Raw genomic sequence first — 55,646 nt, 5'->3', positions numbered from 1 at the left:
CTTCTCGCGCTTCCTCGAGAACGCTGGACTGTCGCCGCCATCCGCAGGTGGCGGGCTGGGGCTACGACGGTCGGAGAGCTTGCGTTCCAGTTCAGACCAGGGGATCGGTGGGTTGTTCCAGCCCATCAGCGTGTCCCTGCTCTAGTCATAGCTGCCCTAGTCATAGCGGGCCTCCGCCCACCAGCGGTGGTCGTCGAGGGCAAGCAGCCAGGCGTTTCCTTCGACGTCAACCACTTGAAAACGGTGCAGTGCAGTTGCCCGTGCCGGATCCCACCAGCGTTCGGTGATCGGCCATGGGCCTGCCCAGGCTTCGACCTGGCGATATTCGGCGGCTAGGCCGGTGGGAGAAAACCACTCCGGTTCACCGTTCAGTGCCCCGCGCTCATCGACGTCAACGTTCTCTCCGGCCGTGGTCACCACGCCGACAGGGCGCCTGGTCTGGAAGACGGTCGCGGGGGCAGTGCCGCGCAGGCTGCCTGGCCATGGTTGCGCCTGGGCGCGTTCCAGCGCCGCGCCATCGCCGTCGGGCGTGTCTCCCCACGGCACCAGAATCTGGCGGTCGGCCAGCAGTCGCCCGCCCCCGATGACCGCCGTCAGCACACCCTCGTGGCCGAGCATGCCCTGCACGCGCGTCAGCCCGTGATGGATGCGTTCGTCTGGCCCCTGGCCCCACAATCCCTGCTCGTGGTTGCTGGCGCCGTCGACGCGGTCTGGCGACAGGCGCACCATAACGATGCCGGAGCGGAGCCCGCTGTCAATCGCCTGCGAACCCTGAAGCTGCCAGCGCACCCGGTCGACCACATCACTGGCGCTGAACCAGCGCGGGTGCAGCCACCCACGCTCAGAGATCTCTCCCGATTCGGTCTTCACCTCGATGCGGAGCGCCGTGCACACCAGGTTGGCCGCGGTGAAGGCTGCGATGAATTCTTCAGCCGATGCGCGGATCGCGAACGTCACCTGGTCGGTACGATCGAGGGCCGGTTCGAACTCTGACACCGTGTCGAACAGCTTCGGTGGCACGCGTGCCACCACTGCCGCACGTTCGTATCCGCTCGCTTTCTCGTGGGCCTGCGCGCCTGCCCCGCCGAATCTACGTACGACGTCGAGAGCCGGCAACGCCGCGAAGCTCCCCAGTGTGTGCACGCCGAGCCGGTGCAACAGGGTGCCGAGCCGGTCGTCGACGAGAATGTCGATGGGCAGCGGGGCAAGGAATCCGGGGGTCTCGCCCAGGGGCACGATACGTACCGCGTCTCCTGGACTGCCGCTGGTGCTTCTGGCCACCTGTTCGGCGGCGAACGGCCCGTCGGCGATCCCGACACGTGCGTCAGGGATGCCGATCTCGGCGAGGCCAGTGAGCAAAGCGGATGCCGCCTGCTCCTCACTGCCGTAGTACCGTTCAGGCCCCCTGGCACGCACGGCCGAGGTTCCCGGTCGGATCAACTGGACGCCGGGAACCATCTCTTCGATGCGGATGATCACCGGTTCGAATGCGCGGCTGTCGTGCACCGGATTGTAGGGGAGCGCCAGCAGGTCTGTGCAGCGGTGTTGCGCCTCGCGAAGCTTCAAGCCCCGTTTCACGCCTTCACGTCTGGCCTCTGCAGAGCAGGCGAAAACCAGGCCCTTGTCGATGAGGGCGAGGGGAGCATCCGCTGGAATGTCTTCGCTTCGACGTGCGGCGCTGATGGGCCAGTCTGGGCACCACAGCACGATCGTGCGGGTGAGGGGTGTTGACATGGTTAGCCGACCAGCTCCCGCAGCGGGGGAAAGTGGTGTTGGGGGAACGGATGTTCGGGAACGACCGGCTGAAAACCGTCGGTGCCGTCTGGCAGCCACACCCTGGCATTTCGCCCCCTGGCCGCAAAAGACCGGCCAGACGAACTGATCGTGACCTCACGCCCGGTGAGCGACCCGTGCCCGCGGCCGAGCCCACTCCAGGTGCTGGTCTCAATGCGTAGTTCGGCCTCGCACTGCGGCCAGTCGCCGATCACGATGAGTGTGCAGCCGCGCTGGCGGAGACGTGCGCCAAGACGGGCCACATCGGTGTCGCTGGTGCGCAGCGGCGGACGCATGACCACCACGGCGAGCACGTCCACGAGAGCCGCTGTCACAGCCAGCCACTGGTCTCCGGGGGAGGGAACGAAGACGAGCCGTTCGAGGTCGATGCCGAAACGGCTGGCCGCTTCGGCTCCGAAATCAGGCATGCCGACCACGCCGCACCACGCGCCACTCTGCGAGGGGCCGGCCAGCATGGCCATGACCAGGGTGGTTGAGCCGTCGACCGAATATGCCGCTCCCTGCTTCAGGGCGCCACCGGGCAATACCTCAGCGAGCGCCGAGAGGGTCGGCAACGTTTTTGTCTCAAGTTTTGTTGCCTGCATGCTCGAAATTCGCTGCTGCAGTGCTTGGATCTGCTCCCGCGCCGAGGCGGGGGGAGGCGTAACCATAGCTGACAAGGACATACCTTCATGATCGAACAAGTGTTCTAATTAGTCAACCCGGGTGGCGTCGCCGCGGCGTGTCGTTTTCAGCGCATTCCACCCAGGCGGATGCCGCGCCGGAGACCTACACTGGCACCGTCACCCGACGCGGCCCAGGGGGTTCCGTCGGTTCGGTCGGCTCGGTCGGCTCTGTCGGCTCGGTCGATTCCCGTGGCCCTCGCGGCTCAGAACCCGGTTCATTCGTTCCGCTGGCGGCGCTTTCCCGCGCGAGGAACGTGCCGAGTTCACCGATCGTGCTCATCAGGGGAGCGGGGAAGACCACGATGGTGTTCTTGTCGACGCCGATCTCCACCAGGGACTGCAGATTGCGCAGCTGCAGGGCGATCGGGTGAGCCATCATGGTGTCAGAGGCCTCGCCCAGCGCGGCCGCCGCCAGTGATTCGCCCTCGGCGTTGATGATCTTGGCTCGCTTCTCCCGCTCGGCCTCTGCCTGCCTGGCCATCGCACGCTTCATCGATTCCGGCAGCAGGATGTCCTTGAGCTCAACGAGGGTCACTTCGACGCCCCAGTCGAGCGTCTGGCCGTCGAGAATCTCACGGATGTTCACATTGAGAATGTCGGTCTCAGCCAGCGTTTCGTCCAGGGAGTGCTGCCCGATGACTTTGCGCAGCGTCGTCTGGGCGATCTGGTCGATGGCCGCAGGCGCATTCTCGATGGCGACCACAGACTTGACCGGGTCAACCACTCGGTAATAGGCGACGGCAGACACTCCAACGCTGACGTTGTCGCGCGTGATGATGCCCTGCGACTGGATGGGCAGGGTCACGATCCGCAACGACACCCGATGCATCACGTCGACGAACGGGATGATGAATCGCAGCCCTGGCTTCCGGAGGCCGATCAACCGACCGAACCTGAATACGACGCCCTGTTCATATTGCTTCACGACCCTGATGGACGCGATAAGCAGGATGATTGCCACAACCAGGACGATCACCGAAACGACAATGAGAGTAGTCATGAGGTCCATCTCCACCGGCACGTATAGCTGATGTACCTCTTCAATTGTCTCTCCGAACGGGCGGTCAATCCAGCGGGGTATCTGCAGTGATTCTGCACGTCGTGCGACATGTGCGGCACGTCAAATGACGTTGAGTCGCCCTGCGCAGGTTTGTACTGTCTCAATAGCACAATCTTGTGCTAGCTTTGCAGCACAAACTCGCGGCTCTCGCGAGTGACCGTTCTGGGGGCCTAGATGAACTTTCTCTTTCTCTTCGTGCATACCGTTCAAGATCTGCTGCCGCTGGAGGTGGCTATCACCTTTGGCCTGATGTTGTTCGCGCTGTCGTGGATTCGTCCGCGGCGGATTGTTGCGCTGCCGCAGACCGGACGGCGCACGGCAACTCTCGTGTGGGCGGGAGTTGCGGGGCCTTTGTTCGTGGTTGTTGTCGCGACGTTGGTCAGCGCGATCGCCGTGTCGACGTATGACTCGTCCGGTTTTGATGGTTGGTGGCGTCGGCCGGCGCCGCTCTTCGCAGCGACCCTCGTGGTGTCTGCCGCGGCCGTGGCGCTTCGCCGGAGCCCACTTCCTGCGCCAGGTGAGCGGTCCATTGTTCCGCGCCGCCCATGGCATGCGTTTGCGTCTCGAACCATGCTTTGGATCTCCGGAATCACGGCCGCACTGCTCGCACTGACTGCAACGTGGCAGATCGCGATCGCGAGAACCGCGCCCGCAGACGGGCCATTCTTTGGGAACGTTCCCGACTACACCGACTTGCCGATCTACATAAGCTTCAACAGTGGGTACGGGTACCTGCCCGGCGCAGGATGGCCGAATCATCTCGCCACGCTCATTGCGCTCGCACTCGCCTGCGCCGTTTTTGTCGCCGTGCTGCGCACGGACGCCAACCGGCCTGTGTTCGCCCGATCGACGGCCTCAAGCGTGCGTTCGGAAAGAGAGCTGACCGCTCGGCTGTTCACGTTCATCCTGCTCGGTGGGCTCATCACCACGCTCGGAGCCGTGTGGATGCATACCGGCTCCTCCGGGCAAGCTCTAGTGGGGCTAGACGAGCAGTGGGTTTCCGATAATCAGTCGTACTCGCGCATTTTCGTGGCCGGTGGCTACGACGTGATTGCTCGACCCATGAACCTGCTGGGGTACGCTCTCCAAGCTGCCGGGGTCGCATTCTTGCTCCGAATTGCGGTCGACACAGCCCGTGCCGCATTCGCGGCACGTCGCTCGAGCTCCGCAGCACCCGAGCATGAAGCGTCTAAGGCTGGAGCACGTCGATGACCGGGACCACACCGAGTTCCGCGGACGAAATCGACGCACTATTCCGCGGGGCGATACGCTCGGGACAACTTGGAGATGGCGAACGTCTGCCCACGGTGCGACAAACCGCTCGAGATTTCAGCGTTGCACAAGCCACGGCAGCAAAGGCCTACAAATCTCTGGAACGCGACGGACTCATCGTCACCCGCACAGCTGCGGGCACCCGCGTTGCCCCCGGCGCATCCCGAGCGCCACAATCAGTCATCGAGAGCGCCCGCGCTCTCGCGGAAGCAGGTGAAGGCGCCCTCGTTTCACTCGAAGACACCATCGCCATCCTCCGCGCTGTCTGGCAAACAGAGGCGGCGCATCTGCCCGGCTAAGGATCGCTCGTCTTGCGAGGATCTCATCCCAGGCGTCGACGCGAGCGGTTTCACGCTAGTGGATCGCCCTTGGGGCGGGCCAGAGTTGCATTGGGCTATCCGCCACAGACGGCCTCGTCGTACGATCTCTTCATGTGCGGCAGATTTGCAATGGACAGTACGGTCAACGACTTGATCACCGAGTTCGTGGAAGCGACAGGTCGACCCCCTGAGCAATGGCAGCTCGACTGGAAGCCGTCGTACAACGTGCGCCCCACCGATCCCGTGCCCGTGTTGCTGGAGACGCTCGTCGACAAGAATGATCCCGATGGGCCGACAACGCGCCGCGCAGAGCTGGCCGAATGGTGGTTCGCACCGTCGTTCGCGAAGGAACTCAGGGGCCGCCATCCCACCTTCAACGCCCGCAGCGAGACGGTGACCACGCTGGCCTCGTTCAAGGGTGCCGTGCCCAGGCAACGCGCTGTGATTCCCGCCATTGGGTACTACGAGACCAAAACGGATGGCTCGAGCAAGGTCCCATACTTCATCCGACCAGAAGAAGGCCTGCTCTACTTCGCCGGCCTCTATTCGTGGTGGGTCGATCCGACGCTCGAGCGCAGCGATCCAGCGCGCTGGCATCTGACGACCACCATCTTGACGCGTCCGGCGGTTGGCCAGGTCGCGACGATCCACGACCGCACCCCTGTCACTCTTCCCGCCGAGATGCTCGACACCTGGATCGATCCCAAAATCACGGGAGACAAGCACCTCGTCGATGCAGCAGTGTCTGCGGCGACACCGGTCGCAGAGGGACTTGAGTTCCATCGGATCGCCTCTCCGATCAGGGGAGACTCGCCAGAGATGATCCAGCCGGTTTAAAGACGCACAGACTGCACCCGAGCATCCGCTCGTGTGCAGCCTGTGCGTTGTGCGATCTGGCTGCTGGTGATCTAGCTGCCGCTTGGCTTGCGGTTCTCGGCGCCGACCATCCAGGAGTACTGCTCCAGGCTCAGAAGGATGCCGTGCAGCAGGTCAGCACTGGCGGGATCTTCCTCGTCGACGTCGTCGTGAACGGCCCGAACGTTGTCCGTTGTGGCGTCGAGGAGTCCGACGACCAGGTCGACTGCGGCGGTAGTGCTCAGCTCACCGTACGGAAGTTTCGGCAGCTTCGTGGTCGCTGCCACGGTCTCTGCTCGGCCATCCGGGATGCTGTGGAGTGCGCGCATCCGCTCGGCGATCTCGTCGGAATGCTCGCGAGCTGCATCGATGATTTCGTCGAGTTGCAGGTGCAGATCGCGGAAGTTCTTACCGACGATGTTCCAGTGAACCTGTTTGCCCTGGACGTGCAATTCGATCAAATCGACCAGAACTGACTGCAGGTTGTTACTGAGCTTTTTTGAGGCTTTCATGTTTTCCCCTCGCGCATTTTCTGGGGCGTGGTGCGGCCTGAAAAGCGAGCCGAACGCCCCTCTAACTGGTGCCAAGACACTAGCATGTGGGCATGAATATGCCAGAATCAGCGTCGGCTGCGCACGATGCCGTGCCGGGCGGTGGCCGCTCTGAGACGGAAACTGAGCGGCTGGATCGCAACTGGAATTCGTTGCTCCAGGAACTGCGGGTGACGCAAACCGGTACGCAGATCCTGAGCGGATTCTTACTCACCGTGGCCTTCCAGGCTCGCTTCAGTGAGCTCGATCAGTACCAGGTGACGGTGTACCTGGTGCTGGTCAGCCTTGCTGCCCTGACGACAGCGATCGGGTTGGGGCCGGTGAGCCTGCATCGCGCCCTTTTCCGTCGGCACGCCATGGCGCAGGTCGTCCGGATCGCCAACACCCTGGTGCGGGCGACCCTCATCGGTGTTGCTCTCGTGTTGACCGGAACGGTTCTGCTCATCTTCGACGTGGTCGTCGGTCGCGAAGCCGGTTTCATCAGCGGCGGCGCCGTGCTGGTGTTCACTGTTCTGGTGTGGAACGTGGTTCCGCGTATGGTGCATCTCAATTCGAAGGACACGTAGCCGCCGCAGCCGCTGGTACGCGGATTAGGCTTAGAACAGCGGTGGCGCACACCGTTGATGCTTGGGTGCTTCACCTCAAGAAAAGGACTCCTTCATGCACGTCGTCATGTTCATAGTCGCATTCGCCATCATGCTGTTCGGCTTCTGGCTGTTCGGTGCCGCGTTCACCATCACTGAGTTCCAAGCCCCTGTCTTCTTCGGCGGAATCTTGTGTGTTGCGGTGGCGATCGCGATCCCCACGCAGATCATGCGCGATTAGCGAAGGTTTCTTCGGCTAGTCGATTCGGCCTCGCTCTACGAGGGCAGCCCCGCCAGCAGGTTGATGAGCGAGGCCAGAATGACCGAGCCGAACAGGTAAGACAGCAGCGAGTGCTTGAGTGCCGTGATCCGAATATCGTGCGTTTGAAGGCTGGTGTCTGAGACCTGGAAGGTCATGCCGAGGGTGAACGACAGGTAGGCGAAATCGCTGTACATGGGCGGGTCATCTTGATTGAAGTCGACACCGCCGTCGTCTCCGGAGTAGTAGAGCCGGGCATATCGCAGCGTGAACAGCGTGTGCACCAAGAACCAGGAGAGGGCGACGCTGGCGACCGCCAGCACGGCAGTCCACACCTGTTCCGTGTTCGACGCGTGGGTCTGCGTCGCGATGAGCAGCACGACGACGGCACCCAGGCTGGCGAGGCTGGACAACAGGACCAGGAAGTCAGTCGAGCGTCTGGTGGGGTCTTCGCGGGTCGAATGACGAGCTGTGGTCTCCGCATCCATGGGAATGATCAGCGTCCACACCAAGGCCAGGTACGAGATGCAGGAGCAGCCCCATCCAACGATGGGAGCCAACGCCCAATGCCCGCTCGCCCCCGTGATGAGCGCCGCAATGATGCCAATGACGAACATGATTGCGACCCGAAAAGCGGAGTGATGGCGCGGGGCGTTTGCATCAAAACTCTTCACACGGCGATCGTTGCACAGAAACGACCGGTATCTTGATGTACTGCATTTATTGATCACCTATGTCGAGAGATTTTGATGACAGACAGCCCGGCTGCGTCCACCCCGTACGAGATTCTGGGCGTGACGGCTTCCGTCAGCGACGATGAGCTGAAGCGCGCCTATCGGCGGCTGTTGCGGCAGACACATCCGGATGCCGGCGGCAGCGCGACAGAGTTCCACGCCGTGCAATTGGCATGGGAGCGAATCGGAACGCCAGCCCTGCGCGCCGCGTATGATCGCTCGCGATTCACTGGCGCGGAGCCCGTGTCGGAATCGACATTCTCGACTGGTAGAACAGGAACCCGCCGTGGACCGTCAGGGCCACGCGCCAGGATGCATGGGCACCCCGGCGGCTGGTCGCGGCAACGCTACCTTGAGCTGATGCGGGAGTGGTCAGGCAGGGGCAGGTCGCTCGACGACCCCTATGATCCCGAACTGATTCGGTCTGCACCCAGAGAGATTCGGCACCTGCTCGCTAAGGCAGGCGCTGAGGAAGCGACGGCGCAGCTGGTTTCGGGGCTCGGAATCGGGTATACCGCGTGGCATGACGTGGAGACCGGCGGTGGAACGGACAAACTTGACCACATCGTGCTTGGTCCTGCTGGGCTGTTCGGCATCATGTCGGAGGACTGGGGCTGCATGATCGAGGTGCGAAAGGGTGAACTCGTCGGGGATTTGCTCGCACCGGGGGAGGAACCCATCGACGCCCTCCAGGCGAGCGCCAGAAGCCTGACGAAGTCGCTGCGGGTGCGCTTCACCGCACTCGTCGTTGTCGTACCTGATGGCGCGATCTCCGAGCCGGCAGTTCTTCCGTCGAGAGGTCGACGTCCGAGTGTCGTCGTGCTCACACGATCGAGGCTGATCGGTCTTCTGCGCGATGGAATGCCCGGCTTGCAGCGTGGCAGTTTCGAGAAGGTCTTTGAGCTGCGTAGCCAATTGCAGAACGGTATCCGCTTCGTTGCTGACTAACGATCGCCGTGATTACGGATGCTCCGTTGTGCGTTCATCAAGCCAGTTGCCTTCATCAAACGGGTCGAACATAGAGTTCATGTAGTGTGAGAAATCCTCTTGTTTCTTTCGAACGTTTGATCTAGAATTGGGGCATGGATCCAGCGCTGGAACACCCCGAACGGCCGGTGAACACTCCCGCCACTTCACACTCCACGCGCTCGGTCTCCTCGCTTCCCGCGGTCTCCCTTCCTGCTGCCTCAGTTCCCAATGCCTCCACTTCCGCAGCTTCAGTTCCTACGACTTCGGCTCTCCCCACGTCTTCCTTTGCTGACCGCGCCCTGGCGACTGTCGTTCGGCTCGCTGCGGTGCGGCGCGGACCCGTGGATTTTAGTTGGTCCCATGCCGAGAAGCAGCTCTCGCGGTGGGTGTTCGAATGGGACGTGCAGCAAGCCGAGAAAGATGCCGCAGAGCAGGCCGCGGAAGATGCCGCGGAGCAAGCTACGGAAGTTGCCGCCACGCAAGCCGCAGAGCGGGCTGTTGAGGAGGCGGCCGCTGAGCAGATGGCCGCGACGCAGGTCCTGATCGGCGATGTCGGTGGCCCGGGAACAGAGTCCGCGCACGGCGCGATCAACCTCGCGCTCCGAAAAGCGGAGACCGCACAGTCCACGACCGCCCGGTCGATGGCCGTGGAGGTCGCAGCGGCGGCCGAGGTCATCCGCCTGGCCCGTAACAACCTCAGCATCTATTTGACGCCGGGCGGGATGAGTGAGCCCGACGCCCTGGACCTGGCCGAACGGACCGCAGCCACCGACCTGAGTTTGCGGTTGAATCGTTCGCCCGATCAGGTGCGGACCATGGCCCATGAAGGGCTGGTCCTCGCCGAGTCGCTGCCGCAACTCTGGGCACTGTTCCAGGCCGGTCACACCGGATACGCGCAGGCCCGCGCCGCCGTCAACCATCTCACCGGATTGGCCGACCCGGAGGTCATCGCCCACTACGACACCGAACTCTCTGCGAAGGCTACAGAGCTCACGCCGGAAGCTTTCCAACGCAAGGCTCGCACCCTGCAGCAACGACTACTCGCCGAACCCCCTGAACTCCGCCACGCCCGCGCGATGGCTGACCGCCGCGTCGTGATTGAACCGGCCAACGATGGCATGTGCACGGTGTTCGCGGTGATCAGTGCCGCGGACGGCATCCGGATCAACGCCCGACTCGATGCCACCGCCAAGCGGATCGCGAAGAAGGAAGCCAAAGAAGCCAGAGCCGCCGGCACCGGCCGGGACCGGTGCCGCACCCGCGCACAGATCCGCACCGACCTGTTCGCCGGGTGGCTCGCCGGGGATGGCACCCCGACTGCCGCGAAGGTGCGACCGCTGCTGTTCATCCCCGTGCATGGGCTCCTCGGCGGTACAAATCCCGCCAAGCAGGCCAGCAGCGCCAGGACCGGCGGGCACTCGGGTCGTGTGGGTCACGACGGACAACTCGACCACACCGGCGTCGCCGGCCATGACGGACACCTCGACCACGGCGATCACGGCGATCACGGCGATCACGACGAACAACTCGGTCACACCGATGCCGTCGATTCAGTGGCCCACGCTGGCCAGCCGGTCCCCTTCGATCAGCCCGCAGTTTTGCAGGGCTATGGACCCATCGATCCCGTCACCGCCGCGCAACTCTTCATCGACGCCCCGGCGTTCCGCCGGGTGGGCACCGACCCGTTCACCGGCGAGATCCTCTCCTTCGACCGCACCCGCTACCGGCCCACGAAAGCGCAACGCGAATGGTTGGCCGCGAAATACGGCACCTGCGCACGAACAGGCTGCAACCGGCTCGCCGTCACCGCAGACGTCGACCACCTCAAAGAATGGGTTCGAGACCACGGGCTCACCAACGAAGACAACCTGATCCCGCTGTGCCCACCCGATCACCGGTTGAAGACACTGACGAAGCTCCGGTACAAACGAGACCCAGACGGCAGCGTCACCGTGACCACACCCACCGGATACGTCGGGATCAACGCCCCACCCGATCCACTGCCCCGGCATCCGCTGCTCACGAATTCACTGGCACGTTCGCCACTACTCCGACAGCTACGGGAATCCCGCAGGCCACTGCCAGAGAACCCACCGTTCTGAGCAGAACAGATCTGAACCGATCTGAACAGAGCAGAGCAGAGCAGTGCGTTCGCCGAATGGCTTAGGCGCGAGCGATACCGAGCTTGTCGACCCAGTAGTCCAGGAACGTCGAACCGGCTTCGTCGTGAATCTCTTCACCGATCACAATGACCGGGTACGGCCGCTCAAGTACTCCATCGGAGGGACGCACATCGACGTGGGCCACGTCGTAGCCGGCAGCATGCAGGTGATCAGCCATGAGGTAGTCGCTGCGGGAATCGCCGACGGATCGCCACAGGGTGGGCAGTTCTCCCGAGCTGGCGAAGAAGGCCAACGCGCGTTCGGCGGCGTGATTCTTGTCGAGGTTCACGGACTCAATGTCGGTGGAGATGATGGTGGGGTCGATGCGGAATGGCACGTCTCCGGCGCTATTCGCCGATTCACGGTTTCCGAACCGCACTCCGACTCCGGACTCGACCAGGATGTCGTAAGCGGTCTCATTGAAGGACCGCTGGGCGGCCTGGAAGTCGGCGTTGCTCACATCCGTGCGCTGTTCGACGGACACCATGGCCAGCTTCGTCTCGTCGAAGAACATCGTGTCGCTGTAGTCAGAAGCGATGAGCTGTCTGAATCGCTCAACGAGGTCAGCAGGAAGTGCCACAGAGTCGTCAACAACGACATCGCCCATTCCGGTCGCGGTGATCGGGAACCAGACGGCGCCCTTCTCGCAGACCCCATACATGCGCATCTCAGCGGGCAGACCCTGCTTCACGAGCGGTCCGACCACCTGTTCGCGGATGAAATCGGCACTTCGCCCGGTGATGAACGCGATCGGCACATTGGCCGATGCCAGCGCAATCAGGTCAGTGATGATGCTGGGCGTGGAAATCGTACGGGTGACCGGGCTGGCGATGGGTCCGTCGACATCGAGCATGAGGCCGAGGGGCGATGCGTTTTCTGACATGGTTCATTGTTTCACGGGGCGGAATGCCGTTCTGAACAGACACAGCCAGCCAGCCGAAGCCCTGCTCGTGTACACAGAACGGCCGAGGCGAATCACTTCGCCCCGGCCGTCCGGTTTACTCGTTCGTGCTCGCTCTTAGCTCTAGCTCACAGGGGCGGCGGTGTGGGCCAGCGCCTGCGACTTGAGGTGCTCGAACTCCTGCTGTGAAATGGTGCCGGCATCGAGCAGCGATTTTGCCTTGGCAATTTCGTCAGCCGCGCTGTGCCCGGCCACGCTCTGGATGTACGTGGCAGTTTCCTTCTGCGCCTGCTGGGCGACCTGCGCCTGGCGCTCGGCCATTCCGCTGCCCCTGGCAATGAGGTACACCAGCACGGTGAGGAACGGCAGGAAGATCAGGAAGATGATCCAGAGGGCCTTCCCCCAGCCATTCAGTTTGCGATCACGGAAGAGATCACCGATCACCGCGAAGAGCGCAAAGAGATAGGCGATAAAGGCGAAACTCCAAAAGAACAGCCAGATGACGTTCCACACATTGCTCCAAAAATCCATGATTGCCTCCCCAGAACAGCGGCGAGGTGCCCCTGTGTGAATGAACTTAGTGGGGAGTGCCCCATCTCGGCTAGATCTGGCGTAATAGTGCGCCCACCGGGCAGAACGTTCCCTCGCCGAACGCGCGCAGCGGCGGTAGCGTGAAATCGATCGTTACCAGAGAGAAGGCGTGAGCTGGTGGATGCCGTGTCGTGGAAGCCGAAGCGGATGCCGAAGCGGATGCCGTGATGAGCCATCCGACCGCGCCTGCCGCGCCGAAACCGCGCTGGTTCCTCCCGACGCTCGTCGGATACCAGCGAGCGTGGCTCCCCGCCGACCTGATCGCTGGACTGTCTGCTGGCGCCGTGGTGGTGCCCCAGGCCATGGCATACGCCACCATCGCCGATCTCCCCGTGCAGATCGGTCTGTACACCTGCATCGTGCCGATGCTGATCTACGCGTTGCTCGGCGGCTCCCGTGCCATGAGCGTGTCGACGACATCCACCATTGCCACGCTGACGGCAGCAACTCTGGTGAGCTCAGGAGTGGCGGCGGGTTCTGATGACGCTGTCAGAGACCTCGTCACACTCACCCTGCTCGTGGGCGCGATACTGCTCCTTGCGCGGCTGCTTCGCATCGGGGCGCTCGTCGAGTACATCAGCAATTCAACGCTGATCGGCATCAAGGCCGCCGTCGGGATCACCGTCGCTGTCGGGCAGATCCCGCGCCTGCTTGGGGCGGATGTCACCTCATCAGGCCACGAGTTCATCCCATCGGTCATAGCCGCCGTCAAGGCGATCCCGCAGTTCAACCTGCCCACCGTGATCCTCTCGCTGTGCTCGATCGCAGTGCTGGTCGTCTGTGGGCGCTTCTTCCCGCGGATACCGGCATCTCTCCTCGTCGCTGTGGGCGGCATCCTGCTCACGTCATTCACCGACATCACGAAACTCGGCGTCACACTCATCTCCGCGGTGCCTGAAGGCTTCCCAGCGCCGACACTGCCGGCGTTCGAGAATGTGACGTCGCTGGTACCAGGCGCGTTTGGCATTGCAGTGCTCGCCTTCCTTGAGACTGCAGCCGTTGCACGGAGCGTCCGTGCAGCCGGCGAACCGCGTATTGACAACAACCGGGAGCTTTTCGCTACAGGCGCCGCGAGCTTCGTGGGTGCGATCTTCCACACCATGCCGGCGGCCGGCGGCTTCTCCCAAAGCGCGGTCACGCGCGCGGCCGGTGCCAAGTCACAGCTGGCCGCCATGGTGACCGCAGCCCTGGCGCTGATCGTCGCGCTGTTCCTCGGTCGCGTCATCAGTCAGTTGCCGGCGGCCACCCTCTCCTCGATGGTGCTGATCGCTGTGTTGTCATTGATCGACGTGCATGGCTTCGTGCGGCTGGCACGACTGAGCCCGGCCGAGTTCTCCGTCGCGGTCGTCACGACGGCGCTCGGCTTGACCGCCGGCCTCCTGCCGGCGCTTGCGGTGGGCGTTGTGCTCACACTCTTCATCGTGCTGTCTGAGCTCAACCGGCCACGCGTGAGCGTGTCGCAAACTGGTGACGGCTATATGGTCATCCGCCTGGAAGAACCGCTGTATACGGCAAACGTCGTCGGCACGATTCAAGTGATTGAAGCGGATGTCGCGTCGGCTGGGCGACCCAGGCTGGTCATCCTCGACACGACGGCGCTGGAGTTCATCTCGGTGACTGTGATCGACAACCTCGTGGAGCTCGATAACGAACTGGCTGGATTGGGGAGCACCCTGTACCTCGCTGCACTGCCAGATGAAGCGCATGCCCTCGTTCAGAAGACCGACTGGTTTGCGTCGCTGGAAGCGTCTGGCCGGGCCTTTTCGACAGTCGACGACGCCGTCGCAGCCGCAGCGAAACGCACAGACTGAACCAGACCGGATTTACCTCGACGCTTGACCGTTTATCGTTAATGACGATGATTACGCGACGAGAAGCAGCACTACGACTGGACATCCCACTTGAGATGGCCACTCGCCACGGGATTCCCACGCGTATGACACCTGAAGAGTTCACCGAATTTGAGCAGAACCCGCCGGCATGGCTGCTGCAGTCCAGGGCGAATCGCACCGGCAAAAAAGTGATCTGGGTGCATTTGACGTGCGACGTGTGCGGATTCACCGAGGCAACCAGGCCCAAGAAATGGTGGCCGGAATTCACCTACATCACGTGTGAGTACCATGACGCCGACGAACTCCCAGAGGCCGCAGAAGGAATGCGACGCTCAGAGGTCGACGGCATCGGCAGCAGGTTCATCGGTATCGTCGACGAACGGGTTTCCTAGCAAGGCTGAAGGCCCATGACAGTGATGTCATGGGCCTTCAGTGCACTGTCTCAACCAGTGCTCGTCCGAACCCTGAAGGTCCGGAAGTCTTCCACAATCATACCCGTCACCGTTCCAGTACGGGGTCACGGCAGATTCTCGGCAGCGGGAGGTGCGTGCGCTGGGCTCGAAGCGTAGTCTCAACACCAACACGTGAGATTCACGGAGCACCACGGGGGTGTGGCTGAGATGAACAATCGCAAGTGGACGCGCTGGCTTCCGGCGATGATCGTTCCTGTCATCGTTGTCGCAGGGGTGGCAATCGGCCAATCGCAGGCCAACGCAGCGGTCGACCTGCCGGACAAGAGCCCGGCAGAAGTCCTGGCGCTGGTCGCAGACAGCGATGTCACCGCGCTATCCGGAACCATGGAGCAAACGTCTGAGCTGGGGCTTCCTGAGCTCGACATGGGTGGATCGATGGGCGGCTCAGATGCCGAATCGCCCCTCAGCCTGCTCACGGGCTCGCACACCATCCGTGTGTATCTTGACGGTCCAACGAACGCCAGGCTGCAGGTTCTCGACCAACTGTCTGAGACCGATCTGGTCGTCAACGGAGACCAGGTCTGGCTCTACAGCTCAGAAGACAACACCGCGACCACCCTCACCGTGCCTGCAGACGCGAAGGAACAGGCAGCTGCCCCCGGTGCGACGATGACGCCAGCTGAACTTGCCCAGCGCCTGATCGATTCCATTGAGCCAAGCACACAGGTGACCGTCGGCACCGACGCTGTCGTTGCCGGGCGAGAGGCCTACGAACTGATCCTGACGCCTGAGACGCCCGAGACGCTGGTCGGATCGGCATCCATCTCCGTTGATGCTGAGACCGGCCTTCCCCTGGCAGTCAACATCGAGGCGCGAGCACAGGACGAGCCCGCGTTCCAGCTTGCTTTCACCGAGCTGTCCCTCGATACACCGGATGCCGCTCTCTTCGCCTTCACGCCACCCCCTGGCGCGACGGTAGAGAACCAGACACTGCCGAGCTGGACGGATGAGCAGGGGAAGCAGGGTGCCGATCACTCCGACGATGTCACCACGAGCGGTTCTGGCTGGGCGACTGTCATTGAACTTCCCGCTGCCACGGTACCTGCTGACATCACAAGTTCCCCCGTTTTCGCCCAGGCGACCACGCCAGTGAGCGGCGGACGGCTGATATCGACAGCGCTCGTGAATGTGTACGTCACCGATGACGGTCGTGTCTTCGCCGGCTCTGTTCCCTTCGAAACGCTGCAGGCCGCAGCCAACGCTTCGTGACGGGGCCTTCCCCTGCGCAAGACCGGGCATTTGATCCTGCACCGGGCCTGGCGATTGAGACGCGGGGACTCACCAAACGGTTTGGTCACCAGAGCGCCGTAGCCGACCTCGATCTGGCGGTGCCTCGAGGGTCGGTATTCGGTTTCCTCGGCCCCAACGGCTCTGGCAAGACCACGACCATCAGGATGCTGCTCGGGCTCGCGTCGGCAACGAGCGGCTCGATCAACGTCCTTGGTATGGCCATGCCGGCTGGCCTGCGTGACGTCTTGCCACGCGTGGGCGCGCTCGTTGAAGGGCCGGCCTTCTATCCGTTCCTGTCTGGTGCCGACAATCTGCGCCGGCTCGATACTGCAGACGGCCACGCACCCGGCAGCACCCGCAGTGCCAGGGTGCAACGGGCGCTGGATCGTGTGGGTCTGACCCACGCGTCGAACAAGAAGGTGCGTGCATATTCGCTGGGCATGAAACAACGCCTGGGTATCGCCAACGCCCTGTTGGTGCCCCGCGAACTGCTCGTACTCGACGAGCCCACAAACGGTCTCGATCCCCAGGGAACCAGGGAAGTACGGTCGCTGGTACGCATGCTCGCATCGGAGGGAACCACGGTCTTCCTCTCGAGCCATCTGCTCGCCGAAGTCGAACAAATCTGCACCCATGCCGCAGTCATGAGCGCCGGTCGGCTGGTGGCCCAGGGCACCCTGGACGACCTGCGTTCCGGTCGGGCCGAGGTGCGGGTACACACGCCAGATGCAGTGGCCGCGGGTCAGGTGCTCAGTGCGCTGGGTTTGGTGCCGGCCACCGTGCCTGCCGATGCGCCTGCCACTGTGCCTGCCGATGGGCCTGCCGATGGGCCTGGGGACGTCGTTGTTGTCGCCCCGCTGGGCGACTACCGTGGCGAACCAGAATCGATCGTCGCCGCGCTCGTCGCCGCCGGGGTTCGGGTGCGCGGTTTCGCCGTCGAAAGCAGCACCCTCGAAGACCGTTTCGTGGAATTGACGGGAGAGGGGTTCAATGTTGTCCAGTGACGCACCAGCTCGGTTGTCCAGTGACGCACCAGGTCGCACGCGGCCCTCATTCGGTTGGGCGCTGATGGGGTCTGAGCTGTCGGTGCTCTTTCGGCGCAGGCGCACGTGGGCCATGTTGCTTGCCCTGGCCGCGATCCCCGTCTTGATCGCGATCGCGGTGCGGGTGACGACCAGTGAACCTGAAGCCGGCCGGGGCCCGCCGTTCCTTGACCGCATCACGCAGAATGGCCTCTTTGTCGGCATCACCTCACTCGTGGTGTCTATTCCGTTGTTCCTTCCACTGACCATCGGAGTGGTGGCGGGGGACACCATCGCGGGAGAAGCCGGCCACGGCACGCTGCGGTACCTGTTGCTGGCACCGGCCGGGCGTGCGCGACTCCTGGTCATCAAGTACGCCGGAGCGGCCGTCTTCTGTGCGGCGGCTACGCTGACCGTCGTGGTCGCCGGTGCGGTCTCCGGCGCCATCCTGTTCCCCATCGGCCCTGTCACGCTGTTGTCTGGAGACACCATCAGCGTCGGCGAATCCGTGGTGCGGTCCTTGCTCCTGGCTGCATACGTCACCGTGTCACTGCTCGGGCTCGCGGCGATCGGCCTGTTCATCTCAACACTGACCGACGTCCCGGTCGGAGCCATGGCAGCCACCATCGTGCTCTCCGTTGTCTCCCAGGTGCTGGACGCGTTGCCTCAGCTGGACTGGCTGCATCCGTGGCTCTTCAGCCACTACTGGCTGGACTTTGCCGATCTCCTCAGGCAACCCATCGACTGGACATCGTTCGGCGACAACGCGCTACTCCAGGCCGGCTATGCCCTCGTCTTCGGTGCCATGGCCTTCGGCCGCTTCCTAACGAAGGACATACTCTCGTAGCGATCTCGCTGGTCGTTGAACAAGCGCCAACGAGCGTCTCGAGACCCGCTACGCCTGTCCCAGGAACCAGATCGCGGATTCGCGAAAAGGCCGCGACGTCGGCGCATTGAAGTGATTCCGCCCCGGAATCTCGAAGAAACTGCCATGCGGCGCGGCGGCGGCCAGAGCCCGCGACTCCTCGAGGACGCCATCCTCGCTTCCAGTGGCGAACAACAGTTGCTGTTCTGGCGCGTTCTCAGGACCGGGTTGAGGGCCACCCCGCAAGCCCTCGACCAGTGCGACCAGCGCGGTCAGGTCGTTGCCTGGCACGCTGCGGGCCATCGTGAGGTAGACGCCGGTGAGGCGATCGGTGACGTCGACGCCGCGCTCAATATGCTCCCGCGCGTCGTCGACCTGGAAGCGTTCAAGAGGATCGCCGTCAGGGATCCCGCCAAGCACTGCCCGGCGAATCCGCTCCGGAAAGTGGCCGGCAGCTTGCCATCCCACCCGCGCGCCCAACGAATATCCGACGTAGAGAACCTCGTCGAGCAGATAGGTGTCGAGCACCCGCAGCAGGTCGTCGGTCAAGGCATCCATCGAATAAGCAGCGGGGGAGTGCGGCTTGTCGCTGGCACCGTGCCCGCGCTGATCAATCGCAATGACGCGGTAACCGGCACGCGTCAGATCGCGCGTCCATCCGGTCATGTGCCAGTTCGCCAGTGCACTCGATGCGAACCCGTGCATCGCAAGCACGGTCGGGGCTGCCGGATCACCGAATTCATAGGTGGCCAGCTTCAGCCCGTCGGAGGAGTAGACGGAACGCGGAGTGGGAGTGGAGAGAGAGGACATCACTACTATTCGATCACGACCTGGCGAGTAGTGGCATCCTGCATCCGAATAGGTCTGCACATTCCGACTGCGCCACATCTCGGGTTTTCATACATGCTGAAATTGGAATCAATATTTTTTCCGCAGAAAAAACTTTCACGCGTTAACGAGAAAACCCCCGCACTGCCGAAGCAATGCGGGGGTTTTCTCTTGTGTCCGAAGGGGGACTTGAACCCCCACGCCCTTACGGGCACTAGCACCTCAAGCTAGCGCGTCTGCCAATTCCGCCACCCGGACCGGATGTTGTCTGCGTTGTTCTTTCCTGCTGACGAGGTAATAATCTAGCACGGTTTTTTGACATGGTTTTACACACGCAGCCGATCAACCATTTGACCGATAGCGTGAACACCATGGCACACACCGAAGATACGCCTCTTTACGGGGCTCAGCTGGATCTGACAGCCACGTTGGCGCGGGATTTAATTCGTTTTGACACCACCAATTACGGTGAGGGTAAATCCAACGGTGAAGCGGATGCCGCCGAGTATGTCGCCGAAAATCTTCGTGGGCTCGGATTGTCGCCACAGATCTTTGAAGCGGCGCCAGGCCGCACGAGCGTTGTCACCCGCGTCAAGGGGAAAGACAGCACCAAGGGTGCACTCGTCGTGCACGGCCACCTCGATGTTGTGCCGGCCGATCCAGAGAACTGGAGCGTCGATCCGTTCGGCGGCGTCATCAAAGACGGACTGCTGTGGGGACGCGGTGCCGTCGACATGAAAAACATGGATGCGATGATCCTCGCGTCCCTCCACGACATCATCGGTGCCGGTGATGCACCTGAGCGAGATCTCATCATTGGCTTCTTCGCCGACGAAGAGGCAGGGGGAGTGCTCGGCTCGCACTTCCTGGTAGACACCCAGCCCCAGCTCTTCGCGGGGGCAACCGACGCCATCAGTGAAGTCGGCGGATACTCGATCACTCTCGGCGGCACTCGTGCCTACCTGCTGCAAACGGGTGAGAAAGCTCTCATCTGGGTCAAGCTCGTCGCCAGGGGCGATGCAGCCCACGGCTCACGCCTGATCCACAACAACGCGATCACCAAGCTCGCTGAGGCCGTTGCGAAGGTCGGCAGGCGTGAATGGCCGATCAGGCTCACCAACACCACGAGCGCGCTGCTGGCCGAACTTGCCCGCATCCTCGACGTCGACCCTCAGCAGGTCGGCCCTGACGAACTGGCGCTGGCCACTGGGACGGCGTCCGGCTTCATCCAGGCCAGCCTCCGCACCACCACCAACCCGACGCTCCTGAGCGCCGGCTACAAGCACAACGTCATCCCAGACATGGCTGAGGCGCTCATCGACATCCGTTCGCTGCCCGGAGAAGAAGACGCCGTTCTCGCCGAACTCGCCGAGTTGGTCGGCCCCGACATCGAGATCGTGATCATGCACCGCGACATCGGGCTGGAGACCGACTTCTCCGGCGACCTCATCGACGCCGTCACCACAACCCTTGAGCGGCACGACCCCGGCGCACCCGTATTGCCGTACATGCTCTCCGGTGGCACAGACAACAAGGCGCTCAGCAAGCTGGGCATCAGAGGATACGGCTTCGCCCCGTTGAAACTCCCAGCAGATTTGAATTTCCCGGCGATGTTCCATGGCGTTGATGAGCGCGTACCGCTTGACGCATTAGTGTTTGGCAGACGGGTCCTGACCGACCTGTTGACCACTTACTGACCTGCAGTCCCAGACACAGCACCAACCAGCGGAGACAATCGCGTGGATTTTCTGAATGCCATCATCCTGGGCCTCGTCCAGGGCCTCACCGAGTTTCTTCCGGTGTCATCGAGCGCCCACATTCGCATCGTTGGGGAGTTCCTGGGCACCGGCGGCGACCCTGGGGCGCAGTTCACCGCGATCACCCAGATCGGTACAGAGCTCGCCGTCGTGCTCTACTTCTGGCACGACATCACCCGCATCATCGGGCACTGGTGCCGGTCGCTCGTCGGCAAGGTGCCCAGGGATGACCCTGATGCCCGCATGGGCTGGCTGATCATTCTCGGCTCGCTGCCCATCATCGTGCTCGGACTGCTGTTCCAGGACCAGATTGAGACCGTGCTCCGCTCGCTCTGGATCACCGCGACCATGCTGATCGTGTTCGGCATCCTGCTCGGTGTCGCTGATTACGTTGGCGCCAAGAAGCGTCGCCTGAAAGACCTCACTGTCGGCCATGGCATCATCTACGGCTTCGCGCAGGCCCTCGCACTCATCCCCGGCGTCTCCCGCTCAGGTGGAACCATCACCGCTGGACTGTTCATGGGCTACGAGCGCAAGGCTGCCGCGCGCTACGCGTTCCTGCTCGCCATTCCTGCCGTTCTGGGAAGCGGTTTCTACCAGGTCTACAAGTCCATCGCGAAGCCGTGCCTCGAAGGCGACCTCGGCTGCCTGCCAGAGGTGTTCGGCCCCGCAGAGACCTTGGTCGCCACAGTGGTGGCGTTCGTCGTCGGGCTCGTCGTCATCGCGTTCTTCATGAGCTACATCTCGAAGCGGAGTTTCCTGCCGTTCGTGGTCTACCGCATCGCGCTGGGCGTCGTGCTCTACATCCTGCTGGCGACAAACACCATCGCCGCATAGCTAGGCTGGATACATGCGCGCCTGGCACCGTCCCGAAATCCCTGCTCTTCCCGGCCATGCCGACGTACCCCGTCTGTATGACACTGCGACAGAACAGCTGGTAGAGGCCAGACCGACGGATGTCGCCAGGCTGTACGTCTGCGGAATCACGCCGTATGACGCGACCCACCTCGGACATGCCACGACCTACCTGGCCTATGACACGCTGCAGCGCATCTGGCTTGATGCCGGCTACAGCGTGCACTACGCCCAGAACGTCACCGACATCGACGACCCGCTGCTCGAACGAGCAGCGGCCACCGGCGTCGACTGGAAAGAGCTCGCACTCTCCCAGGTAGAGCTTTTCCGCGAGGATATGACGGCGCTCGGCATCATTCCGCCCGACGAGTATGTCGCCGTGACCGAGGTCATCGACGAGATAGCCGAGGCGGTCTGTCAGCTCAGCGACTCAGGCATCGCCTACCACGTCGACACTCCGGATGCCCTTGTTGACGCAGACGGCCAGCGCGGCCGCGACCTGTACTTCGACATTGCCGCTGCAGAGCGCACGGCCCCCTGGCGTCTCGGCGACGAGAGCAATCTCGACAGGCAGGGCATGCTCACGCTGTTCGCTGAGCGCGGGGGAGACCCTGACCGTGCGGGAAAGCGTGACCAGCTGGATCCGCTCCTCTGGCGCGCAGCGCGTGCAGGAGAGCCGTCCTGGCCATCGCGCATCGGCAATGGCCGGCCAGGCTGGCACATCGAATGCTCGGTCATCGCGCTCATGGAGCTCGGCACCGACTTCACCGTGCAGGGCGGCGGCTCAGACCTCATCTTCCCGCACCACGACATGAGTGCGGGTCACGCAGCTGCGCTGTCCGGGCATCCGCTCGCTGGCGTCTTCAGCCACACCGGCATGGTTGCATACCAGGGCGAGAAAATGAGCAAGTCACTGGGCAACCTCGTGCTGGTGTCCCGACTGCGCGCAGACGGGATCGATCCGCGTGCGATCCGGCTGGCGCTTCTGTCACAGCACTACCGATCCGATTGGGAATGGACTGGTGCACAACTCGATACCGCCGTACTGCGCCTCACGCGCTGGGGAGCCGCATTCGGCAGCGGAATCGCTCCGGGCAACTCCAGTACGGCTGCCCTCATCGAGGCCATACGCGCGGCGATCGCCACCGACCTCGATACGTCGCGTGCGCTAAGCATGATCGACGACGCAGTGTCGGCCGGTGTGGACGACCCAGCCACGCTGCGGGACGCCATCGACGCCCTGCTCGGTATCAAGCTCTAACGCGGCCCCTCGGGGCCAGGGCGGCCGTCTGCCCAGCCCTCACGGCCATCCCTGCCGTCATTGCGCTTTCGCAAATACTGTTCGAACTCCTGGGCGATGGCCTCGCCGCTGGCCTCTGGAGAGTCGACGGTGTCCCTGGCCTGCTCCAGCTGCGCGATGTAGGCGGCCATCTCGTCGTCCTCTGCGGCAAGCGCGTCGATCCCTGTCTCCCACTCGGCAGCCTCTGCAACGAGGTCTCCGCGCGGTATGACAACGTCGATGATTTCTTCGAGCTTGTCGATCAGGGCCAGCATCGCCTTGGGCGACGGCGCGTTGTGCACGTAGTGCGGAACGGATGCCCAAATTGCGAGTGTCGGAATGCCGACCTGCTCTGCAGAGTGGGCGAGCACGCTCAGGATTCCAACAGGGCCCTCGTAGTTGCTGCGCTCGATGCTGAGCTCGGCGCGCACCCGTGGGTTGTCGCTCGTGGCCATGACTGAAATCGGGCGGGTGTGCGGCACGTCAGCGAGCATCGCGCCCATGAAGACGATGCCGCTGATGTCGGCGGCAAGCGCTGCATCAAGTATCTCGGCGGCGAAGCTCTTCCAGCTGCGTGACGGCTCAGTGCCGATGAGCATGTAGATATTGCCTGCATTGGCGCCGCTGACGCGCAGCTGCGCATCTTCGGCAAGCGGTTCGCCGACGACATCGGGGAATTCCGGTCCGTACAACACGACATCCGGCCATTCCAGCTGTCGGCGACCATCTTCATCCGTTGAAATCGTCGGGCGGTTAAACTGGTAGTCGAAGTACATCTCAGGGTCGACGCTCGTGATCTCGGCGACAGCAAGCATGTCTTTCAGCGTGCGAACGGCCCCGGTCGCCGCCTCTCCGGCGTCGTTCCAGCCTTCGAACGCCACCACGAGTAGACGCCCACCCAGAAACCCATTGCCGTCAGTCACTACCTAGAACCTCGATCATTCCGGGCTGTCTGGTCGACATGCCCTCAGTCAAGGATAGGCGGTGCCCCTAGACTTGGACCCCGTGACTACCAGCCAAACCGAGATTCATCTGCCCGCTGCCGTTCTGTGGGACATGGACGGCACGTTGGTCGACACCGAACCGTACTGGATGCAGTCAGAAATCGAGCTCGTCGAATCATTCGGCGGCGTCTGGACCCACGACGATTGCATGAAGCTCGTCGGGAGCGGCCTGTGGGCCTCAGCGACAATCCTGCAGGATGCCGGCGTCGATATGGATGCTGACGCGATCGTCGATTGGTTGACCAACCGCGTGCAGGAGCAGCTCAGCGACACCGGTGTGCCCTGGCGCCCTGGCGCGCGCGAGTTGTTGGCAGAGGTGAAGAGCGCCGGCATCCCCATGGCCCTCGTCACGATGTCGATGCGGAGCATGGCAGAACAGGTGTCCGGCCTGATCGGTTTCCCGGCATTCGACGTCATCGTCGCCGGCGACATGGTCACCCACAGCAAACCGCACCCAGAGGCATACCTGGCCGCGGCTATCGCGCTCGGCGTCGACCCTGAACACTGCATCGCCATTGAGGATTCAGTGCCAGGCGTTGCTGCCGGCGTGGCCTCCGGTGCAATCGTGATCGGCGTTCCGCACCAGATTCCGTTGGCCGAGAGCGGCCTGTATACGCTCTGGGATACGCTCCACGGGCGCATGGTCGGCGACCTTGCCGCCCTCTACTCTGATCGACATGGCGCGCACGAGCGCGCCAATGCAGCCATCTCGCACCGAGTGCAGACAACCACCGAAAGCGCAACACAATGAGCGACAACCAGGTCATCCAAAACAGCGGTCCGTTTCGCGCGGGCGATCGGGTGCAGCTGACCGGCCCCAAGGGCAAGCTGAACACCATCACCCTCGAGCCGGGAAAGGGTTTCCACACCCACCGCGGCATCCTGGAGCACGATGAGATCATCGGGCGCCCCGATGGCTCCGTCGTCACCAACAATGTGGGCGTCGAGCACCTCGCGCTGCGCCCGCTCCTCAATGATTTCGTGATGTCGATGCCACGCGGCGCTGCCATCATCTATCCGAAGGATGCCGCCCAGATCCTGGCCCAGGCCGACATCTTCCCCGGCGCAACCGTCGTCGAGGCCGGCGTTGGCTCTGGCGCGCTGTCGCTGTGGCTGCTGCGGGCAATCGGGGCGGAAGGGCGCCTGGCGTCCTTCGAACGCCGCGAGGACTTCGCTGACGTGGCACGCGGCAACATCGCGACGTTCCTCGGGCACGACCCCGATAACTGGACCATCACCCTCGGCGACTTGGCCGACACCCTGCCGGACACCATGCCGGACGGCTCGGTTGACCGCGTCGTGCTCGACATGCTCGCCCCATGGGAATGCCTGGGCGTTGTCTCCGCAGCCCTGAAGCCAGGCGGAGTGCTGCTCTGCTACGTCGCCACGGTGACGCAGCTGTCGAGGGTCGCAGAGGCGATCAGGGGCTCAGGTCACTACACGAACCCGGATTCGAACGAGACCATGGTTCGTGGCTGGCACGTCGAAGGACTTGCTGTTCGCCCTGACCACCGCATGATCGGCCACACCGGTTTCCTCATCACGGCCCGCCGCCTGGCGCCGGACACCGTGCTGCCTGAGCTGAAGCGCCGTCCGTCAAAGACCGACTTTGACGACGCTGACTTCGAGGCCTGGACCCCCGGTGCACTGGGGGAGCGCGGCGTCAGCCCGAAGAGCCTCCGCAAGCGTGCCCGCGCCGCCGGCCAAAGCGCGGAGCTCTCCAAGGCGCGTGACCTTGACGGCAGTTAGGATGGGCTCCGGCCTGCCACACGCAAATCAGCCAGGCAAAACCCCTGTATCGAAACGAGGAATTGTGCGTAAACCATTCGCACTCATTGCAACCGCCGCACTGGCCATGGTTGCACTAACCGGCTGCTCGAACGCCAGCTCGGATTCTGCCGCTGACTGCACGTCGGTCGTCACGGACGGCGCCGCATCAGAGCTCGTGAGTGTCTCCGGCGAGTTCGGCGAAGCACCGACCGTCAACTTCCCCACGCCTCTGAAGACAGACACCACCGAGCGTGTCGAGGTCATCGAAGGCACAGGCCCCGGCCTGGTTGAAGGACAGAAGGTGGCCGTCGACCTGAGCGTCTACAACGGCACCACCGGCAAGCTCATCGAGCAGAGCTCGTACGACGGCTCATCGCGCGCAAACTTCGTGCTCAACGACCAGACAATCGCCGGCCTCACCGACGGACTCACCTGCGCGCAGGTCGGTTCGCGAATCGTCGTCGTTGTCTCACCTGAGGACGGCTTCGGGCCGCAGGGCGGCAATGAACAGCTGGGCGTCGCGGCAGACGACACCCTCGTCTTCGTCCTCGACGTCGTCGACGCCTCTCTGCCTCGCGCCAACGGCGCAGACCAGCAGGTCTCCTCAGATCTCCCGGCCGTCGTCCTCGATGAGAACGGCGTCCCAGGCATCACGATCCCCTCAGAGGCGCCGCCGACCACGCTTGAGGTCGGTGTCCTGAAGAAGGGCACGGGAGCAACGGTCAAGGAGGGTGACACCGTCACCGTCAACTACACCGGTGTGCTGTGGGACACCAAGAAGGTCTTCGATTCCAGCTGGGCAAGCGGCAGCCCCGTTTCGCTGCTGGTTGCTGACGGCACAACGACGAACGGTGGATTGATCCCCGGCTTCGCCCAGGCTCTCATCGGCCAGACCGTCGGCTCGCAGATCATCGCGGTCATCCCCCCAGACCAGGCATACGGCGACACTGTCTCCGGCAGTATCCCCGCCGGATCGACGCTGGTGTTCGTCGTGGACATCCTCGGCATCGGCTAACCAACGCATGTGAGGCAGAAGGACTTGGCTGGCGGTATCCGCTTGCCAAGTCCTTCTGCTTTCCCCCCTTAGAATCGCAGTGTGCCGACCACTCCTGAATCGCCCAGCCGTGTCACGGTTGAAGAACGCCTGTTCAGCCTCGTTCTTGCGTTGCTTGCGACGGAGGGCGGCTTGTCGAAGGCCGAGATTCTCTCGACGGTCCAGGGCTACCGCCAGCGCTACGTCGTCGGCGGCGACAATGCCAGCCTTGAGCGACAGTTCGAACGTGACAAAGACGACATCCGTGAACTGGGCATTCCGCTTGAGACCATTGAGCCGCTTGACGACCCTGGCAGCAATCACAACCTTCGTTACCTGATCCCGAAGAGCCTGTACGACCTTCCCACCGACCTGTCATTCTCCCCGGACGAGCTCATGCTGTTGAAGCTGGCCGCCACGGTGTGGCGCGAGGGATCCCTGTCGGCGGAGTCGCGCAGGGCACTGACCAAGCTCAATTCCCTCGGCATCGAATCGAGCGACCCGCTGCTCGGCTATGCACCGTACCTCCGTGCTCGGGAAACGTCGTTCGAGCCGCTCAGCAAGGCGATGGATCGCGGCCAGGTCGTCGCGTTCCCGTACCTCAAGCCAGGTGAGTCGGCTCCGCGCCGCCGTGTGGTTGCCCCGCATGCAGTCGTGCTTCACGAGGGGCGCTGGCACCTGTTCGCGACAGACCGGGACGTGAATGCCACCCGCACATTCCTGCTCTCGCGGATCGTTGGCCCCGTGACGGCCGTGCAGGGTGCGACCTTCCGCCCGGACGGTGAAGGCAAGGCCGCCCAGGCCCTCGCAGAGCTCGACGCGATCTGGAATCGCAACCTGGCCACGATCTCGGTCGAACCAGGAACGGATGCCGCAGTGCGGCTCAGCAAGCGGGACGCGGAGAACACACCAGCATCAGACGCTATCGTCCACCTGCACTACACAGACCTGAACATCCTGGCCGATGAACTCGCCGGCTACGGCCCGGAAGTCTTCGTGCATGGGCCTCCTGAGCTCCGGCAGGCTGTGTACGCGCGGCTTATCGGAGTGCGTGACGCCCACAGCGAAAGGAGTACCCGATGATCCGCAAGCAGCCGGCGCTCGGTGCGCCAGACAAGCTCACATTCCTGCTGTCGCTGGTTCCTTACCTCATGGACCACGACGAGATCACGGTCGCAGAGGTCGCTGCTCACTTCGGCATCAGCCCAGAGCGGGTGCGTGAAGCGGTCAACCTCATCGCGATGTCCGGCGTCCCCGGCGACACGCACCAGTACCTGCACGGAGATTTGTTCGACATCCAGTGGGATGAATTCGAGAACAACGACCGCATCATCCTCACCAATCTCGTGGCCATCGACGATTCGCCTCGATTCTCAGCGCGTGAGGCCGCTGCGCTCATCGCCGGGCTGCAGTATCTCTCCTCGCTGCCAGAGAACGCCGACCGCGACGCGATCGCGTCTCTGATGGCCAAACTCACCAGGGGAGCATCAGCAACGCCGAGCCAGCTTGCCGTTGCCCAGCCCGGCTCTGTCGATACGCTTGCCCTCATCCAGACCGCTGTGAAAGACAACCGCCAGCTCGAATTCGACTACCTCAATGCGCGGGGCGAACACGAACGGCGCCGGGTTGATCCGTTGCGCGTGCAATCGGTGGACAACGACTGGTACCTGCGCGGATGGTGCCACCTGCGCCAGGCCGTGCGCACGTTCCGACTTGACCGCATGAGCGAACCGCATGTCATCGACGAGGGCATCACGGAGCACGCCGGCGACGTCGACCTGCCCGATTCGCTGTTCGTGGGATCCTCAGACGACTTGACCGTTGACATCGAACTCCCCGCCTCCGCCGCAGCGCTCATCGCTGACTACGTGCCAGAGGGAGCGAAGGGAACGACAGACGGAGACCGGATGCGTGTCACCCTCCGTGTCGCCCACTATCACGGGCTCAAGCGACTGGTCACCGGCCTCGCGGGAGTGGTCACCGTCATCGAACCGGCTTCCGCACGTGCGATCGTCTCTGACTGGGCGGCCGCAGGCGCCGCTCGCTACGACGCGGCATCCGCTGAATCCACAGAGAAGGGGGTGTAGCCGATGCCGTGGTGGTCGTGGCTCCTGATTTGGGGCGCCCTCGGAATCGGGCTCGTCGGCATGCTCGTTTTCTTCGCGGTGACGCTCTTCCGCAAGCTCATGCGTGCCATGAACGCGCTCGGCACGCTGGGTGACCAGGTAGCTGCGCTCGACGCGACCGTCAGCGAACTCACACCGACCGCACCGCGTCCGGCCATCTTCGACGACAAGTATGAGTTGGCGTACGCAATCGAAGCCGACCGGTACGCCAGAACAGTGCGACGCCACCGTCGGCGGGATGCACTGGTGAACCGGGGTAAACTGTTGAAAACTGTTAGAGACAAAAGGATGGACCACAATGCTCGGTAACCTCACCGGATGGCACCTCCTGATCATCGTCTTTATCGTCTTGCTCCTCTTCGGTGCACCCAAGCTCCCCGGCTTGGCCCGCAGCCTTGGCCAGTCAATGAAGATCCTGAAGCACGAGATCAGGACCGACGACACCGCGAAGGTGGCTAACCCAGACGCTCCGAAGTCCGACACCACGGGTACGTCAGACACCACGGGTACGTCAGACACCACGGGTACGTCAGACCCGACGACTAAGTCGTAGCTCGCGTGGCAGTGCGCACCCCTCGGCGTACGAACAGCGAAGGGAAGATGCCCCTCGGGCAACATCTTCTTGAACTGCGGAAGCGTCTGTTCCTGGCCGCCGCAGGCATCGTCGTCGGCACAATCATTGGCTGGTTCCTTTCTGGTTTCGTTTGGGATGCGCTGCGTGAACCGATCTATGCCATCGCACATGCGCAAGATCGCAACGCCCAGATCAACTACCCGAACATCACGTCTGCCTTCGACCTGAAGCTGAAGATCTCGTTCTACGTTGGGATCATTGTGTCGAGCCCCATGTGGCTCTACCAGATCTTTGCTTTCCTGGTGCCTGGGCTCACCCGTAAGGAAAAGCAATACACCTTCGGCTTCTTCTTCTCCGCCGTGCCCCTGTTTCTCGCGGGTTGCGCCGCTGGGTGGTACGTGCTGCCACACATCGTGGAACTCATGACCGGCTTCGCCCCGCAACAGGATGCCGCTTTCATTGCCGCAACCGAGTACTTCGACTTCGTGCTGAAACTGGTCCTGGCCATCGGAATCGCGTTCGTGCTGCCGGTGTTCATCGTGCTGTTGAATTTCGCAGGCGTGATCAGCGCTGCGTCCGTCATCAAATCCTGGCGAATCGCCATCCTCGTGATCATTCTCTTCACGGCCATTGCCACCCCGTCAGCCGACGTTGTGTCGATGTTCGTACTGGCGATCCCCATGATCGCGCTGTACTTCATGGCCTGGGGCATCGCCTGGCTGCATGACCGCAGGGCAGCGAAGCGCAATCTCGCGTTCTCCGACGAGCTGGCGCTGTAGGCAGACAACATGACCGACACCGAATCCCTGTCTCCCGCCGAGCGGTACGCTGCTGCGCGCTCCCGCGCGACCTTCTCCCAGGTCGAGGCGTTCCGCGCCGGCCTGCGCTTCGATCTCGATCCCTTCCAGCGCGCTGCGTGCGAATCGCTTGAGCAGGACAACAGCGTGTTGGTCGCTGCGCCCACCGGGGCTGGCAAGACGATCGTTGCGGAGTTCGCCGTCTTCCTGGCCATGCGCCAGCGCTCAGCCAAGGTCTTCTACACCGCGCCCATGAAGGCGCTCAGCAATCAGAAGTACCAGGAGTTCGTTGCCGAGTACGGTGCAGAGAACGTCGGGCTGCTCACTGGGGACACGAATGTGAACTCCGGCGCCCGCATCGTGGTGATGACAACCGAAGTGCTGCGCAACATGCTGTACGCCGATTCCAGCCTGCTCACCAACCTCGCGTTCGTCATCATGGACGAAGTGCACTACCTCGCCGACCGCTTCAGGGGCGCTGTGTGGGAAGAAGTGATCATCCACCTGCCCCAAACCGTCAGGCTCGTCTCGCTCAGCGCAACAGTGTCGAACGCGGAAGAGTTTGGCGACTGGCTTCAGGTTGTACGCGGCGAAACCGACGTGATCGTCTCAGAGGAACGCCCCGTTCCCCTCGAGCAGCACGTCCTGGTCAAGAACAAGATGCTCGACCTGTTCGATTCGTCTGGCCTGGCAGCGACGCACCGCGTCAACCCAGAGTTGGTGCGCCTCGCCTCATCAGGAGGCCGCTCCATCGGCAGCAGGTCGACGGCCAGCCGACGCGGCAATGACCGCGGTAGCTACCACCAGCGCATGCAAGCGGATGCCGGCAAGATGCCGCGCGCAGAGATCGTCGAGCTGCTCGCCGGCAAGCATCTCCTGCCCGCGATCTTCTTCATCTTCAGCCGGGTGGGCTGTGACCAGGCCGTCAAACAGGTTCTCCGCGCCGGCGTCCGGTTGACGGATGCCGAAGAGCGGGAAGAGATCCGGCAGATCGTCGATGAGCGCTGCCGCACGCTGCTTGACGAAGATCTTGCGGTGCTTGGGTACTGGGAATGGCTCGACGGACTGGAGCGCGGCGTCGCCGCACACCACGCCGGCCTGCTTCCCGCCTTCAAAGAGGTCGTTGAGGAGCTCTTCCAGAAGAAGCTCGTCAAGGCCGTCTTTGCGACGGAGACCCTTGCGCTCGGTATCAACATGCCGGCCCGCACGGTAGTGCTGGAGAAGCTTGAGAAGTTCAACGGCGAAGCACGCGTTCCCATCACGCCGGGGGAGTACACCCAGATCACGGGCCGCGCCGGCCGCCGTGGCATCGACGTCGAGGGTCACTCCGTCATCCAGTGGCAGCAGGGTCTCGATCCCCAGGCCGTCGCATCTCTTGCCTCTCGTCGCACGTATCCGCTCAATTCCAGTTTCAAACCGACGTACAACATGGCCGTGAATCTCATCGACCAGTTCGGTCGAGCGCGCACCCGAGAGATCCTGGAGTCCTCGTTCGCCCAGTTCCAGGCCGACAGGGCCGTCGTTGACCTGGCCAGGAAAGTTCGTGCGCAACAGGAGTCCCTCGCCGGCTATGCCGCATCGATGACCTGTCATCTCGGCGATTTTGCCGAGTACTCCGCGATTCGCCGCGCGCTGACCGATCTGGAACGCGCGGGTAGCGCGGGGGACACCGGCTCCCGCGGACAGCGGGAGAAGCGCCAGCGCGAGCTGAACAGCCTCAGGAAGCGCATGCGCTCACACCCGTGCAACAGCTGCCCAGAGAAGGAGCAGCACGCGAGGTGGGCTGAGCGCTGGTGGAAGCTGAAGCGTCAGACGGATGCCCTGAACAGCCAGATCAATGCCCGCACCAACGCTGTGGCCCGCGTGTTCGACCGCGTCACCGACGTGCTGCTCGGTTTCGGCTACCTGGTACCGAATGAGCACGGCGCGCTCGAACTCAGTGAGAGCGGCCAGATTCTCCGCCGCATCTATGGTGAGCGCGACTTGCTCATCGCTGAGTCACTCCGCCGGGGCCTGTGGAACACCCTCGACGCGCCGAGCCTGGCTGCGATGGCCTGCGCCCTCGTCTTCGAACCACGCCGTGATGAAGGCATGATCGACGAACGATGGCTTCCGAAGGGCTCGTTCAGGCCGGCTCTCGACGCCACCCAGGATCTCTGGAGTCGACTCGACGACCTGGAGCGCGACAATAAACTGCCCGGCAGCAACCCGCTGTCCGTCGGACTGAGTCTGGCCATGTGGAAGTGGGCGAAGGGTGCATCGCTCGGCGATGTGCTCTACGAAGCTGACATGGCCGCTGGTGACTTCGTGCGCTGGACGAAGCAGACAATCGATCTGCTCGACCAGTTGTCCGTCGTCGCTGACGGGCAGGTGGCGCGCACGGCACGTTCCGCGATGGACGCCATCAGGCGTGGCATCGTGGCCTACAGTTCTGTCGCTTAGGCTATCGAGGTGAATCAACCAGACCGACGGCTGCTGAATATGCCGCTATGGGCATCCATTCTGTTGGCCGCGGGCGCCGGTGTCATCCTCGACGCCGGGTTCCCGGATCGTAACTGGTGGATTCTGGCACCGGTTGGCGTGTTCCTCATGCTGGTCGCCCTGCTGGGTAGAGGTGCGTGGACAGGGCTGCTGGTTGGTGCTGTCGCCGGCCTGTCATTCTGGCTCACCCACATCCACTGGATCACCCTCTATCTCGGCCCCGTGCCGTGGTTTGCGCTGGCCGGCCTCGAGAGCATCTTCTTCGCTGTCGGCATGAGCCTCATCGCCGTCGTGCTCAAGCACGGACCGCGTATCTGGCCCGCACCACTTGGCCGCATCGGGATGGTGCCGATCGTGGTGGCCGGCCTCTGGACCGCGCGCGAGGCAATCTCGGCCGTCTGGCCCTATGGCGGGTTTGCCTGGGGCAGAGTCGCCATCTCTCAGTCGGAGAGTCCCTTCAACTCGCTGGTGGCCTGGGTCGGTATGTCCGGCCTCAGCTTCGTGATGGTCTGGCTGTGTGCGTTGGTGCTCCAGCTCATCCGCTCAGGTGACGTCTCTGTGTCTGCACGCGCAGCGATCGCGATCGCATCCGTCGCCCTCCTGCTGGTCTTCCCTGCATGGCCGACGGTGCAGAGTGGCACGACCAGGCTTGCCGCCGTGCAGGGAGCATCAGACGCCGGGCTGTTTGCGAAGTACACGCCGGGGCAGATCCTGAACGACCACACCTCAGCGACGCTGCCCCTGGTGGGGGAAGACCTGGACTTCGTGGTGTGGCCGGAGAACGCGAGCGACATCGACCCGACCCGTTCGGCCACCGCTGCCCAGGTGCTCGACTATCTCAGCACCGAGCTCGACGTTCCCATCGTCGCCGGCACCATTACGCTGCGTGACGATGTCTACTACAACACGTCGCTGTTGTGGAAGGCGGGGGAGGGCGCGGTGAACTGGTACGACAAAGTGCATCCGGTTCCCTTCGCTGAGTACATGCCTGACCGCGCGTTCTGGCGCCCATTTGCGCCGGAGCTGATCGACCTGATCAGTCGCGACTACGGGATCGGCACGCGCAGCAACGTCTTTGACATCAACGGGATCCGGGCAGGGATCGCGATCTGCTTCGATATAGCGGATGACGAGCTGGTCCACTCCATGATCGACAACAAGGCCGAGATCATTCTCGCCCAGACCAACAATGCTGACTTCGGTCACACCGACGAGAGCGTGCAGCAACTGGCGATCGCCCGACTCCGTGCCATTGAAGCCGGACGTACAGTCGTGAATATCTCGACCGTGGGCTCCAGCGCCATCATCACGCCAGACGGATCGACACTCGACCAGCTGCCGACATGGGAAGCGGGGGCGATGGTTCAGACGGTGCCGCTCAGCCAGACCGTCACGCCGGCGATGTCGCTCGGTCGCGGCATCGAATGGCTGGTATCGGGAATCGGCATTGCCGGCTTCGCGCTGTGCGCATTCACCGCGCGTGCGGCGGGAACACAAAAGCGCCGAAACTCGTTCGGCGCTTAGGTGTGTGGGCAGCTGTGCTGCCAGAGAATCGGTCGGCTATGCGCCGATCTTCTGCTGTCCGCGGCGTTGGCGCAGGTACGTCAGTCGCTCTTCGAGAATCTCCTCGAGTTCGGCACGTGTGCGTCGCTCAAGCAGCATGTCCCAGTGGCTCCTGGCGATCTTCTCATCCGAGTGGTCGACAACCACCGGTACTGAGTCGACCAAGCGCGTCGCGACCTGGGAGCAGTACTTGCACTCCCACTCGTCGGGCGGCTCAGCTTCTGCAGAAAACACCATCACGGTGTCGCGACCGCACGTCGCACACTTATAGGTGTAGCTGGCTCGAGGCGAGAAGGTGACGCCCTCTTCACTCTGCAGGCTTTGTGCGCCCAATCTCATTCCACGCAAACTGCGATCTGCCATCGTGTGGTCTCCTCTCGATGCACTCCCAGTTCTAAACCATCAAGCTGGGCGTTATCTTTCCGTTATACGGATTCTCGGAGACTACTCTCAGACTCGGTCGGCGATCAGGGCAACCGCGAGGTCAGTTCTGTCAGTCACGAGGCCGTCGACGCCCATGTCCAGGAGCCTATTCATGTGGCGGGGATCGTTGATCGTCCACACGTGAACCTCGACGCCTGCGGCGTGCATCGCCGCGATCACTCGTGGGGTGACGAGTCGCACGCCCTTGGCGCGCTCAGGGATTTGCACGGCACGCAGGCCACGCAGTGCATGCCGGGTGGCCAGTGGCCACCCGAGCTTCGCGGAGAGCACAGCGCGGATGACACCGCTGCTGGATGCCGATGAGGCCACTCCTGGCAGGAGTTGCGCTGTGCGACGACGACGGTTCTCAGAAAAGGATGTCACGAGTACCCGGTTGGTGGCCCGCTGGCGCAGGATCGCCGCTGCGGTCGGACCGACAGCGTCATCTGATTTCACGTCGATGTTGAGTCGGGCGTTCGGGAAGGCTTCAAGCAGTTCGTCGAGCGAGATAAAACTCTGTCCCTGGCCGAGGTCGATACGCCGGAGCTCAGCAATCGTAAGCTGGCCAACCTGGATGTCTCGGCCGGCGACGCGAGAGAGATCTGCATCATGGCTGATGACTGCGACCCCATCGAGCGTCGCGTGGACATCGGTCTCGAGGTGCGTCGCTCCGGCATTCAGCGCTTTGAGAAAAGCGAGAAGGGTGTTCTCAGGGGCGTCAACGGCAAAGCCCCTGTGCGCGAATACGCGAGGTCGTGAGCCGACAAGGAAATCATGTCGCTGGCGTGATGCCATGGGGAACGGCTTTCTGAAAACGGGAAATGCGGTCATTGTCACGCGGTGGACTAAGCCTCTGGCGTGCCTGGCGTGCCTGGCGTGCTTGGGTTACCACTCTGTCCGAATGCACGGCCGATGCCCTTCAGCGCCTCCGTGAGTTCACTCGGTACGATCCACAGTTTATTCGCTGTTCCCTCTGCGAGCTTCGGCAGCGTCTGCAGGTACTGATAGGCGAGCAGCTTCGGATCGGCATCGCCGTCGTGAATAGCCCTGAACACCGTTTTGATTGCCTCGGCTTCACCCTGGGCTCGGAGCACGGCAGCTTTCGCGTCGCCCTCTGCCGACAGGATCGCTGCCTGCCGCGCACCTTCGGCGGTCAGGATGGCTGACTGCTTCGTACCTTCTGCGGTCAGGATGAGGGCACGGCGATCACGCTCGGCGCGCATCTGCTTTTCCATCGAGTCCTGGATGGAGAGGGGCGGGTCGATGGCCTTGAGCTCGACTCGCCCGACACGGATGCCCCACTTCCCCGTCGCCTCGTCCAGCACAACGCGCAATTGCCCATTGATGTTGTCGCGACTGGTGAGCGCCTCCTCCAGGTTCAGCCCACCGACGACGTTACGCAGGGTTGTGGTTGTGAGCTGTTCGACAGCGCCGAGATAGTTGGCGATCTCGTAGGTTGCGGCCCTGGCATCCGTCACCTGGAAATAGACGACGGTGTCAATTGACACCACGAGGTTGTCCTCAGTGATGACCGGCTGGGGAGGGAACGACACGACCTGCTCACGCATGTCGATCAGGGGACGCATCCGGTCGATGAACGGAACCAGGATGTTCAGGCCAGGCATCAAGGTCTTGTGGTAGCGGCCCAGACGTTCCACCACACCGGCGGAGGCCTGTGGCACGATTCTGATCGCCTTGAACAGCGTGACGATCACAAAGACCACGACGATCAGAATGATGACCGTCACGACTATGAAGGTCACAATTTGTGCTGCATCCATCAGTTTTCCCTCTCAGCGGGAAGCACGACAGCCGTCGCCCCGTCAATTGCGGTCACCAAAACGCGCTCGCCTGGCCCAATCACCCTCGCTGGTGCGCCGGGGGAGAGCCGCGCCGTCCAGATCTCGCCGTTGGCAAGGCGAACCTGTCCGCCACTGGAGCCGATCGACGAGACGACCCGGCCGTCAATGCCGAGAAGAGCGTCAATGTTGGTCGCACTGGGATCGCCTCCGCGCTTCAGAGCGCGCAATAACGGGGGCTTGATGCCGAAGAGCAAGACGACGGCGAGGATGGCGGCCAGAATGAGCTGCAGCCACCACGGTGCGCCGAGAAGGCCGGCCACCAGGCCGCCCAGGCTGCCGATGGCAATCATGAGGAACGTCAGTTCAAGCGTCACCATTTCGACGGTCATGAAGATCAGGATGAGCACCAGCCAGACAATCCAGCCGTAGTCTGCTACGAAAGCGTCCATGCCCTTTTCCCCTCGCTCATCTGCACTTCGACGCTAGCAGGTGCGCGCCGCCTTCCGTCGTTGCTTGTTGGTAATGTCGAGGTGCACAGATTGACGCATTACTAGAGGAGCACGCGTGACGAACCCACTTGCCGCAGGATCACTCGACGGACGACGAGCACTCGTCACTGGATCCTCGCGAGGTATCGGCGCCGACACCGTCGGCTATCTCGCCGAGGCGGGCGCCCAGGTAGTCATCAACTACCGCAACAAGGCTGCGCGGGCGCAGAAGCTGGCGGATGCCATCACAGCGGCCGGCGGAACGGCGATCACCGTTGGCGCTGACCTCACCGATCCGGAATCGCTCACCACACTGTTCGACACGATTCGTGCCTCATACGGCGGACTCGACATCCTGGTCATGAACGCCTCTGGCGGAATGGAAAGCGGCATGGCTGCTGACTACGCCATGCAGCTCAACCGCGACGCGCAGGTGCAGCTGCTTCAGGCCGCGCTTCCGCTGCTCGGCGAGGGCTCGCGCGTGGTCTTCGTCACGAGCCACCAGGCGCACTTCATCGCCACAACCCCGACGATGCCGGAATACCTGCCGGTCGCATTGAGCAAGCGTGCGGGGGAGGACGCGCTGCGCGCTCTCATCCCAGAACTCGAGGCGAGGGGCATCGAATTCGTCGTCGTCTCCGGCGACATGATTGAAGGCACCATCACGGCGACGCTGCTTGAGCGTGCGAACCCAGGCGCCCTGAGTGAGCGCAAGGAATCCGCCGGACGCCTCTACAACGTCAGCGAGTTCGCCGCAGAGGTGGCCCTGGCAGCCGTTGAACCCGTCCCAGCCGACCACACGCGCTACGTGGGCGACACCTCAGACTTCACAGCGAGCTAGCCGCTTCCGCACAATCGGGCAGCCGGACAGATGGAGACGCCATGAGTGATGTCCGTTCGACAAATACCCATGACCTGATTCGCGTACAGGGTGCGCGCGAAAACAATCTGAAGGACATCAGTCTCGAGATCCCGAAGCGCAAGCTGACGGTGTTCACGGGTGTGTCCGGCTCCGGCAAGAGTTCGCTCGTCTTCGGCACCATTGCCGCCGAATCGCAGCGACTGATCAACGAGACCTACAGCGCTTTCGTGCAGGGCTTCATGCCCTCGCAGGCCAGACCAGATGTCGACGTGCTCGAAGGGCTGACGACGGCGATCCTCGTCGACCAGGAGCGGATGGGCGCCAACGTTCGCTCTACGGTTGGCACAGCCACCGACGTCAATGCGCTGCTCAGGATTGTTTTCAGTCGACTCGGACAGCCGTATGTCGGTTCACCGCAGGCGTTCTCCTTCAACGTTGCCTCGGTGAGCGGAGCCGGTGCGATCACCATGGAGCGCGGGGGACAGACGGTAAAGGAACGCCGCAGCTTCTCGGTGACGGGTGGAATGTGTCCACGCTGTGAGGGTATGGGCAGCGTGACCGATCTTGACCTGACACAACTCTTTGACGACAGCAAGTCGCTCAACGACGACGCGCTCACCATTCCTGGCTACAACGCGGGCGGCTGGAACATGCGGCTTTACAAGGAGTCGGGCTTCGTTGACCCGGCTAAGCCGATTCGCGAGTACACGAAGAGAGAGCTTCAGGACTTCCTGTACAAAGAACCGGTCAGAATGAAGATCGCCGGCATCAACATGACCTATGAGGGCCTGATCCCCAGGATCCAGAAGTCAATGCTCTCCAAAGACAAAGAGTCGATGCAGCCGCACATCAGGGCATTCGTCGACCGTGCCGTTGCCTACACCACCTGTCCGGAATGCCGCGGAACCAGGCTCAATGAGGGAGCGCGGTCGTCGAGGATCGCCGGGCTGAACATTGCCGACACCTGCGCCATGCAGATCAGCGACCTGGCCGTGTGGGTCAGGGGCCTCTCTGAACCGTCCTTGACGCCGCTGCTCACCGCACTGGTCAAGACGCTCGACTCGTTCGTCGAGATCGGACTCGGCTACCTGTCGCTTGACCGTCCGGCGGGCACGCTGTCTGGGGGAGAGGCGCAGCGCACCAAGATGATTCGCCACCTCGGCTCGTCACTCACCGATGTCACCTATGTCTTTGACGAGCCCACCATCGGGCTGCACCCTCACGACATTCAGCGGATGAACGCGCTGTTGTTGCAGTTGCGTGACAAGGGCAACACTGTGCTGGTCGTAGAGCACAAACCGGAGACCATTGTGATCGCAGACCACGTCGTCGACCTGGGTCCTGGGGCCGGTGTCAGTGGTGGTGCCGTCTGTTTCGAAGGCACTGTGGAGCAGTTGCGCACCAGCGACACCCTGACCGGCCGCCATTTCGACGACAGGGCGCAGGTCAAAGACACCGTGCGAACGCATGCGGGCACGCTTGAGATCCGTGGGGCGACGGCCAACAACCTCCAGGACGTCGATGTCGACATCCCGCTCGGCGTGCTGACGGTCATCACGGGCGTGGCCGGCTCAGGCAAGAGTTCGCTCGTGCACGGCTCGGTGCCAGCGGGCGCTGGAGTGGTCTCGATCGATCAGACTGCAATCCGTGGCTCCCGACGGAGTAACCCGGCGACATACACCGGACTTCTTGAGCCGATCCGCAAGGCGTTCGCCAAGGCCAACGGCGTGAAGCCGGCACTGTTCAGCGCCAACTCGGAGGGTGCCTGCCCCAACTGCAACGGTGCGGGTGTCACCTTCACCGATCTCGGGATGATGGCCAGCGTCGCCACCACCTGTGAGGTGTGCGAAGGGAAGCGGTTCGAGGCATCCGTCCTTGACTACCACCTCGGCGGCCGAGACATCAGCGAGGTCCTCGAGATGAGCGTGGCAGACGCCACGGAATTCTTCGGCTCTGGCGAGGCGCGCACGCCGGTAGCGCACACGATTCTTGAGCGCCTCTCAGACGTTGGGCTGGGCTATCTCAGCCTGGGTCAGCCTCTCACGACGCTGTCCGGCGGTGAACGCCAGCGCCTGAAGCTGGCGACACAGATGGCGGAGAAGGGGAGTGTGTACGTCCTGGACGAGCCAACGACAGGCCTGCACCTCGCCGACGTGAAGAATCTCCTTGGGCTGCTCGATCGACTCGTCGACTCTGGCAAATCGGTCATCGTCGTCGAGCACCACCAGGCGGTCATGGCGCACGCAGACTGGATCATCGACCTCGGGCCCGGTGCGGGTCACGATGGCGGCCGGATTGTCTTCGAGGGCACGCCTGCCGACCTCATCGCCGCTCGTTCAACGCTGACAGGCGAGCACCTTGCCGCTTACGTTGGCTCCTGAGCAACGAGGCAGACAGCGTACGCCATCTGCCAGCAGAATTGCCCGGCAAGTTTGTCGTTATGTCAAGTAGATTGATATTATGTCAACAAAATCGCTGATCGGAGCAGAAGTGTCAGGGAATAGCGATTGGGCACGATTTACCGGCGTCGACCAGGTGGCGTGAATGCCGCGATGCACTGGCGAGGTGCTCACTGACACGAGGCTCACTGACACGAGGCTCACGGCGCACTAAACGCATCAGCTTCTCCAGTGCACTCGTCGAACATGACGGAAACCGCAACTGACCAGCACAAAGAATTGGCATCGACGCATAGTTCTTCATATTGGATCGCCCCAATCAATACTCATATCAGGTGCGCCGATAATGCACATTATGTCAACAAGGAGAATGACTGCCCCTACTGCCGGCTGTCATCCTCGTCAGACTCCGGCGCGGGCGGCTTGGACGAGTTCGCTTCCAGCACGAGCTCCAGCAGCCCGGGAAAGCGTCGGTCGAGTTCCTCCCGGCGCAGCCAATTCCGGTGCCGATTGCCCTGCACTTCCTGCCTGATCACGCCGGACTCCCGGAGGATCCGCCAGTGCCGGGTCAGGGCGGACTTGGTGACGCCGAAGTCGGAGCTGCTGCACGCGGTGCCTGGATCGGCTGCGATGTAATGGACGATCGCGCGCCTCGTGGGATCAGTTAACGCGGACATGACCGCGAACAGGTCGAAGTCCTCTTCGTCGGGGATCGTCAACGGATTTGCCAGACGACTTGCCATGGCCCCTGCCTCGTTCTCTACGTTTGCGCAACACATTGATGTACATGTTTGGGTGTACATAAGTTACGCTTCATGTACACAAAGAAGTGTACATACTTCCGCACCCGCTGCGCCAGAACGAACGAACGAAGGAACGAACCATGAAGATCACAGTCATCGGCGCCGGAGCCATCGGCGGCAACCTCGCCCGCCGCCTTAGCGAGGCCGGCCATGACGTTCTCGTTGCCAACACCCGTGGCCCCGAAGTCGTCGCAGACACGGTCCTCGCCACCGGTGCACGCGCTGTGGAGCTGTCCGCGTCCGTCGCGGGGCGTGACGTTATCGTCCTGGCAATTCCGTTCTCGGCCCAGCCGGACCTCGCCGACCTGCTCGGCACCGTCCCCGCCGAGACAATCGTGGTCGATACCTCGAACTACTACCCGTTCATGAGGGGGCCGGTCGAGGACGTCGACGACGGCGAGGTCGAGAGCCTCTGGAGCCAGAAGAAGCTCGGTCGCCCGATCGTGAAGGCGTGGAACGCGGCGCTGGCCGGCACCCAGCAGACCAAGGGACTGCCGGCAGGCTCTCCAGGCCGCATCGCGATTCCAGTCGCCGCGGACTCAGCCGAGGCACGGACCACGGTGATGCAGCTCGTCGACGACACAGGCTTCGACGCCTTCGATGCGGGTGTGCTCGCCGACTCGTGGCGCCAGCAGCCCGGAACGCCTGCGTATTGCACCGAGCTTGGCCTTGACGACCTCGCCGCAGCCCTCGCAGCGGCCGACAAGGACAAGGCACCCGTTCAACGCGACCACCTCATGGAGCACTTCGGCTCTCTTGAAAACGCCCCGTCGCTCGACGAGATCGTCGCGATCAACCGTTCGGCCCACCAGTAGCACCCCACACGCCGGGATGCAGTCGGTGAGCGCTAGCCGATTTGTTCGGCCAGGGCGAGGATGATGCCGGCCGGTCCGCGGAGGTAGCAAAGCCGATAAGACGTCTCATATTGCGCAACCTCGCCAAGGAGTTCGGCGCCGTGGGCGCGTAGACGGGCAACGGTGTCGTCGATGTCATCGACGGTGAACATGACTCGATGGAGGCCGAGCGTGTTGGGCGGCAGGTTCTCCTGTCCGGCGGTGGACGCGGCGGGCGCACGGTACCTGGTTAGTTCCAGCCTGCTCTGGCCGTCTGGAGTCCGCATCATTGCGATATCGCTTCGGACACCGCTGAGACCGACCGTGCCGTCCACCCACGGGCCTTCGACCGACGTCCTGCCTTCCAGCTCCATACCCAGTTCGGCGAAGAATGCCACAGCCGCGTCCAAGTCGTCGACGACGATGGCCACATTGTCCATCCGCTGAATTGCCATCACTCCCCCATCGCGGCAGGCCTGGATGAGCCATGCCTGCTGGTATGCAACATACATACGAGATGGATAGTTGGCTATCGCACTTTGTGAATCGTGGGTCAATGTCTGCCGGTACCGACCCATAAAGAGGAGGATGATGACGATGCCATCCAACGCGGTGAACGGAGAGGTAGTGAACATCATGCATCACACCGACGCTAACGACCCGAAGACCAACCCAGAACACGCCAACCCAGAACACGTCAGCCCAGACCAGGTAGACCCGGAGACAGGAACCGGCCCAGACGGCATACCTGTCGACAACCCGTCCGGGTAGCGGCACGGGCCCGAGCGGGCCCGCAACCGAAGGCCACTCCCCCGACAAGTCAGGACGGGACTCACGCGTGCCCTATGGTCGAGGAATGGATCTGACGGCAGTGCCAACGCTCACCGGCTCACGGGTGACCCTCGAGCCGCTCTCCCCCGAACATGTTCCGGCGCTCCGCGTCGCAGCGGCCGAGGGTGAGCTGTGGCGTACCTGGTACACCTCGATACCCCACCCCGACGCAATGGCAGACGAAGTCACTCGACGTCTTGACCTCCACGCGAGTGGTCGCATGGTCCCCTGGGCCACCAGACTCGTGGCGACAGGGCAGATTGTCGGCATGACGACGTTCATGAACCCCAGTAACGATGTCCAGCGCCTGGAAATCGGTTCGACGTGGCTTGCGCGAAGTGCCCAGGGCACAGGGGCGAATCGGGATGCGAAACTCCTGCAGCTGGGCTACGCGTTCGATGAGCTTCAGTGCATTGCTGTTGAGCTTCGAACCCATTGGCACAATCGTCAGTCGCGCACTGCGATAGCGGCCCTCGGCGCCAAGCAGGACGGTGTCCTGCGTAGTCACTCTGTCGGTCCAGACGGCGCCCTCCGCGACACCGTCGTCTTCTCGATACTCGATAGCGAATGGCCCGCCGTTCGAGCGGGTTTGCGCCACTCCCTCTCAATGGGAAGCTGGCGACCCGAATAACGCCGTCTTCCAGCTTTCCGGCGCTGGAACACCCGCGCATACTGGCGGGAGCGAGAGGAGCCTCGTCATGGCCGCACTGATCAGCTCGGCATTGATGTCACTCGACGGATATATAGCGGATGCCCAGGGCAACTTTGACTGGGCCGCCCCGACGGACGAAGTCCATGCTTTCGTCAACCAGCTCGAGCGCCCGATCGGAACCTATCTATACGGCCGCCGCATGTACGAAGTGATGTCGTTCTGGGAAACAGCCACAGATGAACTGACCCTGTCTGGCCCTGCTCTGGAATACAGCGATATCTGGCACTCCGCAGACAAGATCGTGTATTCCCGCACCCTTCCAGAAGCGCCAGGTGCACGCACGCGCATCGAACGATCCTTCGACGCGTCCGCAGTCAGGGCGTTGAAGGCGGCAGCATCGCGCGACATCTCCATTGGCGGCCCTGAGATCGCTGCCGAGGCTCTCGCGGCCGACCTCGTCGACGAGATTCACCTGTTCGTGACTCCAATACTGGTGGGTGATGGCACGCCATTCTTCCCGCATGGGTCGCGCGTGAACCTCACGTTACGTGACGAACACCGCTTCGATGACGGCACGATGCACCTGCACTATCTCGTCATCCACTGACGTCTGGGCAACGGGGATACTACCCACATTCGGGCACAGAGTGAACCCGTTTACGTTGCGGTTAAGGCCGCCTACTGTGAACTGGAGAGTCACTAGCTAGGTCAGGGGCGCGCCCATTGCGACCCCGCCATATCGCCGAAAGCGAGAGTGCAGAGATGAATCTGACCCCGAGGGAAATCGACAAGCTGTATATCTACCAGGTCGCGGATCTGGCACGAAAACGGCGCGAAAGAGGTACCAAACTCAACGTTTCCGAAGCCCAGGCCTTGATCAGCGAGGCCATTCTCGAAGCCGCCAGAGACGGTAAGAGCGTTGCCGAATGTATGGAGCTCGGCAAAGGCATCGTCAAGGAGAAGGAATGCATGGATGGCGTGCGTCCCCGCATCGCCCTGCTACAGGTCGAAGCCACGTTCGTTGACGGCACAAAACTCGTCTCTTGCCACGACCCAGTGGGGGTTTAGCGGATGACGCCCGGCCGGGATCCGTCGTGGATTGTGTTGGTCGGTGGGCACGAGAGTAACGATGGCGCTGACCTTGAGTTCATCAAGGCCGCACTGCCAAACGTGCTGTCCAGCCCCCCTGGACGTCCTCTGAACAACGTCGTTTCACGAGCACTCGATGCCACGGACGGCGTCGTAGCTGTGCTGCCGATGACGTTTGGGCGCAATCCGACGATGGTTGCCGATGCGGCCAAGACGATGCAGTGGCTCTCGACAGGACGAGAAGGTGGCCGACTCGCGTTGTGCGACCCATTCGGTTCCGCTGACCACCTCGTCGCTTGGCTGCGTACTGCGGCCACCAGGACGAGTGCGCGACGGCCCAATGCCGGCATCATCGTCGCAGCGCCTCGGTCGAATCCATTCGACGATGCCGAACTGTATCGACTGGCCCATCTGGTGCGCACACACGGTGCGGGAAACGACGTCGAGGTCTGCTGCTATGAATCCGACGGGGACGTCGTCCAGAGCATCCAACGCTTTCGAGCGTTAGGGCGGGGCGAGACCGAAATTGTTCCCGCTGGGTTCGCGCGAACGTCACCTGTTGACTTTTCAGCGACGGCGACAACCGGCACCGAATTCTACGGACCGCTGATGAGTGAGCAAGCGATCATCCGCGTCATCACTGAACGCGTTACGGAGGCCGAGCACAACCTCGGACACGGTCAAAACGGGATCGAGGATGGCCTGCTGGCTGACCACGATCACGGTTTTGCCCACTCCCACGCATTCGAAGAAGGGCAGGCCCCGCACACCCACTCACACGCCGGAGTCCCCCACACCCATGGCGGGCACGGCGAAGGACACAACCACGAAACGCACTCGGACCAGTCCGATGTACGTCCAGACGAATTCACGCACAGTCATTGACAGGTGGAGGAAAAATCATGCTTGGAAGCCCAAAGTACGAATTTGGCAGCGATCAACTGGAACTCAATGCGGGTCGAGCCCATGTCACCCTCAAGGTGAGCAACACCGGTGATCGTGCCGTTCAGGTCGGTTCGCATTTCCACTTCTTCGAAGCCAACAAGGCCCTCAAGTTCGATCGCGAGAAGGCATACGGGATGCACCTCGACATTCCGGCGGGGACAGCCGTCCGGCTGGAACCCGGAGACACGAAGGAAGTAACGCTCGTCGCGTACGCCGGGAATCGACACATCGTCGGTTTCAACAACCTCGTCGACGGTGGGCTCGATTCTGAACGCACCCGCATCCAGGCGATCGATCGCATGCGAGAACTCAAGTATGAGGACGGCACGCCAACCGCGCGTTCCACCGCCACGAAGGGGAAGAAATAATGGCTCTCATCTCACGCAAGGAATACTCGGACCTGTACGGACCGACCCGTGGCGACAAAGTCAAGCTGGCCGATACCAACCTCGTGATCGAGATTGAGAAGGACTACAGCGAAGGTCACTATGGCGATGAGATCGTCTATGGCGGTGGTAAGACCGCCCGTGACGGGATGGGTGCCGATCCACAGGCGACAGGCGCCAACGGGGTACTTGACCTTGTCATCACGAATGCGATTATTCTCGACCCGGTGCTCGGAGTCATCAAAGGTGACATCGGCATCAAGGACGGACTGATCGTTGGCGTCGGAAAGTCTGGCAATCCACAGCTCCAGAGCGGCGTCGACCCTCGGCTTGTCGTCGGTCCAGGCACAGAGCTACTGGCCGGCGAGCACCTCATCGCAACCGCGGGCGGAATCGACTCCCACGTGCACTACATCTCGCCGCAGCAGGCGCAAGCGTCGCTGTCCAATGGGATCACCACGCTCTTTGGCGGTGGTACCGGGCCGACAGATGGCACAAATGGCGTGACGACGACGCCTGGCGCCTGGAATATCCACCGCATGCTTGAAGCTGCCGAAGAGATGCCCGTCAACCTCGGGTTCCTTGGGAAGGGAAACGGCTCGCTCCCCGGCGCATTGATCGAACAGCTCGAAGCCGGAGCTGCTGGCCTCAAGGTGCACGAGGACTACGGCGCAACGCCGGCCGCGATCAGCAATGCGCTGGACGTCGCTGAACTGTACGACGTCCAGATTTCGGTGCACACGGACAGCCTCAACGAGTCCGGGTTCGTCGAGAACACGCTGGACGCGATCAACGGACGCACCATCCACACCTTCCACACAGAGGGTGCTGGTGGTGGACACGCCCCAGACATCCTGAAGGTTGCCGGCCACTCCAATGTGTTGCCGTCATCGACCAACCCAACGCTGCCGTACACCGTGAACTCGGTTGACGAGCTGCTTGACATGGTCATGGTCTGCCACCACCTCTCGCACGACATCCCAGAGGACGTCTCATTTGCGGACTCCCGGGTACGTGCGGAGACGATCTCGGCAGAGACGGTGCTGCACGACGAAGGCGTCATCTCGATGATCTCGTCTGACTCGCAGGCCATGGGGCGCGTGGGTGAATCATTCACCCGCACCTTCCAGGTGGCCCACCACAACAAGGACCAGCGCGGAAAGCTGCCGGAGGATGCCGAAGGCAACGATAACTTCCGCGTGCTGCGCTACCTGGCCAAGATCACGATCAACCCCGCCATCACCCAGGGCATTTCGGACTACGTCGGTTCGATCGAGCCCGGAAAGATCGCAGACATCGTGCTGTGGCCAACGGAGTCCTTCGCTGCAAAGCCGAAGCTCATCGTGAAGGGTGGCTTGATCAACTGGGCGCTCATGGGAGACCCGAACGCCTCGCTGCCGACTCCGCAGCCGGTGTATTACCGGCCGATGTTCGGAGGCATGGGCCGGGCGCAGCAGACCACCCGAGTCACCTTCATGTCGAAGGCAGGCATTGAGAATGGCATCCCGGAGAAGCTGGGGCTGGAAAGCAAGGTGCTTCCCGTGAAGCGGACCCGCAACATCGGTAAGGAGAGCATGGTCAGAAACAACGCCCTGCCGGTCATCGAAGTCGACCCTGAGACGTTCAAGGTGACGTATGACGGCAAGCCGGCGACGATCAAGCCAGCGAAGACACTTCCGTTGACCCAGTTGTTCTTCTTGGCATAGTCGATCATGCCTTCCTCTGATGTCCGGCGGCTGCTGGTCAGCCTGCAGCTGTCGGACTCGGCATTTCCGAGTGGTTTCTACACGCTCTCCCATGGCCTGGAAGGATTCAGCCAAGCGAGGTTGATCGCGCGTGGTGGCGTCGAGGCCCTGCTTGCCGAGATACTCATCCACTCGGTTGGTCCGGGTGACGGGACTGCGCTCGCTGCAGCTCATCGCGCCGCCCGGATAGGCGCCTGGGACGTCGTGAGAGAGGTCGATCAGCGCCTCTTTGCATCGAAGCTGAATGCGGAGATGCGCAAAGCCTCTGTACGAAGTGGTCGCCAGTTCACGGAGGTCGCCAGAGCGGCTTTCGGCGGGGCGGAGTTGGAAGAGTACAGCCGCATGGTCACGGATCGATCAACACCCGGTTGCCAGGCGGTCGCAACGGCCGTTGCCTATGCGGGCGCTGGCGTCGACACCGAACAAGCCGTCGCCTCTGACCTCTTCGCCTTTTCGGTGAGCTTCGTCGGCGCCGCGCTTCGGCTTCGGCTCACGGACCACCAGGACGCACAAGTGATATTGAACGCTGTTGCGCCCGCCATTGAGCGGGCAACTGTCGCCGCTATCAACCGGCACATCGAAGACTTGGGTGGCTGCGTGCCTATGGCCGACATCATGTCGGCCAGGCACGAGCGCGCAGAAGCTCGACTGTTTGCCAGTTGAGTGCGTCCGCTGGTTCGTTGAATCCACATCCCTACAGGAAAGAAAGAAATACACCATGAGTGAACACGTACTGCGTATTGGCATCGGCGGACCTGTCGGTTCTGGAAAGACCGCGCTCGCCGAGGCCTTAGTTCCCCTTTTCATCGCATCCGGGCACACGCCAGGCGTCATTACCAATGACATCTACACCCAGGAGGATGCGCACCACGTTCGCCGCGAACTCGCCGGAGTTCTCGATCCGGAGCGGGTTGTCGGCGTGGAGACGGGGGCATGTCCGCATACTGCAGTTCGAGACGACCCCACCATGAATCTGGCCGCCGGCGCCGAGATGCTTGAACGGTTCCCCGACATCGACACGCTCATCTACGAGTCGGGCGGCGACAATCTCACCCTGACCTTCTCCCCCGCGCTCGCTGACGTTTTCGTTTTCGTCCTCGATACCGCTGAGGGCGAGAAGATGCCGCGGAAGCGCGGTCCAGGCATCACGGAATCCGACATCCTCGTCATCAACAAGATCGATATCGCCCAATACGTGCGTTGCGACCTCGACGTGATGGAAAGTGACGCGCATCGCGTCCGTGACGGCAAGCCGGTCATCCTCACGAACGCGCTGACTGGGCATGGGGTGCAAGAGTTGCATGACCAGATCCTGGCCCAGTGGAGCAAGACGCGCGAGGAACAGCTGGCATGACGATCGAGCATGAAGTGATCAACGACGTTGGTAGTGAGCCGCCGGAATTTGCCGGCGGCTATCGCCTCCAGCGCGCACATTTCGAACCGGCTCGCGTGCCGGACGAGGTCCTGCGCTACGACGAGGCAATGGGCGACCTCGACGTGGGTAGCCCCGGCAAAGTCGGAATCATGCAGCTCGAGTTCGCGAGGGGCGAGCATCGCACAGAGCTCGCGCACCACTATCAGAAATCGCCACTGCAGATCATGCGACCGCTGTACTACGACGAACTGCGCCCAGACATGCCGTACACCTTCCTCATGTCCACCGGTGGCGGCGTCCTGCAGGGCGATCGTCTCCGGACTGACCTGACCTTTGGGCCTGGCAGCTCCGCACACGTCACGACTCAGGCCCACACCAGGGTGTACAAGATGGAGCGCAACTACGCCACGGCCATCATGAATCTGGTGGTCGGAGCCGGTGCCTATGTGGAATACATGCCAGACCCGGTCATCCCCTTCGCCAGCTCCAGGTACTACCAGCACACCAGGGTTGAACTCGATCCGACGGCCACCTTGGTCGTCAGCGAGACAGTGTATGCCGGGCGACTGGCCAGGGACGAACGGCACCACTACGACGTGTTTGCGTCTGATTTCGAGGTGTTCAGACCAGACGGATCACTCGTCGCGTTGGACAAGGTGCGGCTGGTGCCTGACGACAGCGGAGTCGAAGGGCTCGCCATGCTCGATGGGCGCGATGTGCTGTCGATGCTCTACGTGTTTACTCCGCTGGTACCCGCACAGGAGTTGGCCGACAACCTGCATGAGCTCCTCACCGGATCGACAGACGCGACAGCGCAGGACGATCCCCTTTTCGGTGTCAGTGTCCTGCCTGGCGACGTCGGCGTCTGGGTACGAGCACTCGGAAACGACACCATCGCCATGGCCAGGAGGACTACCGCGCTGTGGAGCTTCATTCATGAGCGCCTGACGGGGCTCGCAGCTCCGGCGATCAGAAAGACGTGATGAGGTATGAAGACTCAACCGTCGTACGTCCTGCAGCTCGTCAGGGTCTTCGTCCCTGTGGCGCTTATTCACGTCGTCGGATTCGGCATCTTCTTCGCGTTCGTGCAGCCCCAGCATCTGCAGCTCGGCTCTGCGGTGTTCGGGATCGGCATCGCGATCACGGCTTATCTCTTGGGCGTGAGGCACGCCTTCGACGCCGACCACATTGCAGCGATTGACAACACCACCCGCAAGCTTGTCGACATGAATAAGCCGGCGGCCGGCGTCGGACTCTTCTTCTCGTTGGGCCACTCCACCGTGGTGTTCATCATGGCAGTGCTGCTCGCCGGCGGCATCAGCTGGGCGGCTGGCCTGGCCTCCGATGGGAACCAGGCCCGAGACTGGCTAAGCGTCTTCGGCACCATGATCTCAGGGGTGTTCCTGATACTGATCGGTGTCATTAACGCCTTTGCGTTCTTCGGCATACTGCGCGTGTGGCGCGCTTCACGAGGGGGCGCCCTCAAGCAGGAGGATCTCGACCACCACCTCGAAGGCCGGGGCTTCATCAACAAGATCCTGCGACCGCTCGTGAAGTCCGTCGATCGCCCAGGGAAGATGTATTTTGTGGGGTTCCTTTTCGGTCTCGGCTTCGACACTGCGAGCGAGATCGCGTTGCTGGTCCTTGCCGGAACGGGCGCCGCGACAGGCTTGCCCTGGTACGCCGTGCTCTGCCTGCCACTCATTTTTGCGGCGGGTATGAGCCTGTTCGACACCCTGGATTCGGCAGTGATGGTGAAGGCGTACGGGTGGGCGACCATCAACCCGATTCGCAAGGTCTACTACAGCCTGACCATAACCGGAATCTCTGTGGTCATCGCGATCGTGATCGGCGGAATAGAGCTGCTCGGACTGCTCAATGAGAAGCTCGGTCTGACAGATCCGATCACATCGTGGATCGCCACTTTCGACCTGGAATACATCGGCTACGTCGTCGTTGGCACGCTCATCGGCGCCTGGCTGCTCTCGATGGCCTACTGGAAACTCGGCAAGGTCGAACAGCGTTGGAGCGCCAGTCACCCGGTGGTGGACGCTCCTGCCAAACCAGTGAAGGGCTCTGATTGACATGACTACCGCAAATGGAACTGAGCAGCACGCATCGGGATCTGCTGCGCAATGGGGCGAATCCCTCGGCCACGGCGTCTCGCAAATCTACTTTCAGGCAAACGTGTGGACGGGGTTGCTCATCCTCGCGGCCTTCGTCGTTGCAGACTGGCGGATGGCAATTCTGGCTCTTCTCGGCGCCATCGCGTCGACAGTCACCGCCGCCCTGTTCAAAGTGCCGAGGAAAGATATCGTCGCCGGCATGCACGGCTTCTGTGGAACGCTCGTCGGCGCCGCAGCCTTCGCGGCTATGGGAGGCGACCAGTGGCTGCCATACCTGATGGCGATCGTCGGCGGAATCATCTGCGCACCGATCACTCTGGGCGTGCTGTGGCTCTTCACGCATGGACCGCTGAAGCCGATCAACCTGCCGTACACCACTGCCCCGTTCTGCATCACCGCTGGCATCGTCTACGGCCTCACGATTCCCGCCCATGTCACGTCCGCGCCGCTGACGGCGCCTGACTCAGGCGGAATCGGCTTCCTGCAGTCCCTGCTGACCAATATCTCGCAGGTCGTCCTCGTCGACAGTGCCATCGGCGGTGCATTCATTCTGATCGGGCTGTTCATCGCGAACTGGAAAGTCGGTGTTGCCGCGATCCTCGGGAGCCTGATCGGCAGCCTCTGCGCTCTGGCCCTTGGCGATGATCCGGCCAAGATCTCCAACGGCCTTGCTGGCTACTCCGCCGTGTTGACGGCCATCGCCATGGCGGCCGTGTTCCTGAAGGGCGTGTGGGAGCCCTGGGTGATGGCGGTCATCGGCGCCGTGCTCACCGCACTCGTCCAATTCTGGATGGGCTTCCTCCCCGGCCCTATCTACACCTGGCCGTACATCCTCACGACGTGGGTCCTGCTGATCCTGACGTTTGTCATCCCCCGGCTCATTCGGCGGGAACACGGCGGTCACGGCGCAGAGGCCATGGCCACGGCCACGTAGTAGGCGCTCGCACGGCCAGCCTGCAGCCGCTCGCTAAGATGGGAACGAGCGAGGAGTGCCCCCTTTCCTCGCTTCACACCGCAGAATTGGAGCATTAATGGCCGAACAGTCCCGTCTCGATGCCGTCATCACCTTGGCGCAACACCGCGGATTCGTATTTCCGTCCGGCGAGATCTACGGCGGCACCAAGTCGGCCTGGGACTACGGACCGCTCGGTGTCGAACTCAAGGAAAACATCAAGCGCCAGTGGTGGAACGCGTTCGTGCGTGGCCGCGGCGACATGGTCGGCCTCGACTCCGCCATCATCCTGCCGACCGCCGTGTGGGAAGCCTCAGGTCACGTCAAGGTCTTCAGCGATCCGCTGACCGAGTCGCTGACCACCCACAAGCGCTACCGCGCCGACCACCTGTTCGAGGCGTACGAGGCGGAACATGGCCACCCGCCCGTCAATGGTCTCGCCGACATCCCTGACCCTGAGCACCCCAAGATCATCGGACAGTGGACAGAGGTTCGTGCATTCTCCGGCCTGATGAAGACCTACCTGGGTGCCGTCGATGACGAGTCCGGCATGCACTACATGCGCCCAGAGACCGCGCAGGGCATCTTCACCAACTTCCACAACGTGCTCCAGACGTCACGCAAGAAGCCACCGTTCGGCATCGGCCAGATCGGCAAGGCGTTCCGCAACGAGATCACACCGGGTAACTTCATCTTCCGCACCCGCGAGTTCGAGCAGATGGAGATTGAATTCTTCGTTGAACCGGGAACAGACGAGGCCTGGCAGCAGACCTGGATGGACCTGTGCTGGGAATGGTTCATCGACCTTGGGATGACGCCGGAGAACATCCGCTGGTTCGAGCACCCAGAAGAGAAGCTGGCGCACTACTCGAAGCGCACTGTCGACATCGAGTACCGCTTCCACTTCGCAGGCAGCGAGTGGGGCGAACTGATGGGCGTCGCCAACCGCACCGACTACGACGTCAAGGTGCACGCTGAAGCATCTGGCAAGGACCTCAGCTACTTCGACCAGAACAAGAACGAGCGTTACATCCCGTACGTGATCGAGCCGTCATTCGGCCTGACGCGTGCACTGATGGCGTTCCTGGTCGACGCATACGACGTCGAGGAAGTACCCAATGCCAAGGGCGGCATCGACAAGCGCACTGTGCTGCGCCTCGACCCGCGTCTGGCGCCCGTGAAGGTTGCCGTTCTCCCCCTGTCACGCAACGAGGCTCTCTCGCCGCTGGCACGCGGCGTTGGTGACGCGCTCCGCAAGCACTGGAACGTCGATTTCGACGACGCTGGTGCAATCGGCCGTCGCTACCGGCGCCAGGACGAGATCGGCACGCCGTTCTGCGTCACCGTTGACTTCGACTCCCTCGAGGACAACGCGGTCACCGTCCGTGACCGGGACACCATGCAGCAGGATCGCGTACCGCTTGACGAACTGCACGACTACCTCGCCGGTCGACTGAACGGCGCGTAGGCGACAGCCGCACACAGCACCCCTGGAAGGCTCCACCCACTACGCGGTGGGGCCTTCTGTGGTTGCGGCGATGATGCCCGGCGACTAGTTCGTGGCGGAGGAGTTTGACGCGTCATTCTGATGAATGACCATGCCGAACTCGTTCACTGGCTTGAACTCATCCGCGTCAACTCCCCGACGTGGCGGGGCCGGACAATTCAAGACGGTGTTGCTCAGTGAATGATCGATCGTGTGTTCGCTCATTGGCCGACCGCACACCGGACAATCTCTCAGATCGACCGTTTCATCTGCCGGATATTTGCCCACCGCTGGTGAGTCAAAGATGGGCAACAACTTGCCCTCGACCCACTCAAACAGGTGAGCGTATCTGTTGCCCCGCGGCGCATTCTCCTGGACCATGCCCCCACCCTACGCCGGGTGAGGCGCTTAGACATGAGGGATTCTCGGCCGGATTATTCTTCGCCGAACCCTGTTTCAACGAGGTCTGCGAGAGCGTCGACGGCCTCAGCGGCACCGGGACCTGAAGATGAGATTTCAGCCACGGCGCCCCTCGTCAGCCCAAGCGACATGATGCCGAGGAGGCTCTTGGCATCCTTGCCGTTCACCGTGACCGGCACAGGGAGAGTGCTGGCGAGCTTGACGAACTCGGCTGCTGGACGTGCGTGCAAACCGGCTTTGTTGCGCAGGGTGACTGACCGGGTGACCGTATCCGAAGCGTCAGGCACCGGCGCAGGACCCTGGGCTGGTGCACCGACTTCTGCCTCTGGAATGAATGCCGTCCCCGCAGAGTGCGCTGCCTCTGCGACCGCATCGAGGCTTCCGCCGATCTCTGCGGCGACGGCTGCGGCAACGCCACCTTCCACCAGAGGAGCGGAAACGATGCGCACACGTGCACGCACGTCGTCCTCCAGGAAATCGAGTGCGGTCTCCGCGGTGAGGATCGCGGAGCCGAGGTCGCACAGGATCACGACGCCGTCGCCGGCATCCGCCTCGCTGATGCCGGCCGACACCTTCTCAAAACTTGTTCCGATCCGGTCGTCATCGGTGCCGCCTGCTGCGTACAGGCTGACCTGTGGCGCCATCTGGCGAGCAAGCTCAACGAGCCCTTCAGCGATCTTCACACTGTGCGAGACGAAAACGACGCCAACGTGTTCTGACATACCGCTCACGCCTGCGCCTCTGCCGCAGTGTCTGCCGCAGCACGAAGCAACAAGGCCGTAGATTGGGCGCCAGGATCCCGGTGCCCGATGGCACGGTCGCCGAGATAGCTCGCGCGTCCCTTTCGTGCCACCAGGGGCTCCGTGGCCGCAGCGCCCGCCTCTGCCGCGTCTGCAGCAGCGGAGAGGACGCCGGCGGCATCCGCTCCCGCGGCCGCAGCGTGCTCAGCCGCGTCGACCGCGGGAGTCCAGGCGTCGATCATTGTCTTGTCGCCGATTTCTGCCTTGCCACGAAGCACGATGCCGTCGCGTGCGGCTGCGAGCAACGTGGCGATGGTCTGGCCATCGAGCTCAGGGGTGGCAACAGGGGCGGCTTTGAGATATGCCGTGCCGTATAGCGGCCCAGCGGCTCCGCCAACCGTGGAGATCAGAGTGGTTGCGACGAGTTTCAGGATGTCGCTCGGTGTGCGGTCGGCCGGCAGCGTATTCAGCTTCGGCACCACGGCCTGGAAGCCTCTGTCCATGTTCTCGCCATGGTCGCCATCCCCTATGTCACGATCCAGGGTGTTCAATGCGCTGCGATTGGTTGAGATGACCTCCGCGCTCCGGCGAAGCCATGCCTCAACCCAGGCGACATCCACGCTCATCCGTTTCCTCTACTTTCCCCACCGCAGGGCGATGGTCTGCACAGGGGCATCCCACAGTGCCGTCAGTTCTTCATCCAGCTTAAGCACCGTGATCGACGCTCCCTGCATTTCCAGGGAGGTCGTGTAGTTGCCGACGAGGGTTCTGGTGACCTTGATGCCCTTCGCAGCGAGAACCTCTGCTGCACGCCTGAACACGATGTAAAGCTCCACCAGCGGCGTACCGCCCATGCCATTCACGAACAACAGGACATTGTCGCCAGACACGAAGGGAACATCGTCAATGATCGGGCCGAGAATACGGTCGACAATGGCGTCTGCAGGCTCGAGCTTGATCCGCTCACGACCGGGTTCGCCATGGATGCCAATGCCAATCTCGATCTCATCGTCGGCGAGCACGAAACTTGGCTCCCCCGCGTGCGGCACAACGCACGGCGTCAGGGCCACCCCCAACGTCCGT

General features: G+C 62.6%; 61 protein-coding genes and 1 tRNA gene (2 of these 62 only partly in view). 41 read left to right on the top strand and 21 right to left on the bottom strand.

The annotated features are described in order from the left end of the window. The 4 genes from AC25Z0_RS05090 to AC25Z0_RS05075 form a co-directional block, all read right to left on the bottom strand. Positions 1–126 carry the beginning of an error-prone DNA polymerase gene (locus tag AC25Z0_RS05090; protein WP_488132506.1) on the bottom strand. The gene continues 3,279 nt to the left of window position 1, outside the view, so the window shows 126 of its 3,405 coding nt (coding positions 1–126); it begins with the start codon at positions 124–126; the stop codon falls past the left edge of the window. Between the two features lie 30 nt (positions 127–156). Then, on the bottom strand, positions 157–1,734 hold the full coding sequence (locus AC25Z0_RS05085) for a DNA polymerase Y family protein (protein ID WP_488132505.1): 1,578 nt from the start codon (positions 1,732–1,734) through the stop codon (positions 157–159). 2 nt (positions 1,735–1,736) lie between these two features. Then, positions 1,737–2,378, bottom strand: coding sequence for a hypothetical protein (locus tag AC25Z0_RS05080; RefSeq protein WP_488119118.1), 642 nt, complete (start codon positions 2,376–2,378; stop codon positions 1,737–1,739). Between the two features lie 184 nt (positions 2,379–2,562). Further along, the gene (locus AC25Z0_RS05075) at positions 2,563–3,459 is read right to left on the bottom strand and encodes a slipin family protein (RefSeq protein ID WP_488132504.1); all 897 of its coding nucleotides are present in this window, start codon (positions 3,457–3,459) and stop codon (positions 2,563–2,565) included. 234 nt (positions 3,460–3,693) lie between these two features. Here AC25Z0_RS05075 and AC25Z0_RS05070 point away from each other — a divergent pair, with 234 nt between their 5' ends. The 3 genes from AC25Z0_RS05070 (at position 3,694) to AC25Z0_RS05060 (ending at position 5,948) form a co-directional block, all read left to right on the top strand. Further along, the gene (locus AC25Z0_RS05070) at positions 3,694–4,731 is read left to right on the top strand and encodes a hypothetical protein (RefSeq protein WP_488132503.1); all 1,038 of its coding nucleotides are present in this window, start codon (positions 3,694–3,696) and stop codon (positions 4,729–4,731) included. After that, on the top strand, positions 4,728–5,090 hold the full coding sequence (locus AC25Z0_RS05065) for a GntR family transcriptional regulator (protein ID WP_488132502.1): 363 nt from the start codon (positions 4,728–4,730) through the stop codon (positions 5,088–5,090). Before AC25Z0_RS05070 ends, AC25Z0_RS05065 begins: the two co-directional genes overlap by 4 nt. A 132-nt stretch (positions 5,091–5,222) precedes the next feature. Then, entirely contained in the window at positions 5,223–5,948 is a 726-nt protein-coding gene (locus tag AC25Z0_RS05060; RefSeq protein WP_488132501.1) for an SOS response-associated peptidase, read from the top strand. 71 nt (positions 5,949–6,019) lie between these two features. Here the strand turns inward: AC25Z0_RS05060 and AC25Z0_RS05055 are convergent, their stop codons facing one another. After that, positions 6,020–6,478, bottom strand: coding sequence for a Dps family protein (locus AC25Z0_RS05055; RefSeq protein ID WP_488119115.1), 459 nt, complete (start codon positions 6,476–6,478; stop codon positions 6,020–6,022). 92 nt (positions 6,479–6,570) lie between these two features. Here AC25Z0_RS05055 and AC25Z0_RS05050 point away from each other — a divergent pair, with 92 nt between their 5' ends. Together AC25Z0_RS05050 and AC25Z0_RS05045 are read left to right on the top strand one after the other, a co-directional pair. After that, positions 6,571–7,083, top strand: coding sequence for a DUF6328 family protein (locus AC25Z0_RS05050; protein ID WP_488132500.1), 513 nt, complete (start codon positions 6,571–6,573; stop codon positions 7,081–7,083). Between the two features lie 94 nt (positions 7,084–7,177). Beyond that, the gene (locus AC25Z0_RS05045) at positions 7,178–7,342 is read left to right on the top strand and encodes a hypothetical protein (protein WP_488132499.1); all 165 of its coding nucleotides are present in this window, start codon (positions 7,178–7,180) and stop codon (positions 7,340–7,342) included. A gap of 35 nt (positions 7,343–7,377) precedes the next feature. On the opposite strand, the gene AC25Z0_RS05040 is transcribed toward AC25Z0_RS05045, so the two are convergent. Then, positions 7,378–8,034, bottom strand: a complete 657-nt coding sequence (locus AC25Z0_RS05040; protein ID WP_488132498.1) for a DUF1345 domain-containing protein — start codon at positions 8,032–8,034, stop codon at positions 7,378–7,380. A gap of 75 nt (positions 8,035–8,109) precedes the next feature. On the opposite strand from AC25Z0_RS05040, the gene AC25Z0_RS05035 reads away from it, so the two are divergent. Beyond that, positions 8,110–9,042 carry a J domain-containing protein gene (locus AC25Z0_RS05035; RefSeq protein ID WP_488132497.1) on the top strand — a complete coding sequence of 311 codons (933 nt, stop codon included), beginning with the start codon at positions 8,110–8,112 and terminating at the stop codon, positions 9,040–9,042. Between the two features lie 362 nt (positions 9,043–9,404). After that, positions 9,405–11,165 (top strand): HNH endonuclease signature motif containing protein, encoded by a 1,761-nt coding sequence (locus AC25Z0_RS05030; RefSeq protein WP_488132496.1) that lies wholly within the window; start codon positions 9,405–9,407, stop codon positions 11,163–11,165. Between the two features lie 61 nt (positions 11,166–11,226). On the opposite strand, the gene AC25Z0_RS05025 is transcribed toward AC25Z0_RS05030, so the two are convergent. Both AC25Z0_RS05025 and AC25Z0_RS05020 read right to left on the bottom strand, forming a co-directional pair. Beyond that, the gene (locus AC25Z0_RS05025; RefSeq protein ID WP_488132495.1) at positions 11,227–12,108 is read right to left on the bottom strand and encodes a hypothetical protein; all 882 of its coding nucleotides are present in this window, start codon (positions 12,106–12,108) and stop codon (positions 11,227–11,229) included. A 141-nt stretch (positions 12,109–12,249) separates the two neighbouring features. After that, positions 12,250–12,657 (bottom strand): SHOCT domain-containing protein, encoded by a 408-nt coding sequence (locus tag AC25Z0_RS05020; RefSeq protein WP_488132494.1) that lies wholly within the window; start codon positions 12,655–12,657, stop codon positions 12,250–12,252. A 191-nt stretch (positions 12,658–12,848) separates the two neighbouring features. Between AC25Z0_RS05020 and AC25Z0_RS05015 the strand changes: the two genes are divergently transcribed. The 5 genes from AC25Z0_RS05015 to AC25Z0_RS04995 all read left to right on the top strand — a co-directional run bounded on the left by AC25Z0_RS05015 (position 12,849) and on the right by AC25Z0_RS04995 (position 18,121). After that, positions 12,849–14,528, top strand: coding sequence for a SulP family inorganic anion transporter (locus tag AC25Z0_RS05015; protein WP_488132493.1), 1,680 nt, complete (start codon positions 12,849–12,851; stop codon positions 14,526–14,528). Positions 14,529–14,575: 47 nt separating this feature from the next. Continuing rightward, positions 14,576–14,941, top strand: a complete 366-nt coding sequence (locus AC25Z0_RS05010) for a hypothetical protein (RefSeq protein ID WP_488132492.1) — start codon at positions 14,576–14,578, stop codon at positions 14,939–14,941. 228 nt (positions 14,942–15,169) lie between these two features. Then, positions 15,170–16,231, top strand: coding sequence for a LolA family protein (locus AC25Z0_RS05005; RefSeq protein ID WP_488132491.1), 1,062 nt, complete (start codon positions 15,170–15,172; stop codon positions 16,229–16,231). Beyond that, a complete protein-coding gene (locus AC25Z0_RS05000) occupies positions 16,228–17,256 on the top strand; it encodes an ABC transporter ATP-binding protein (RefSeq protein ID WP_488132490.1) in 1,029 nt (342 codons plus the stop codon). The genes AC25Z0_RS05005 and AC25Z0_RS05000 overlap by 4 nt, the downstream gene beginning before the upstream one ends. Beyond that, a complete protein-coding gene (locus AC25Z0_RS04995) occupies positions 17,243–18,121 on the top strand; it encodes an ABC transporter permease (protein ID WP_488132489.1) in 879 nt (292 codons plus the stop codon). Before AC25Z0_RS05000 ends, AC25Z0_RS04995 begins: the two co-directional genes overlap by 14 nt. A 48-nt stretch (positions 18,122–18,169) precedes the next feature. Here AC25Z0_RS04995 and AC25Z0_RS04990 read toward each other — a convergent pair whose 3' ends face one another. Beyond that, the gene (locus AC25Z0_RS04990) at positions 18,170–18,949 is read right to left on the bottom strand and encodes an alpha/beta fold hydrolase (protein ID WP_488119101.1); all 780 of its coding nucleotides are present in this window, start codon (positions 18,947–18,949) and stop codon (positions 18,170–18,172) included. Between the two features lie 192 nt (positions 18,950–19,141). After that, positions 19,142–19,225, bottom strand: a tRNA-Leu gene (locus AC25Z0_RS04985). 113 nt (positions 19,226–19,338) lie between these two features. On the opposite strand from AC25Z0_RS04985, the gene AC25Z0_RS04980 reads away from it, so the two are divergent. The 3 genes from AC25Z0_RS04980 to mshC are packed head-to-tail and all read left to right on the top strand — an operon-like array spanning position 19,339 to position 22,840. Then, positions 19,339–20,664: a M20/M25/M40 family metallo-hydrolase gene (locus tag AC25Z0_RS04980; RefSeq protein WP_488119100.1), complete on the top strand. Its 1,326-nt coding sequence runs from the start codon at positions 19,339–19,341 to the stop codon at positions 20,662–20,664. A 42-nt stretch (positions 20,665–20,706) separates the two neighbouring features. Beyond that, complete coding sequence (locus AC25Z0_RS04975) at positions 20,707–21,561, top strand: undecaprenyl-diphosphate phosphatase (RefSeq protein WP_488132488.1); 855 nt, start codon at positions 20,707–20,709, stop codon at positions 21,559–21,561. Positions 21,562–21,574: 13 nt separating this feature from the next. After that, on the top strand, positions 21,575–22,840 hold the full coding sequence (mshC, locus tag AC25Z0_RS04970; RefSeq protein ID WP_488119098.1) for a cysteine--1-D-myo-inosityl 2-amino-2-deoxy-alpha-D-glucopyranoside ligase: 1,266 nt from the start codon (positions 21,575–21,577) through the stop codon (positions 22,838–22,840). Here the strand turns inward: mshC and AC25Z0_RS04965 are convergent. Beyond that, a complete protein-coding gene (locus AC25Z0_RS04965) occupies positions 22,837–23,781 on the bottom strand; it encodes a proteasome assembly chaperone family protein (protein ID WP_488119097.1) in 945 nt (314 codons plus the stop codon). The genes mshC and AC25Z0_RS04965 overlap by 4 nt on opposite strands. A gap of 82 nt (positions 23,782–23,863) precedes the next feature. Here AC25Z0_RS04965 and AC25Z0_RS04960 point away from each other — a divergent pair, with 82 nt between their 5' ends. From AC25Z0_RS04960 to lnt, 10 genes are all read left to right on the top strand, one after another. Then, complete coding sequence (locus AC25Z0_RS04960) at positions 23,864–24,613, top strand: HAD family hydrolase (protein ID WP_488119096.1); 750 nt, start codon at positions 23,864–23,866, stop codon at positions 24,611–24,613. Further along, on the top strand, positions 24,610–25,611 hold the full coding sequence (locus tag AC25Z0_RS04955) for a tRNA (adenine-N1)-methyltransferase (protein WP_488119095.1): 1,002 nt from the start codon (positions 24,610–24,612) through the stop codon (positions 25,609–25,611). Before AC25Z0_RS04960 ends, AC25Z0_RS04955 begins: the two co-directional genes overlap by 4 nt. Positions 25,612–25,675: 64 nt before the next feature. Further along, a complete protein-coding gene (locus AC25Z0_RS04950; RefSeq protein WP_488119094.1) occupies positions 25,676–26,647 on the top strand; it encodes an FKBP-type peptidyl-prolyl cis-trans isomerase in 972 nt (323 codons plus the stop codon). A gap of 81 nt (positions 26,648–26,728) precedes the next feature. After that, positions 26,729–27,748, top strand: a complete 1,020-nt coding sequence (locus tag AC25Z0_RS04945; protein ID WP_488119093.1) for a helix-turn-helix transcriptional regulator — start codon at positions 26,729–26,731, stop codon at positions 27,746–27,748. Further along, positions 27,745–28,752 carry a helix-turn-helix transcriptional regulator gene (locus AC25Z0_RS04940; RefSeq protein ID WP_488119092.1) on the top strand — a complete coding sequence of 336 codons (1,008 nt, stop codon included), beginning with the start codon at positions 27,745–27,747 and terminating at the stop codon, positions 28,750–28,752. The genes AC25Z0_RS04945 and AC25Z0_RS04940 overlap by 4 nt, the downstream gene beginning before the upstream one ends. 3 nt (positions 28,753–28,755) lie before the next feature. Continuing rightward, positions 28,756–29,100, top strand: coding sequence for a hypothetical protein (locus tag AC25Z0_RS04935; RefSeq protein WP_488119091.1), 345 nt, complete (start codon positions 28,756–28,758; stop codon positions 29,098–29,100). Next, a complete protein-coding gene (gene tatA, locus AC25Z0_RS04930) occupies positions 29,090–29,344 on the top strand; it encodes a twin-arginine translocase TatA/TatE family subunit (RefSeq protein ID WP_488119090.1) in 255 nt (84 codons plus the stop codon). The genes AC25Z0_RS04935 and tatA overlap by 11 nt, the downstream gene beginning before the upstream one ends. Before the next feature lie 47 nt (positions 29,345–29,391). Next, positions 29,392–30,144 (top strand): twin-arginine translocase subunit TatC, encoded by a 753-nt coding sequence (gene tatC, locus AC25Z0_RS04925; RefSeq protein ID WP_488119089.1) that lies wholly within the window; start codon positions 29,392–29,394, stop codon positions 30,142–30,144. A gap of 9 nt (positions 30,145–30,153) precedes the next feature. Next, complete coding sequence (locus AC25Z0_RS04920) at positions 30,154–32,604, top strand: DEAD/DEAH box helicase (RefSeq protein ID WP_488119088.1); 2,451 nt, start codon at positions 30,154–30,156, stop codon at positions 32,602–32,604. 9 nt (positions 32,605–32,613) lie between these two features. Beyond that, a complete protein-coding gene (gene lnt, locus AC25Z0_RS04915; RefSeq protein WP_488119087.1) occupies positions 32,614–34,167 on the top strand; it encodes an apolipoprotein N-acyltransferase in 1,554 nt (517 codons plus the stop codon). 36 nt (positions 34,168–34,203) lie between these two features. On the opposite strand, the gene AC25Z0_RS04910 is transcribed toward lnt, so the two are convergent. From AC25Z0_RS04910 to AC25Z0_RS04895, 4 genes are all read right to left on the bottom strand, one after another. Next, entirely contained in the window at positions 34,204–34,569 is a 366-nt protein-coding gene (locus AC25Z0_RS04910; protein WP_488119086.1) for an RNA polymerase-binding protein RbpA, read from the bottom strand. 87 nt (positions 34,570–34,656) lie between these two features. Then, positions 34,657–35,424, bottom strand: a complete 768-nt coding sequence (locus AC25Z0_RS04905) for a glycerophosphodiester phosphodiesterase family protein (RefSeq protein WP_488119085.1) — start codon at positions 35,422–35,424, stop codon at positions 34,657–34,659. Positions 35,425–35,474: 50 nt separating this feature from the next. Further along, a complete protein-coding gene (locus AC25Z0_RS04900) occupies positions 35,475–36,410 on the bottom strand; it encodes an SPFH domain-containing protein (protein WP_488119084.1) in 936 nt (311 codons plus the stop codon). Beyond that, positions 36,410–36,880, bottom strand: a complete 471-nt coding sequence (locus AC25Z0_RS04895) for an NfeD family protein (RefSeq protein WP_488119083.1) — start codon at positions 36,878–36,880, stop codon at positions 36,410–36,412. The genes AC25Z0_RS04900 and AC25Z0_RS04895 overlap by 1 nt, the downstream gene beginning before the upstream one ends. Before the next feature lie 115 nt (positions 36,881–36,995). On the opposite strand from AC25Z0_RS04895, the gene AC25Z0_RS04890 reads away from it, so the two are divergent. Together AC25Z0_RS04890 and AC25Z0_RS04885 are read left to right on the top strand one after the other, a co-directional pair. After that, positions 36,996–37,760: an SDR family oxidoreductase gene (locus AC25Z0_RS04890; protein WP_488119082.1), complete on the top strand. Its 765-nt coding sequence runs from the start codon at positions 36,996–36,998 to the stop codon at positions 37,758–37,760. A 41-nt stretch (positions 37,761–37,801) separates the two neighbouring features. Continuing rightward, a complete protein-coding gene (locus tag AC25Z0_RS04885) occupies positions 37,802–40,162 on the top strand; it encodes an ATP-binding cassette domain-containing protein (protein WP_488132487.1) in 2,361 nt (786 codons plus the stop codon). Positions 40,163–40,560: 398 nt separating this feature from the next. Here AC25Z0_RS04885 and AC25Z0_RS04880 read toward each other — a convergent pair whose 3' ends face one another. Continuing rightward, positions 40,561–40,923: an ArsR/SmtB family transcription factor gene (locus tag AC25Z0_RS04880; protein ID WP_488119080.1), complete on the bottom strand. Its 363-nt coding sequence runs from the start codon at positions 40,921–40,923 to the stop codon at positions 40,561–40,563. A gap of 140 nt (positions 40,924–41,063) precedes the next feature. Between AC25Z0_RS04880 and AC25Z0_RS04875 the strand changes: the two genes are divergently transcribed. Then, positions 41,064–41,798: an NADPH-dependent F420 reductase gene (locus AC25Z0_RS04875; protein ID WP_488119079.1), complete on the top strand. Its 735-nt coding sequence runs from the start codon at positions 41,064–41,066 to the stop codon at positions 41,796–41,798. Between the two features lie 32 nt (positions 41,799–41,830). Here AC25Z0_RS04875 and AC25Z0_RS04870 read toward each other — a convergent pair whose 3' ends face one another. Continuing rightward, positions 41,831–42,328, bottom strand: coding sequence for a VOC family protein (locus AC25Z0_RS04870; protein ID WP_488119078.1), 498 nt, complete (start codon positions 42,326–42,328; stop codon positions 41,831–41,833). Between the two features lie 85 nt (positions 42,329–42,413). Between AC25Z0_RS04870 and AC25Z0_RS04865 the strand changes: the two genes are divergently transcribed. The 13 genes from AC25Z0_RS04865 to AC25Z0_RS04805 all read left to right on the top strand — a co-directional run bounded on the left by AC25Z0_RS04865 (position 42,414) and on the right by AC25Z0_RS04805 (position 53,385). Beyond that, complete coding sequence (locus AC25Z0_RS04865; RefSeq protein WP_488119077.1) at positions 42,414–42,587, top strand: hypothetical protein; 174 nt, start codon at positions 42,414–42,416, stop codon at positions 42,585–42,587. Between the two features lie 85 nt (positions 42,588–42,672). After that, a complete protein-coding gene (locus AC25Z0_RS04860; protein ID WP_488132486.1) occupies positions 42,673–43,278 on the top strand; it encodes a GNAT family N-acetyltransferase in 606 nt (201 codons plus the stop codon). Between the two features lie 67 nt (positions 43,279–43,345). After that, complete coding sequence (locus AC25Z0_RS04855; RefSeq protein ID WP_488119075.1) at positions 43,346–43,906, top strand: dihydrofolate reductase family protein; 561 nt, start codon at positions 43,346–43,348, stop codon at positions 43,904–43,906. A 155-nt stretch (positions 43,907–44,061) separates the two neighbouring features. Then, a complete protein-coding gene (locus tag AC25Z0_RS04850) occupies positions 44,062–44,367 on the top strand; it encodes an urease subunit gamma (RefSeq protein ID WP_488119074.1) in 306 nt (101 codons plus the stop codon). Between the two features lie 3 nt (positions 44,368–44,370). Next, positions 44,371–45,273, top strand: coding sequence for a sirohydrochlorin chelatase family protein (locus tag AC25Z0_RS04845; protein ID WP_488119073.1), 903 nt, complete (start codon positions 44,371–44,373; stop codon positions 45,271–45,273). 17 nt (positions 45,274–45,290) lie between these two features. Continuing rightward, complete coding sequence (locus tag AC25Z0_RS04840) at positions 45,291–45,701, top strand: urease subunit beta (protein WP_488132485.1); 411 nt, start codon at positions 45,291–45,293, stop codon at positions 45,699–45,701. Further along, positions 45,701–47,425, top strand: a complete 1,725-nt coding sequence (ureC, locus tag AC25Z0_RS04835; protein WP_488119071.1) for an urease subunit alpha — start codon at positions 45,701–45,703, stop codon at positions 47,423–47,425. Before AC25Z0_RS04840 ends, ureC begins: the two co-directional genes overlap by 1 nt. A 6-nt stretch (positions 47,426–47,431) precedes the next feature. Further along, positions 47,432–48,127, top strand: coding sequence for an urease accessory protein UreF (locus AC25Z0_RS04830; protein ID WP_488119070.1), 696 nt, complete (start codon positions 47,432–47,434; stop codon positions 48,125–48,127). A 55-nt stretch (positions 48,128–48,182) separates the two neighbouring features. Further along, positions 48,183–48,818: an urease accessory protein UreG gene (gene ureG, locus AC25Z0_RS04825; RefSeq protein ID WP_488119069.1), complete on the top strand. Its 636-nt coding sequence runs from the start codon at positions 48,183–48,185 to the stop codon at positions 48,816–48,818. Next, positions 48,815–49,822: an urease accessory protein UreD gene (locus tag AC25Z0_RS04820; protein WP_488119068.1), complete on the top strand. Its 1,008-nt coding sequence runs from the start codon at positions 48,815–48,817 to the stop codon at positions 49,820–49,822. The genes ureG and AC25Z0_RS04820 overlap by 4 nt, the downstream gene beginning before the upstream one ends. Before the next feature lie 6 nt (positions 49,823–49,828). Then, positions 49,829–50,923, top strand: a complete 1,095-nt coding sequence (locus AC25Z0_RS04815; RefSeq protein ID WP_488119067.1) for a HoxN/HupN/NixA family nickel/cobalt transporter — start codon at positions 49,829–49,831, stop codon at positions 50,921–50,923. A gap of 1 nt (position 50,924) precedes the next feature. Then, a complete protein-coding gene (locus AC25Z0_RS04810) occupies positions 50,925–51,899 on the top strand; it encodes an urea transporter (RefSeq protein ID WP_488119066.1) in 975 nt (324 codons plus the stop codon). A gap of 97 nt (positions 51,900–51,996) precedes the next feature. Continuing rightward, a complete protein-coding gene (locus AC25Z0_RS04805) occupies positions 51,997–53,385 on the top strand; it encodes a glycine--tRNA ligase (RefSeq protein ID WP_488119065.1) in 1,389 nt (462 codons plus the stop codon). An 84-nt stretch (positions 53,386–53,469) separates the two neighbouring features. On the opposite strand, the gene AC25Z0_RS04800 is transcribed toward AC25Z0_RS04805, so the two are convergent. The 4 genes in view from AC25Z0_RS04800 to dhaK are tightly spaced (at most 53 nt apart) and all read right to left on the bottom strand, a layout consistent with a single transcriptional unit that may run on beyond the window. Continuing rightward, positions 53,470–53,784 (bottom strand): hypothetical protein, encoded by a 315-nt coding sequence (locus AC25Z0_RS04800; protein ID WP_488119064.1) that lies wholly within the window; start codon positions 53,782–53,784, stop codon positions 53,470–53,472. A 53-nt stretch (positions 53,785–53,837) separates the two neighbouring features. Further along, positions 53,838–54,545 (bottom strand): dihydroxyacetone kinase phosphoryl donor subunit DhaM, encoded by a 708-nt coding sequence (gene dhaM, locus AC25Z0_RS04795; RefSeq protein WP_488119063.1) that lies wholly within the window; start codon positions 54,543–54,545, stop codon positions 53,838–53,840. A 5-nt stretch (positions 54,546–54,550) separates the two neighbouring features. Further along, positions 54,551–55,189, bottom strand: a complete 639-nt coding sequence (dhaL, locus tag AC25Z0_RS04790) for a dihydroxyacetone kinase subunit DhaL (protein WP_488119062.1) — start codon at positions 55,187–55,189, stop codon at positions 54,551–54,553. 9 nt (positions 55,190–55,198) lie between these two features. Further along, a protein-coding gene (gene dhaK, locus AC25Z0_RS04785; protein ID WP_488119519.1) for a dihydroxyacetone kinase subunit DhaK crosses the window boundary here: on the bottom strand, positions 55,199–55,646 show its 3' portion. Its footprint extends 554 nt past the window's final position; the window shows 448 of its 1,002 coding nt (coding positions 555–1,002); its start codon lies off the right edge, out of view; its stop codon occupies positions 55,199–55,201.

It is taken from the genome of Leifsonia sp. Y862 (genome assembly GCF_057669585.1).
This window is presented reverse-complemented; position numbering and strand designations above follow the sequence as displayed.

Bases quoted from the DNA above. Each gene is read 5' to 3' on its own strand.
- AC25Z0_RS04805 (WP_488119065.1), top strand. From the start codon at position 51,997: ATGGCCGAACAGTCCCGTCTCGATGCCGTCATCACCTTGGCGCAACAC.
- AC25Z0_RS04820 (WP_488119068.1), top strand. From the start codon at position 48,815: ATGACGATCGAGCATGAAGTGATCAACGACGTTGGTAGTGAGCCGCCG.
- AC25Z0_RS04880 (WP_488119080.1), bottom strand. From the start codon at position 40,923: ATGGCAAGTCGTCTGGCAAATCCGTTGACGATCCCCGACGAAGAGGAC.
- AC25Z0_RS04905 (WP_488119085.1), bottom strand. From the start codon at position 35,424: ATGGCATCACGCCAGCGACATGATTTCCTTGTCGGCTCACGACCTCGC.
- AC25Z0_RS05080 (WP_488119118.1), bottom strand. From the start codon at position 2,378: ATGCAGGCAACAAAACTTGAGACAAAAACGTTGCCGACCCTCTCGGCG.
- AC25Z0_RS04895 (WP_488119083.1), bottom strand. From the start codon at position 36,880: ATGGACGCTTTCGTAGCAGACTACGGCTGGATTGTCTGGCTGGTGCTC.
- AC25Z0_RS04990 (WP_488119101.1), bottom strand. From the start codon at position 18,949: ATGTCCTCTCTCTCCACTCCCACTCCGCGTTCCGTCTACTCCTCCGAC.
- AC25Z0_RS04900 (WP_488119084.1), bottom strand. From the start codon at position 36,410: ATGGATGCAGCACAAATTGTGACCTTCATAGTCGTGACGGTCATCATT.
- AC25Z0_RS04955 (WP_488119095.1), top strand. From the start codon at position 24,610: ATGAGCGACAACCAGGTCATCCAAAACAGCGGTCCGTTTCGCGCGGGC.
- AC25Z0_RS04940 (WP_488119092.1), top strand. From the start codon at position 27,745: ATGATCCGCAAGCAGCCGGCGCTCGGTGCGCCAGACAAGCTCACATTC.
- tatC (WP_488119089.1), top strand. From the start codon at position 29,392: ATGCCCCTCGGGCAACATCTTCTTGAACTGCGGAAGCGTCTGTTCCTG.
- ureG (WP_488119069.1), top strand. From the start codon at position 48,183: ATGAGTGAACACGTACTGCGTATTGGCATCGGCGGACCTGTCGGTTCT.
- AC25Z0_RS05060 (WP_488132501.1), top strand. From the start codon at position 5,223: ATGTGCGGCAGATTTGCAATGGACAGTACGGTCAACGACTTGATCACC.
- AC25Z0_RS05085 (WP_488132505.1), bottom strand. From the start codon at position 1,734: ATGTCAACACCCCTCACCCGCACGATCGTGCTGTGGTGCCCAGACTGG.
- AC25Z0_RS04860 (WP_488132486.1), top strand. From the start codon at position 42,673: ATGGATCTGACGGCAGTGCCAACGCTCACCGGCTCACGGGTGACCCTC.
- AC25Z0_RS05020 (WP_488132494.1), bottom strand. From the start codon at position 12,657: ATGGATTTTTGGAGCAATGTGTGGAACGTCATCTGGCTGTTCTTTTGG.
- AC25Z0_RS05055 (WP_488119115.1), bottom strand. From the start codon at position 6,478: ATGAAAGCCTCAAAAAAGCTCAGTAACAACCTGCAGTCAGTTCTGGTC.
- AC25Z0_RS04910 (WP_488119086.1), bottom strand. From the start codon at position 34,569: ATGGCAGATCGCAGTTTGCGTGGAATGAGATTGGGCGCACAAAGCCTG.
- AC25Z0_RS04885 (WP_488132487.1), top strand. From the start codon at position 37,802: ATGAGTGATGTCCGTTCGACAAATACCCATGACCTGATTCGCGTACAG.
- AC25Z0_RS05070 (WP_488132503.1), top strand. From the start codon at position 3,694: ATGAACTTTCTCTTTCTCTTCGTGCATACCGTTCAAGATCTGCTGCCG.
- AC25Z0_RS04815 (WP_488119067.1), top strand. From the start codon at position 49,829: ATGAAGACTCAACCGTCGTACGTCCTGCAGCTCGTCAGGGTCTTCGTC.
- AC25Z0_RS04935 (WP_488119091.1), top strand. From the start codon at position 28,756: ATGCCGTGGTGGTCGTGGCTCCTGATTTGGGGCGCCCTCGGAATCGGG.
- AC25Z0_RS04800 (WP_488119064.1), bottom strand. From the start codon at position 53,784: ATGGTCCAGGAGAATGCGCCGCGGGGCAACAGATACGCTCACCTGTTT.
- AC25Z0_RS05045 (WP_488132499.1), top strand. From the start codon at position 7,178: ATGCACGTCGTCATGTTCATAGTCGCATTCGCCATCATGCTGTTCGGC.
- AC25Z0_RS05075 (WP_488132504.1), bottom strand. From the start codon at position 3,459: ATGACTACTCTCATTGTCGTTTCGGTGATCGTCCTGGTTGTGGCAATC.
- AC25Z0_RS05005 (WP_488132491.1), top strand. From the start codon at position 15,170: ATGAACAATCGCAAGTGGACGCGCTGGCTTCCGGCGATGATCGTTCCT.
- dhaM (WP_488119063.1), bottom strand. From the start codon at position 54,545: ATGTCAGAACACGTTGGCGTCGTTTTCGTCTCGCACAGTGTGAAGATC.
- AC25Z0_RS04875 (WP_488119079.1), top strand. From the start codon at position 41,064: ATGAAGATCACAGTCATCGGCGCCGGAGCCATCGGCGGCAACCTCGCC.
- AC25Z0_RS04865 (WP_488119077.1), top strand. From the start codon at position 42,414: ATGCCATCCAACGCGGTGAACGGAGAGGTAGTGAACATCATGCATCAC.
- AC25Z0_RS04810 (WP_488119066.1), top strand. From the start codon at position 50,925: ATGACTACCGCAAATGGAACTGAGCAGCACGCATCGGGATCTGCTGCG.
- mshC (WP_488119098.1), top strand. From the start codon at position 21,575: ATGCGCGCCTGGCACCGTCCCGAAATCCCTGCTCTTCCCGGCCATGCC.
- AC25Z0_RS05025 (WP_488132495.1), bottom strand. From the start codon at position 12,108: ATGTCAGAAAACGCATCGCCCCTCGGCCTCATGCTCGATGTCGACGGA.
- AC25Z0_RS04845 (WP_488119073.1), top strand. From the start codon at position 44,371: ATGACGCCCGGCCGGGATCCGTCGTGGATTGTGTTGGTCGGTGGGCAC.
- dhaL (WP_488119062.1), bottom strand. From the start codon at position 55,189: ATGAGCGTGGATGTCGCCTGGGTTGAGGCATGGCTTCGCCGGAGCGCG.
- AC25Z0_RS05050 (WP_488132500.1), top strand. From the start codon at position 6,571: ATGAATATGCCAGAATCAGCGTCGGCTGCGCACGATGCCGTGCCGGGC.
- AC25Z0_RS05010 (WP_488132492.1), top strand. From the start codon at position 14,576: ATGATTACGCGACGAGAAGCAGCACTACGACTGGACATCCCACTTGAG.
- AC25Z0_RS05065 (WP_488132502.1), top strand. From the start codon at position 4,728: ATGACCGGGACCACACCGAGTTCCGCGGACGAAATCGACGCACTATTC.
- AC25Z0_RS05035 (WP_488132497.1), top strand. From the start codon at position 8,110: ATGACAGACAGCCCGGCTGCGTCCACCCCGTACGAGATTCTGGGCGTG.
- AC25Z0_RS04855 (WP_488119075.1), top strand. From the start codon at position 43,346: ATGGCCGCACTGATCAGCTCGGCATTGATGTCACTCGACGGATATATA.
- AC25Z0_RS04850 (WP_488119074.1), top strand. From the start codon at position 44,062: ATGAATCTGACCCCGAGGGAAATCGACAAGCTGTATATCTACCAGGTC.
- AC25Z0_RS04920 (WP_488119088.1), top strand. From the start codon at position 30,154: ATGACCGACACCGAATCCCTGTCTCCCGCCGAGCGGTACGCTGCTGCG.
- AC25Z0_RS04830 (WP_488119070.1), top strand. From the start codon at position 47,432: ATGCCTTCCTCTGATGTCCGGCGGCTGCTGGTCAGCCTGCAGCTGTCG.
- ureC (WP_488119071.1), top strand. From the start codon at position 45,701: ATGGCTCTCATCTCACGCAAGGAATACTCGGACCTGTACGGACCGACC.
- AC25Z0_RS04995 (WP_488132489.1), top strand. From the start codon at position 17,243: ATGTTGTCCAGTGACGCACCAGCTCGGTTGTCCAGTGACGCACCAGGT.
- AC25Z0_RS04980 (WP_488119100.1), top strand. From the start codon at position 19,339: ATGGCACACACCGAAGATACGCCTCTTTACGGGGCTCAGCTGGATCTG.
- tatA (WP_488119090.1), top strand. From the start codon at position 29,090: ATGCTCGGTAACCTCACCGGATGGCACCTCCTGATCATCGTCTTTATC.
- AC25Z0_RS04840 (WP_488132485.1), top strand. From the start codon at position 45,291: ATGCTTGGAAGCCCAAAGTACGAATTTGGCAGCGATCAACTGGAACTC.
- AC25Z0_RS04870 (WP_488119078.1), bottom strand. From the start codon at position 42,328: ATGTATGTTGCATACCAGCAGGCATGGCTCATCCAGGCCTGCCGCGAT.